This window comes from Paraperlucidibaca wandonensis (assembly GCF_042677145.1).
GTDB lineage: Bacteria > Pseudomonadota > Gammaproteobacteria > Pseudomonadales > Moraxellaceae > Perlucidibaca > Perlucidibaca wandonensis.
The window spans coordinates 2,231,418-2,288,827 of sequence record NZ_JBHTIT010000001.1 but is presented as its reverse complement, the minus strand read 5'-3'; the positions used below and the strand labels follow the sequence as shown (position 1 = coordinate 2,288,827).

The following is a 57,410-nucleotide window of genomic DNA, read 5'->3' as shown; positions in this document are numbered from 1 at the left end:
GATCAGGCCTGCGCCTGCAGATGCACCTGCGGTGATTAATGCCGGCGTAGAGGTATCGAGAGAGATAATGACATCGAAGCGCTGATGGATGGCCTCGACTACTGGCATCACCCGATCTAACTCTTCATTGCTGGAGACTGGGGCAGCGCCAGGGCGTGTACTTTCACCACCGACATCAATAATGCCGGCACCGTCTTGGCACATTTTCTCAGCTAGACGTAAAGCGGCATCGATAGCGACGTAACGACCACCATCTGAAAATGAATCGGGGGTGACATTAAGCACCCCCATGACCACAGGCCGAGACAGATCAAGGTCACGGCCGCCGCAGTGTAGTTGCGTCACTGCGCTACGCTCGTTAAATCAGACGGCATCCGGAGCAGGTGTAGCGCTGTCGGCAACGTCATCTTTAGCTTCAGTTGGCGCTGTGGCATTGCCGCCACCAGTCGAGCCATCATCTGTCCAACCTTTTGGTGGACGCACTTCGCGACGCGCCATCAAGTCATCGATTTGCGGCGCATCGATGGTTTCGTACTTCATCAGAGCCTCAGACATGGAGTCGAGAATGTCGCGATTTTCAACGAGCATTTCGCGTGCTCTGGCATAGCAGCGATCAATCACCGAGCGCACTTCAATATCAATATCAATGGCTGTTTGGCTGGAAACACTTTTGTGCTGAGTGACCGAGCGGCCCAAAAACACCTCGCCCTCATCTTCTTCATAGAGCAATGGGCCGAGCTTCTCCGACAAGCCCCATTTTGTGACCATATTGCGAGCAAGCTCGGTTGCGCGCTGAATATCGTTGCTCGCGCCAGTGGTCACACCTTCAAAGCCTAGCGTCAACTCTTCGGCAATACGCCCGCCAAACAAGGAGCAGATATTGCCTTCAATGCCACGCTTAGACATCGAGTAGCGGTCTTCTTCCGGCAAGAACATGGTCACGCCGAGTGCGCGGCCACGAGGAATAATTGAGACTTTATAAACCGGGTCATGCTCAGGAACGAGGCGACCGACAATGGCATGCCCCGCTTCGTGAAACGCCGTGTTCAGTTTTTCTTTCTCTGACATCACCATAGATTTGCGCTCAGCGCCCATCATGATTTTATCTTTGGCTTTCTCAAACTCATTCATGCTGACTTGCTTGAGGTTGCTACGAGCGGCAAATAACGCCGCCTCGTTAACTAAGTTTGCCAAGTCGGCGCCAGAGAAGCCCGGCGTGCTGCGCGCCAATGTGTTGGGTACGACATCATTGCCCATCGGGATTTTGCGCATGTGCACAACCAAAATTTGCTCACGACCACGTACATCCGGCAAACCAACAACCACTTGACGGTCAAAACGACCGGGGCGCAGCAAGGCTGTATCGAGCACATCGGGGCGGTTAGTAGCGGCGATGACGATGACACCTTCATTGCCCTCAAAACCATCCATTTCAACCAATAATTGGTTCAATGTTTGCTCGCGCTCATCGTGACCACCGCCCATGCCGGCGCCGCGATGGCGGCCGACCGCATCGATTTCATCGATGAAAATAATGCATGGCGCCTGCTTTTTAGCCTGCTCAAACATATCGCGCACGCGGCTAGCGCCAACGCCGACAAACATCTCGACAAAATCTGAACCTGAGATGCTGAAAAATGGCACTTTCGCTTCGCCAGCAATAGCTTTCGCTAACAGCGTTTTACCGGTGCCCGGCTGACCTACCATGAGAATGCCGCGAGGAATACGGCCACCGAGGTTTTGGAATTTGCCCGGATCGCGTAAGAACTCAACTACTTCGCTGACTTCTTCTTTGGCTTCGTCACAGCCGGCAACATCGGCAAAAGTGACTTTGATTTGATCTTCGGTGAGCTGACGTGCGCGTGACTTACCAAAGCTCATTGGGTTACCGCGACCGCCGCCGCCACCCATGCCGCCACTCATTTTCCGAGATAGAAAAATAAATAAAGCGACCATCAGCAAGATCGGGAATGCAGCAACTAATAGTTGCGACAACATGCCCTGCTGTTCAGGAGCGGCGCCTTCTACGGTCACTTTTTGACGTAGTAGCTGATTAATCAGATCTTTGTCTTCAGCGGGAGGGCGCACAGTTTCAAATTTGGCACCACCCGAACGCTGTCCAGTGATCAGGTCAGGCTGGATGCGCACGCTTTTAATCTCGCCTGCATCAACTGCAGCGACAAAGTCACTGTAATTCATCGCGGCGCTAGGCGCTTTTTGATTGAAGCTACCGAAAACGTAGGCTAGTGCCCCTGCAACCAGTAACCACACCACGATGTTTTTGCCGAAATCATTCACGCGACAACCTCCAGGTCAGCCGACCTTGTTGTGGCAGCTTAAAGCTGCCGAGAGCGATGGACACTCCATCACTTAGGCTCGCGGAGTCCGCTCGCCACTAAATATACTTCTCGCGAACGCGCTCGCGAGGCGTCTGGCTTACGCGCTTTCAACACCGCAAAGTGTTGCAAGATCGCTCGCCGATATTCTTCGTAACCTTCGCCATGAAAGGCCTTTACAACAAAAGTGCCTTTCGGGCGCAGAACTTGTACTGCCATATCTAATGCCAATTCGCATAAGTACATGGCTCGCGGCAAGTCCACCGAAGTGTTACCAGACATATTGGGGGCCATATCACAAATTACAAGGTCCATAAGCTCGCCATTAAGCTCAGCCATGATGGCATCGTTAACTTCTTGCTCACGAAAATCGCCCTGAACAAAGGTTACATCTGGCAAAGCATCCATCGGCAAAATGTCAGTAGCAACAACTTTACCGCGACCATCCATCAGCCGGCCCGCAACTTGGCACCAGCTTCCTGGCGCCGAACCCAAGTCTAAAATATTCATGCCCGGGCGAATTAGCTTATCTTTTTCCTGCAGCTCAAGAAGCTTATAGCTAGCGCGCGAACGGTAGCCATCCTGCCAAGCTTTTTGCACATAATGGTCGTCAAGATGCTCTTGCATCCAGATTTTGCTACGGCCAGAGAGCTTACGATTTGTGATTTTTGTGGCCATAACACCGACAACACTACAGACAATGCGAGAAAAACAGGAACTAGCGCCGACAACCCGCTAGAATAGGCACTCTTTTTACCAGAATTCGGCGAGTTTTGCCCTGCTAAATGCAGGCAACCGCCCTAGAGCTGAGGTTATCGTGAGCTTGTCCACCGCTGAGAAAAAACGTTTGCGCCAAATTGGCCATCACCTAAACCCGCTAGTACAACTTGGCGGCAATGGTTTAACTGAGGCGGTGCTTGCAGAGATTGACGCTCGCTTGGAAGACCATGAGCTGATTAAAGTTCGCGTTGGCGGTGAAGACCGCGCAGCACGTACCGAAGTCATTACTGAGATCGCTAGCGCTACGCAGTCGCAGATTGCTCAAAGCATTGGCAAGCTGGTTTTGCTTTATCGCCCATCGAAGCGTCCAGACCCAAAACTTTCGAACTTGTTACGCGCGCTAACCTAAGCACTCATAAGCTCGCACTGAAACCTTAAGTGCGAGCTTATTTGTCGCTTGTTCGCGTGGTCGTTAGCCATGAAAGCAACTTGGTTAACGTCTTATGCATTTCTTCGTAAGTCGTTTTAGGCCACTGCAAAAGTGTCTCAGTCGACTGCACGGCAGGGCCGGCAGCAAGCTCATCACCGCAATGAGCAACTAAGTCTTCAAGCCCATCTGGCTTGATTTCCAAATGGCACTGCAGAGCCAACGCGCGATCGCCAAGCAACGCAGCTTGTACGCCGCACGCCTTGCTGCTTGCCAACAACTCCGCACCATCGGGTAGCGAAAAGCATTCGCCATGCCAATGCAGTACGCATAAGTCGTCGAGCACATTCGGTATCGATGATGTTGATGCATGTCCAGACAGGCCAAACCAGCCAATCTCGCGCACGGGGTTAGGGTTAACCTCACCGCCCAAGCACAAGCTCATTTGCTGAGCGCCTAAGCAGATGCCCAATGTCGGCACACCACGCGTGATGGCTTCGCGCAAAAAAGTGCGCTCGTCGGCAAGCCATGGATACTGTTCGTTGTCATGCACACTCATTGGCCCGCCGAGACAGACCAACAAGTCTATGCCGTCCAGTGCTGGCAGCTCAGGGTTGCCGTCATACCAAGCGGTTGTGCTGACTTCGGCGCCGTGCGCAGAAAGCCAATCAGCAATATAGCCGGGCCCCTCAAAAACTACATGCTGCAGAATATGTGCGCGTTTAACAGCCATGGAGTGTTACTCGTTATTCGTAGCGAACTGCCATGACTTCAAACTCGACGGTGCCGCCGGGCGTCTCGATGAGCGCTTCATCGCCTTCAGTCTTACCAATCAAGCCACGCGCAATGGGTGAATTGACTGAAATTTTACCGATTTTAAAATCGGCTTCGTCATCGCCAACAATGTGATAAGTCTTGGTTTCGCCGGTATCGATGTTTTCGATATCGACTGTCGCACCAAAAATCACCTTGCCAGTTTTCGGCATCTGCAAAATATCGATAATTTGCGCATTTGACAGCTTACCTTCGATATCTTGCAGGCGACCTTCAATGAAGCCCTGCTGCTCGCGCGCAGCGTGATACTCAGCGTTCTCTTTCAAGTCGCCGTGGGCGCGCGCCTCAGCGATCGCCGCAATAACCGCAGGGCGATCGATGAATTTCAGCTTATTGAGCTCAGCCTTTAGTGCGTCTGCGCCTTGAACCGTCATCGGATAACGTTGCATATCAAAGTCCCTCGTGGAGATCCTGCAAGCGACGCACCGTTAATGCATCTTTGGAGCGCAGTGACTGACTAACCGCTTCGGCGCCGCTGAGCGTGGTCGTGTAGTAGACCTTACCCTGCAATGCGCTACGGCGAATGGAGAACGAGTCTTCCTGCGCCTGCTTGCCTTCCGTGGTGTTAATGATGAAGTTGATTTCGCCATTCTTCAACATGTCGACGATGTGTGGGCGACCTTCGGTCACTTTATTCACACGCTCACAAGCAATGCCTGCCGCAGCAAGTATTGCTTGTGTGCCGCTGGTGGCAACGAGCGAGAAGCCCAGCTCAGCCAATTCGCCAGCGACGCGCGAGACATGCGGCTTGTCAGACTCACGTACTGATAAAAATACACGACCACCGGTCGGCAGGCGCTCATTCGAGCCTAATACCGCCTTGTGGAAAGCCTCGGCGAAGGTTGCGCCGGAGCCCATGACCTCACCGGTGGATTTCATTTCTGGGCCAAGAATTGGATCAACGCCAGGGAACTTCGCGAAAGGGAACACCGCTTCTTTCACGCTGTAATAGTTCGGGATGATTTCCTTGGTGAAGCCTTGATCCTGCAAAGACATACCGGCCATGCAACGCGCTGCAACTTTGGCTAGCGAAACACCGATGCATTTCGACACAAAAGGCACGGTGCGCGATGCACGTGGGTTAACTTCGAGCACATAGACGTCGCTGCCTTTGACGGCAAACTGCACGTTCATCAGGCCAATAACACCCAGCTCGCGTGCCATAGCGACGGTTTGCTCACGCATCACGTCTTGTAGCTCAGCCGACAGGTTATATGGCGGCAATGAACAGGCCGAGTCACCGGAGTGAATACCGGCTTGTTCGATGTGCTGCATGATGCCGCCGATCACCACGGTGGTGCCGTCGCTGACGCAGTCAACATCGATCTCAATGGCATCATCTAAGAAGCGATCGAGCAGCACCGGCGATTCATTTGAGGCGCTAACAGCTTCGCGCAGATAACGCGCCAGCTCAGCATCGTTAAAAACGATTTCCATGGCGCGGCCACCAAGCACATAGCTCGGGCGCACAACCAAGGGATAGCCAACTTCCGAAGCTAGCAACAAGCCCTCTTCTGTCGAGCGCGCTAGACGGTTTGGTGGCTGCAAAAGATTTAAACGCTCAACCATTTGCTGGAAGCGCTCACGGTCTTCTGCACGATCAATAGCATCTGGCGATGTGCCGATGATAGGTACGCCGGCAGCCTCGAGTGCGCGCGCTAATTTTAGTGGCGTTTGGCCACCGTATTGCACGATCACACCTTTGGGCTTTTCTAGCGCAGCAATCTCAAGCACATCTTCTAGCGTGACCGGCTCGAAATACAGGCGATCGGAAGTATCGTAGTCGGTAGAAACTGTTTCTGGGTTGCAGTTGATCATGATGGTTTCATAACCATCTTCGCGCATCGCCAATGCCGCGTGGACGCAGCAATAATCGAACTCAATGCCCTGGCCGATACGGTTTGGACCACCGCCCAGCACCATAATTTTGTTGCGATTGCTTGGCTCAGCTTCGCAAGTCTCTTCGTAGGTCGAGTACATATAGGCGGTGCTAGTCGCAAACTCGGCAGCACAGGTATCGACGCGCTTATAAACCGGGCGAATGCCTTGGCTCCAGCGGCGCTTACGCAGCTCTTGCTCTGACACACCGATAAGCGTGGCTAAGCGGCTGTCGGCAAAGCCTTTGCGCTTGAGTTTCCACATGGCATCGCGGTCGAGATTGGCAAAGCCGAGCTGAGTCACACCGGCTTCAGTTTTAATCAGATCTTCGATCTGCACTAAGAACCAAGGATCGACACCGGTTAAGCGGAATACTTCGTTAACGCTTAGCCCCATGCGGAAAGCATCACCGATATACCAAATACGCTCGGGGCCTGGGTTCGACAATTCATTGCGAAGCTTGGCTTCGGCATTTGGTGCGCTGGGATCGAGAATTGGCGTGAAGCCATCGACACCAACTTCAAGGCCGCGCAGAGCCTTCTGTAAAGACTCTTGGAAAGTACGGCCGATGGCCATGACTTCGCCAACCGACTTCATCTGCGTCGTTAAGCGTGGCTCTGCTTGGGCAAATTTCTCGAAGTTGAAACGAGGAATCTTAGTGACGATATAGTCGATTGAAGGCTCAAATGACGCCGGGGTTAAACCACCGGTGATGTCATTTTTCAACTCATCAAGGGTGTAACCAACTGCCAATTTGGCCGCGACTTTAGCAATCGGGAAGCCAGTGGCTTTTGACGCCAGCGCCGATGAACGCGACACACGCGGGTTCATCTCGATAACGACCATGCGGCCATCATCTGGACTGATACCAAACTGTACGTTGGAGCCGCCGGTTTCAACACCGATTTCACGCAGCACGGCGCAAGAAGCGTCGCGCATGATTTGATATTCTTTATCGGTCAGCGTTTGCGCAGGTGCTACCGTGATCGAATCGCCGGTGTGCACGCCCATGGCGTCGAAGTTTTCGATGGCGCAGACGATGATGCAGTTGTCGTTGCGATCGCGCACGACTTCCATCTCATATTCTTTCCAACCAATTAATGACTCATCGATGAGCAATTCATTGGTTGGCGATAAGTCTAGGCCGCGCTCGCAAATCTCGATGAATTCTTCACGGTTGTAGGCAATACCACCGCCGGAGCCGCCCATGGTGAACGACGGGCGAATAATCGATGGAAAGCCAGTGGTTTCGAGCACAGCAAAGGCTTCGTCCATATTGGTGGCGATGCCAGCGCGTGGGCACTCGAGGCCAATACGGCGCATAGCCTGGTCAAACAGCTTGCGGTCTTCCGCCATGCGGATAGCTTCTTTCGAAGCGCCAATCAGCTCAACATTGAATTTCGCCAACACGCCTTTCGCATCTAACTCGAGCGCGCAGTTCAGCGCGGTCTGGCCGCCCATGGTCGGCAGGAGCGCATCGGGGCGCTCTTTCTCGATAATTTGCGCAACGGTTTGCCACGTGATCGGCTCGATATAAGTCGAGTCGGCCATCGACGGGTCGGTCATGATGGTGGCTGGGTTCGAGTTCACCAGAATGACGCGATAGCCCTCTTCACGCAGCGCCTTACACGCTTGCGCGCCGGAGTAATCGAACTCGCAGGCTTGGCCAATGACAATCGGACCTGCGCCGATGATGAGAATGCTTTGGATATCAGTACGCTTTGGCATGTCTTACTTCCGAGCCTGCATCAATTCAAAAAAGTGGTCGAACAAGGGCTGCACATCTGTTGGCCCGGGGCTAGCTTCAGGGTGTCCCTGGAAACTAAACGCTGGCTTATCGGTGTGATGCAGGCCTTGCAACGAATCATCGAATAGTGACTTGTGAGTTGCACGCAATGTCGCGGGCAGTGTCGCTCCATCTACGGAGAAGCCGTGGTTCTGACTGGTAATCATGACGCGGCCGGTGTCTAAATTCTGCACTGGATGGTTGGCGCCATGATGGCCAAATTTCATTTTTAGTGTTTTCGCACCTGAGGCGAGCGCTAACAGCTGATGCCCTAAGCAGATGCCGAAAATTGGTAAGTCTTTATCTAAAAAGGTCTTAATCGCCGCAATGGCGTAGTCGCAAGGCTCAGGATCGCCTGGACCATTGGAGAGAAAGACGCCATCGGGGTTCATTGCCAGTACATCAGCCGCCGAAGTTTGAGCCGGCACCACAATCAGCTCGCAACCACGATCAACCAGCAGGCGCAGAATGTTGTGCTTAACACCGAAGTCATAGGCCACGACTTTGAAGCGCGGCGCTTCAGTTGGCGTGACATAACCTTTCGCCAGATCCCAGCTACCTTCTGTCCAGCGATAAACTTCTTTTGTGCTGACGACTTTGGCTAAGTCCGCGCCCTTCAAGCTAGGCACTTTTTTCGCGCTAGCAATGGCCGCCTCAACCGCACCTTCTACTTCTGCAGCGGCGCCGGCGACAATAACGCCATTTTGCGTACCGCTTTCGCGCAAGATGCGCGTTAAGCGGCGCGTGTCGATTTCAGCAATAGCGACAACATTGTTGCGCACCAAATAGTCTGGCAGCGTCTCGGTCATACGCCAGTTGCTAGCGATCATCGAGCTATCACGGATGATTAAGCCCGCAGCCCAAACCTGAGTAGATTCGTTGTCTTCGTTGTTTACGCCGGTGTTGCCAATGTGCGGATAGGTCAAGGTGACCATTTGCTGGCAATACGATGGGTCGGTCAGAATTTCCTGATAACCAGTCATGGCGGTATTAAAAACGACTTCGCCAGATGATTGACCATCTGCTCCGATTGATACGCCCTTGAAAACACTTCCGTCTTCTAGCGCGAGAATGGCAACTTTGCTCAAACCGACCTCCACACAGCGATTTTAGTTAAGCGCGCGTGCAAAAAAGCGAGAAGCGATGACAATCCTTCTCGTTCTATCCATATAGGGGTTGCACGCTGGCACGATTTGAAGCGGCATTCTACGCAGATGCATGCCCGCTGTCCAACCAAACACATCCTTAAACTGCGTAATTAGGGTGTGAATACAGTGGGCTGTTGCGGCAAGTTACGCTAAGCCAAGCACGTCTTGCATGGAATAAAGCGCCGGCACTTGCGCATCCTTATCTGAAGCAAGCCAGCGCGCAGAGCGCACAGCACCGGTGGCGAAATTGGCGCGATTGGTGGCAACGTGGCGAACTTCAACGCGCTCACCTTCGCCAAAGAAAAACACCGTGTGATCACCGACAGTGTCGCCGCCACGCAAAGTTTGAAAGCCAATTTGCTGGCGTTCGCGTGCGCCGGTGTGGCCATGGCGAGCATAGACCGCAACCTCATTAAGATCACGGCCCAATGCGCTAGCTACGGCTTCACCCATCATCAATGCTGTGCCCGAGGGCGCATCTACTTTGTGGCGGTGATGCGCTTCTAGCACGTCGATATCGACAGTGTCGCCAAAGGCTTTCGCCGCCAGCTCAAGCATCTTCAAGCTGACATTCACGCCTACTGAATAGTTGCCCGAATAGACCATAGCCTGTTGCGCACTTAATGCTTGCAGCTCAGCCTTTTGTTCAGCACTTAGCCCGGTAGTGCCAATAACCAAACCACGCCCTAGGCGCTGGCAAATGCCGGCATGAGTCAGCGTTGCAGCTGGCGCAGTGAAGTCGATGGCGACATCGAAATCGGCCTTAGCAAGATCATCAGTAATGGCGATATTGAGTCGACCTACGCCGGCAAGCTCGCCGGCATCCTGACCAAGAAACTCAGAGCCTGAGCGCTCAATCGCAGCGCTCAGCTCTGCGCCATCAGCGGCCTGCACAGCAGCGATTAGGGCGCGACCCATACGGCCGGCAGCACCACAGATAGCAATTCGTGTCATTTTGTCATCCCATCAAAAAAGTTACGCACCGCGCTAAAGAATGAGTCTTTATTAGGCGACTGCTTATTGCCATCGTCACTCATTGATTGCTTGAACTGACGCAGCAACTCTTTCTGCTCGCTACTTAAATGCACCGGCGTTTCCACGACTACGCGGCACAGCATGTCACCTTGCGCATGCGAGCGAATCGGCTTCACACCCTTGCCCTTGAGACGGAATAGCTTACCCGTTTGAGCGCCTTCAGGGATGCGCAGCTTCACGCGGCCATCGAGCGTTGGCACTTCCAACTCACCGCCGAGTGCGGCATCAGCAAAGTCGATTGGTACTTCGCAATAAAGATCGGCGCCATCACGCTTGAAAATACGATGCTCGCGCACCGATATTTGCACATAGAGATCACCCGCTGGACCACCTTGTGCGCCGGCCTCGCCTTCGCCAGTCAGACGAATACGGTCGCCAGTATCAACACCGGCCGGGATTTTCACTTCCAATGTTTTTTGCTTTCGCACACGACCTTCACCGCGACAGCTGCCGCAAGGATCAGTAATCACTGTGCCACGACCATGACAGCTTGGGCAGGTCTGACTCATGACAAAGAAGCCTTGCTGCACACGCACTTGGCCGCTGCCATTACAGCTGCGGCACTGGCTGGCACTTGTACCTTTTTTCGCACCTGAGCCATCGCAAGGCTCACATTCAGTCATGGTTGGCACGCTAATTTTTACTTTCGCGCCGCGCACAGCTTCTTCCAAATCCAGCTCTAAGGTATAGCCCAAGTCTGAGCCGCGATTGCTGCGCTGCTGACCGCCACGCCCGCCACCACCAAAAATATCGCCAAAGACATCGCCAAAGATGTCACCAAAACCAGCTCCGCCCGCACCACCACCACCGCCGCCCATATTCGGGTCGATGCCGGCATGACCATAACGATCGTAGGCCGCACGCTTGTCAGCATCGGAGAGCACTTCATAGGCCTCGTTGGCCTCTTTGAACTTATCTTCGGCCTCGACGCTATCAGGGTTACGGTCTGGGTGATGCTTCATTGCCAGTCGCCGATAGGCTTTTTTCAGCTCATCTGCCGGAGCATTTTTTTGTACACCCAATACTTCGTAAAAATCACGCTTGGCCATTTGTTAACCCTCAAGCTCTGCCGCTTTCATCTTATAAATGCAAACGCGGGGATATCCCCGCGTGTGCGTCACTACTCATCAATAGAGCTTATTTTTTCTCGTCTTTCACTTCTTCAAATTCGGCATCGACAGCGCCATCATCACGCTTTGGCTCGGCTGCTGGCTCATCGCTAGCACCGCCCGCAGCGCCTTCAGCACCGGCTTGATCAGCATACATTTTCTGCATGATCGGCATCGAAGCATTGCTCAACGCTTCTACCGCAGTATCGATCTGCTCTTTGTCGTTAGCCTTAATCGCGGCTTCGACTTTCTCGATTTCAGCATCGACAGTAGCTTTCTCTTCAGCCGTTACTTTATCACCCAGATCAGTCAGCGCTTTTTTCGTTGAGTGCACTAACTGGTCAGCTTGGTTGCGCGACTCAACAAGCTCAGTGAATTTTTTATCTTCCTCAGCGTTAGCCTCGGCGTCACGCACCATTTTCTCGATTTCCTCATCATTCAAACCGGAGTTGGCTTTAATGATGATGCTTTGCTCTTTACCGGTGGCTTTATCTTTAGCGCCGACATTCAAAATACCGTTGGCATCGATATCAAAAGTCACTTCAATTTGCGGCATGCCACGCGGTGCGGGTGGAATATCGCTCAAGTCGAAACGGCCCAGCGATTTGTTTTGCGAGGCTTGCTTACGCTCACCCTGCACAACATGGATAGTCACAGCTGCTTGGTTATCGTCGGCAGTCGAGAACACTTGCTGCTTTTTCGTTGGGATGGTGGTGTTTTTCTCGATCAACGCTGTCATCACGCCGCCCATGGTTTCAATACCAAGGCTAAGTGGCGTTACGTCGAGCAATAACACATCTTTAACATCACCAGACAACACGGCACCTTGGTAAGCCGCGCCAATGGCAACTGCCTCATCGGGGTTCACATCACGGCGTGGGTCTTGGCCGAAGAAGGCTTTGACGCGCTCCAACACCAAAGGCATACGTGTTTGGCCGCCGACTAAAATCACATCGCCGATTTCGCTAATTTTGAGGCCTGCATCAGCCAAAGCCACACGGCATGGCTCAATGGTGCGTGCCACTAAGTCTTCCACTAGCGCTTCTAATTTAGCGCGCGTGACCTTCACGTTTAAATGCTTAGGACCAGTGGCATCGGCGGTGATGTAAGGCAAGTTCACATCGGTTTGCGTGCTCGATGACAACTCGATTTTTGCCTTTTCAGCACCTTCTTTCAGTCGCTGCAAAGCCAATGGGTCGTTGTGCAGATCGATGCCTGTCTCTTTCTTGAACTCATCAGACAAGTAATCGATCAAGCGCAAGTCGAAATCTTCGCCACCCAAGAAGGTGTCGCCGTTGGTCGACAGCACTTCAAACTGGTGCTCACCGTCTACTTCGGCAATCTCAATGATTGAAACGTCGAATGTGCCGCCGCCCAAGTCATAAACGGCAATTTTACGATCGCCTTCTTTCTTGTCCATGCCGAACGCCAATGCCGCAGCAGTAGGTTCATTGATGATGCGTTTAACTTCCAAGCCCGCAATACGGCCAGCGTCTTTGGTCGCTTGGCGCTGCGAATCGTTGAAGTAAGCAGGCACAGTAATAACCGCTTCAGTCACAGCTTCGCCGAGATAATCTTCAGCGGTTTTCTTCATTTTCTTCAGCACTTCGGCGGAGATTTGTGGCGGCGCCTTTTTGTCGCCTTTGACATCAATCCAGGCATCGCCGTTATCCGCAGCAACGATGCTGTAAGGCACCATTTTGATGTCTTTTTGCACAACGTCATCTTTAAACTTACGACCAATCAAACGCTTAACAGCGAACAGCGTGTTTTTTGGGTTCGTCACGGCTTGGCGTTTTGCGCCGGCGCCAACCAACACTTCGTTGTCTGTGTAAGCAACAATCGATGGCGTAGTGCGCGCGCCTTCCGAGTTCTCAATAACTTTAACTTTGTCGCCATCCAAAATAGCTACGCAGCTGTTGGTGGTGCCCAAATCGATACCAATAATTCTACCCATGATGCTCTCCTACTAGCCCGGCGGCGTCGCCTGAGCTGTGACAAAAATGATTGCGCTTACTCGCGCCCTGTTTACTGATATGAGGCTATTGAAAACTTTTTCAAGCCCCAGAACCTATTCCCAGACAAAAAATATGTTTTAGCCAGCACTCGCGACAACAACCATGGCCGGCCGCAATAAACGCCCCGACAAGGTGTAGCCTTTTTGGAATACCGCAGTCACCGAGTTCGGTTCCGCTGTGGTCGATGGCTGAGTCGATACCGCCTGATGCAGCTCGGGATTGAACGGCTCGCCAAGTGGATCAACGGCCTCAACACCAAAGCGTTTCATGGTGTCGACAAAAAGCTTGTGCGTTAGGGTTACGCCTTCATGCAAGGCTTTTAGAGCTGACTCTTCCGATGGTGTAGCTTGCAGCGCACGCTCCAAATTATCGGCAACATCGAGCAGGCTGCCGGCAAACTTTTCTAAGGCAAACTTATGCGCAGCAGTGACATCGCGCTCTGATCGACGCTGAATGTTTTGCACTTCGGCCTGAGTGCGCAGCTGCAAGTCTTTCAGCTGGCCTTCCAGTTCGGCTATGCGCGCAGTTTGAAAATCTACGCTGTCGTCGGCAAATTCAGGGATATCCATAGCTTGCGGCTGAGCATCTACTGCCTGCTCTGGAATGTCGTCGTGCTCTGGGGGCGTTTGCTCGCTCATAAAAACTCCTACTTAGGCAACTTCGTGAATGCTTACTCTAGTGGTGTCACGTATTGTTTTTTTCAAGGGCTGCGTGAAAATTCACCATCGCCGCATCGCAAGTCGCGCATGGCTGGCCTATCATTAAGTCATCGACTCAAGAGTTTCTCGCCATGCTGAGCCTGCTTAAAATCAGCCAATTTGCCATCGTGGAAAACCTCGAGCTGGAATTCAACTCGGGCTTTAGTGTCATTACAGGCGAGACCGGCGCGGGCAAATCCATCCTTATGGATGCCCTGGGCCTGTGCTTGGGCGATCGCGCCGATGGCTCAGTGGTTCGCGCTGGCGCCGAGCGCGCCGATGTCAGCGCCTTATTTCAAGTCGGCTACCTGCCTGAAGCATCGGCTTGGCTGGCGGAGCGCGAACTCGACGAAGGCGACGAATGCACGCTACGTCGCACCTTCAGCCGCGATGGCCGTTCGCGCGCCTATATTAATGGCCGGCCCGCCAACCTCAGCGACTTGCGCGCTATTGGCGAATGCCTGATTGATATTCATAGCCAACACGAGCACCAAACGCTTTTACGCAAAGACAGCCATCGCAGCATGCTCGATAGCTTCGCCAAGCTACAGACCGAATCGAAGGCGCTGGCAGGTCACTTTTCGCATTGGCAAAATAGTGCCGCGAAGCTGGCCAAGGCCGAGCGCGCTGGCGCCGAACAAGCGGCGAGACTTGAGATTGTTGAGCATTTACTAACTGAGCTGGCGCAACTTAATCTTGGCAAAGATGAGTATCCGCGCTTAGAGCAACGCCACGACACGCTCGCGCATATAGGCACCTTGCAGCTAGACGGCGAGCAGGCTTTAGCGTTAATTAGTGAGGGCGAGAATGATACCGCCAGCCGCTACTTACAGCGCGCCATTCGCAGCCTAGAGCCACACGCCCAGCGCGCTACGGCACTTGCGGAAGCCATCGATCTATTGCGCAGTGCACAGATTCAGATTGAAGAGGCTAGCCCGTCGCTACGGCATTTCTTAGATGACCTAGAGGCCAGCCCAAATGAGCTTGCTGAGCTCGAGCAGCGCCTCAGCCAATGTCATCAGCTAGCCCGAAAGCATCGCGCCAATCCTGAAGAACTACCGACTATTGCAGAGACACTCGCCACTGAGCGCGACGCCCTGCTGGAAGCAGCAGACTTGGCTCAGCTTGCCGCGCAGGCTCAGGCTGCTGAAGAGACGTATCGAAGTCATGCACAAGCCTTACGACTAGCGCGCAGCAAAGCCGCGACAAAATTTTGTGAAGATATTCAGCAATTTCTTGCCGGCCTTGGCATGAGTAACGCACGCCTTGAGCTCACCTTAACGCCGCTAGCCAAACCTGCCGCTTATGGCCTCGATGACATCGAGTTTCAATTTAGCGCCAACCCAGGTCAGCCACTGCGTGCATTGGCAAAGGTCGCATCAGGTGGTGAGCTTTCACGGCTTTCACTAGGCATACAAGTGGTGCACGCGCGCCATTCGCCCGTTCCCGTCATGGTCTTTGACGAAGTCGATGTTGGCATTGGTGGTGGCATTGCTGAAGTCGTCGGCCGACTTTTACGCGCACTCGGTGAGCATGCTCAAGTTTTCAGCATTACACACCAGCCACAAGTTGCCGCGCGCGGACACCATCATTTGCGCGTAGAGAAGCGCGTTATCGACGGCACGACGCACAGCACTGTGGTGGCGTTAAACCAAGAGGAGCGCGTGGAGGAGATTGCGAGGATGTCTGGCGGCGTGACCATTACTGAGGAAACACGCGAGCACGCCAGAACCTTAATGGCCGACTAAGCAGCCATATCGGCGCTTAATCGGCCTTCTCTTCCTTAATACGGCGGACATAAAGCACGAGGCTATGATCAACCATCTCGTAGCCGCGAGCTTTCACCACCTCGCGTTGGCGACGCTCGATTTCTTGATCAAAAAACTCGATTACATCGCCAGTATCGACGCACACCATATGGTCGTGATGGTCGCCCTGACTCAGCTCAAATACTGAGTGGCCGCCTTCGAAGTTGTGACGCTCCACCATACCTGCCGACTCAAACTGCGTCAGCACGCGATACACCGTGGCGAGACCAACATCCTCACCAGCAGCTAATAGTGCTTTGTAGACATCTTCGGCGCTCATGTGATGCACATCAGAGCTTTCTAGTAGCTCTAAAATCTTCACTCGCGGCATGGTTACTTTTAAGCCCGCTTTGCGAAGCTCATAACTAGTTCCTGACATGGTTCGTCTCTTAGCTATAGTTTGCCGTATGATAGCCCGAAGAGTCGCTGGGTGCGCCCATCGAATCATTAAGTTACCCATTAAGCTACAAGGATCACTCGGGTCATGCAAAAGAAGCTGCTGGCAATCGCACTCACCGCTGCCGTATTGAGCACCGCGGGCTGTAAAAATGTATTTAGCGCCTACCGCATCGATGTGGTGCAAGGGCAAGCAGTCACTAGCGAACAGGCTGATAAAGTCAAAAATGGCATGACGCCTGCGCAAGTTCGCTATGTGCTGGGCTCGCCTCTGATCACCGATACGCTTAACCCCACTCGCTGGGATTACGCATATCGCTTTATTCCTGGCACCTACGCCAAAGAAGCCGGCATTGATAAAGTCCCGCATCGCCGCCTAAGCGTATTCTTTAGCGATGGCGTGGTTGCGCGCATTGATCGCGAAGGTCAGCTACCAAGCTCCGCGCCTGCATTACCTGGCAGCAAGGATGGCGCTGTGCGCACCACGCAGTCAGGCCTAGAGTCTCAGCGCCCCGCAGAATAAATAATGCTAAAAGCAAAAAAGCGCCATTGAGAGCAATCCTCAATGGCGCTTTAGTATGGTTAGCCCAAGCTACATGCCTAACCTGCCGGCAAAAGCCTGAGCTATCGGCATCATAAAATTGCCGTGACATCCCAAGTATGCTTACCAACACCATCGCCAACGCTGATAGTGAACGTTACCTTAACACTGCCTGCCACGGTCACTTCGCACTCAAGCGTTTTGCGCTTCGCACCAATAGCTTCAATCGCAGGAAGCTTAGTTAAGTCGAAAGTAGCGTCGTATAAGTTTGTCCATGAACCGCCGGTCGCTTTCTGCAAGTCACGCATATCGTAATAAGATGTTGAGCAGCTTCTATCAGCCCAGATCAAATGCACTGCGGCGCCATCTTTAATCAAAGACTCTTTTATTAGCTCAGCGCTTCGTGGCTCCCAGACTGTTCCATCAATATTACTACTCGAGCCAGACTTATGAGCACACTCATCTCCAATGGCAATATAAAAACGCCCCGCATCTTTACGGAAATCGATGCTTTTATTGAAATAATCGATAGGACCTAAGTAGTTCTCTGGGCTATCCCCTCCTCCCAAACCGCCTCCAACCTTACTCTTTACTTCAGTAAAGAAGGATTGCATATCATTCGCGGTAATAAGTGCCAGCCCAGTATCGGGGCGCTCACTACTATCGAAAGTGGGCGGCGCGCCCAAACTACCTTTTGCAACGCCATCGGAGGCGTAGCTAGAGCCTGAAGCTTTCAATGTTGCAAACGCATCGCCCACCGTAATGCCGGCAAAACGCACATCCAACTTCTGCTCTTCAAGCTTAGCGGCGAAATCAACAATTTTCTCCGCTAACTTTCCTGCCTGCGCGCCCATGCTGCCCGTAGTGTCTAAGCTCACTACAATATCGAATTTATCACCACTTCCCGACGCACCTGTTTCGATGCTCTTACATACAGCATCAGACACACTAGGAGCTGCGGCCTCTCTAGCAGCCATGCGAGCGCTACTAGCAGACTCGTTTACTGGCTCAATTTTCATATTGCTGATAACCGGCGTCTGCACTCCGTCGCCAATGTCTATACCGTTAACACGAATACCTAACTTTCCATCTTCAGTGGTGAACGTGCTGACTGTTGGCGTGACGCCAGAAGTATTATCTGGGCCAGCATCAACTTTTAACTCTTTAACTTTAAAGTCGCCAGCCTCTCTTGGCGGCGCCTCCTCAGGCGCACTACCAGTAGTAGCATCTTTTGCTCCGCCGCAAGCAGTCAAACCCAACATTAAAATTGTTGCCGCAGGCAATAGATAAGCTTTTTTCTTACTCATGTTAAACACTCCCTTGTCAGGCTCTTAAGTTTAGCCAAAGTCATTCGAATCAATACAGAATTGAAACACTTCCAGTGTGTACAGAGGGCATACAGTACCAAATATTTTTATATTGTCTAACCAATAAATAATTTTCCGATCAACGCAATTAATCGACAAAAGTCAGAAACATCCACCTGGCCGTTAATAAAAAATAACGCAGTTAAATACAAGCCTAATTAAATAGTAGCCTCGCCAAAATAAACTCGATTTAAATTTATCAATCAAACTCTTAGCGCGTGAGTTTTGCTTTTTCAGCGCGGGCTTTTCGTGCCGCTTTCGGGTCGATGATCAACGGTCGATAAATCTCCACGCGATCACCTTCCTGCAAAATATGCGTGCTCGGCTCAGCCACCACCTTGCTCCACACACCCACAACAGGCAGCTCGGCACTTTGCAGCGCCGGACATGCCGCTCGCACTTCATCGTCATTTAGTGCCTGCGCCAGCGTGCTGCCTTCTGGCACATCGCGCTGCCACAGCCACTGCCGCTCAACTTCGGCATACGCAATTTCGATACGCATTAGATCAGCCCAACTAATGAGCCCACGCCGGCCAACAGTGTAATGGGCGCCACCCAGCGAATCGCTATTCGCCAGACATTGTAGGCCGCCTCACTAGGCAGGTTTAAGGCTTTGCGAGCATGGCTCATTTTCATTATCCAGCCAGCGTATATCGCCAGCACCAGCGCATTCACGGTCATCCACAACAACAGCACCAAGCTCAGCTGCTGCAGGCGAATTAGCCCTGCGGTGTACCATAAGATTTCAGCCAAACCAATGACGACGACTAGCACCACAAATAGTGCAGGCCACATCGCTAAACCGCGAGCACTTAATACCGCCAACCATGGCCGCGCCAAAGCGAGCAGCATCAACAAGCATGCGACAGCGGCAAGTAGCACTGCTGCTAAGCCGGGCAACATCAGGGAAATCAGCATGGCCATCGAGAAGACTACGCTAGCGCCCTGCAATAGCGGCTGCGGCGTTACATGCTGCTGCCATGGCCAACGCACCATCAGACCAGCGCCACCAAGCAGCGCGCCGATGAGTAGCGCCGCAGACCAGCCGATACCGCCTGGCAGCGCCAAGCTAGAATCTAGCGGCCACACCTGTTCATGGCTCAGGCTATAAGCGCTAACGCCGGCTAGCAGCAACATAGGCAGTAGCCAATGCGTGAGATTAGCGCGGCCGACATAGCGCAATAGGCCAAGAAATACGGCAAAGGTTGTTAGCGCCGGCACCAACATTGCTGAAGACAACCAGCCCGACTGATCATGCATCAGGCTTTGCACGGCGACAGTAGTAAATACTCCTGCCCATGTAGCCGTTAGCACCATGGCTAACAAGCCCGCAAACAAGCCGCTATAGGCAATAAATCGCCAGCCGCGAGCGGCATCGCTTTCGCGGGTTAGGTGCTGCATGCCGTCGACCAATGAACGCTTGCTGCGCACTGCCAATGCGCGCTCGGCCAGAGCTAATGGCCATGCCGCGAACACTGCCGACAGCGCCATATAGGGCAATTCGCCCCAAAGCACGCCGGCGCCGACAAGACCTGCCCATGCGAGCACGGCCATTGCCACGATAATGCTGCTGACAGCAGACTCGCTGGCGACAATCGAAGTTGAGTGGGGAGTGGTCACCGATGTCATGAATTACTCTCTTTTTTAATCACTAAAAGGCGGCTCTAGCCGAAAAGACTATTTTCAGGATAGCCGCGCTGATACACAAGGCCACCATTGTGCCTATAATTGCCGCCTATGAGCCAAACTAAATCGTCCACCATCGCCCTCAACCGCCGCGCCCGCCACGAATTCTTCGTTGAAGAACGCTTCGAGGCAGGCTTAGTGCTTTTGGGATGGGAAGTAAAATCGCTGCGCGCAGGTAAATGTAACCTGACAGATGCCTATGTCTTGCTGAAAAATAACGAGGCCTGGGTCATTGGTGTGCATATTCAACCGCTGCTCGCCAGCTCAACGCACGTCGTCGCAGATCCTACGCGCACACGTAAATTGCTGCTGAAAGGCCGAGAGATTTCTCGACTTTTTGGTGAGGTTAAACAAAAAGGCCACACGTGCATCCCGCTAGCGATGTACTGGAGTGGCGGCCGCGCGAAAATTGAAATCGCCCTCGTGAAGGGCAAGCAGTTGCATGACAAGCGCGAGACTGAGAAAAACCGCGACTGGCAGCGTGAAAAAGCACGCGTTATGCGCAATCGCGGCTAAGATTTTTTAGCAATGTGCTGACAGAAAAAAGCCCAGCATTAGCTGGGCTTTTTTATTTGCGCTAGACCATCACACCGTTTTCATGAAAATCCCAATCAACCTACGCGTGGTGTTGGTGTAGGGAGGGAAGAACATTTTCGCCAACATGATGCGAGTACGAACCACGGCGCGTTCGTGTGAGAACGTTTTGAAGCCGAAATGACCATGCGCATTGCCCATGCCGGAGTTATTCACGCCACCAAATGGCAGGTTGCCGTGCAAAAACTGCACTACGCAATGGTTAATGCAGGCGCCGCCAGACGACGTATTTTGCATCACACGCTGAATCACCGCCTCATCTTTTGCCCAAACGTATAGCGCCAATGGCTTTTGATCGGCGTTGATGCGGGCAATGACATCGTCCAAATCACGATATTCAAAAATCGGTAGCAACGGCCCGAAAATCTCCTCGGTCATGATGGTCGAATCGGCGCTAATATTTTCCAGTAAAGTTGGCGAGATAAAGCAGTCAGCAGCATCGCTATGGCCGCCCGCCAGCACGCGCGCACCTTTGGCAACGGCATCATCGAGCAGGCCCTTGATACGCTGTGTGTGACGCTCGTTCACGATGCGCGCTAAGTGCTCACTTTGCTGCGGCTGCGCACTATAAACATCGTTTAAAACTTTCGTGCAGGCGGCCACGAAGTCAGCTTTAACGTCGGCATGTACATAAATGTGATCTGGCGCGATGCAGGTCTGGCCATTGTTAGTGAACTTAGCCCAGAGGATGTTTTTCGCCGCCAACGTTAAGTCCGCGCTGGAGTCGACGATTGTTGGCGACTTGCCACCTAGCTCAAGCGTGACGCTGGTCAAATGCTTCGCTGCGGCAGCCATCACCACCTTGCCAATCGCCGGCGAGCCGGTGAAGAAAATATGATCGAACGGTAGCTCAAGCAACGCTTGCGCTACTGGCGCATCGCCTTCAAACACAGTCACTTCTGCTGGATCAAAGACTTCACGGACGATTTTACTAATGATGGCAGCGGCTGCTGGTGTCATCTCAGACGGCTTAATGATTGCGGTGTTGCCAGCAGCGATTGCCGAAATGAGCGGGCCCAAACTCAAGTTCACTGGATAGTTCCAAGGCGATACGATCAAGCAGCGCCCTTTAGGCTCATACTGAATATAGCCTTTAGTGCCCATCATCATGCGCGATGGCCAAACGCCTTGCGGCTTCATCCAGCCTTTTAAGTTACGCAGAGCATCGTTCGCCTCAGCTACTACCGGTAATATCTCGGTAAGCTCAACTTCAGTGGCTGGCTTGCGGAAGTCAGCAAAGCCGGCAGCGATAATATCGGCTTGATGAGCCAGTAAACTATCGCGCAGTTTGCGAATTTTCTCGCGACGCTCACCAAAAGTAGATTGACGCAGACGCAGTGCAGTAGCTCGCTGGGCATCAAAAGCTTGCTGAATGAGCGCGGTTTGTACCGGCATATTGTTTTCGGCTGTCATGGCGTATCCCTTTGTTTGCCCTACGCATTGCGTTATTGGCTTAGTGTTTTTCTTGAAATGGTTTGCTGCTTAATCTGTGCCGAGCTAAATGGAAATGTCTGCCAACGTTTCCCTGCATAGGCCTGTGTAAAATCTTTGTAATGCGGACTAGCTGGGTCCGACGATTGTGAGTAGGTAATGAATCCTGCCGCAATTGGATTACGCTGACTATCCCAAGTAACGGTTTGCAGATAGCTATTACCATACTCCACTGCATATCCGTCAGATGTCAGGTTTGCAGGATTGGTCGATATTACCGTGAAGGCGCCTGCCCCGCCACTGCCGCCAAATACTGGCAACACTGCATCGCCGTGAACACCAGAATGCTGGATTTCGCCCAATGGCCTATCGAATGGAATGCCTGTCGCTTTCACTGCCTCGATGGCATCGGCAAAGGCCATTTGCACCGTTAGCGCACTGGCATTGAGTGTATTCGGTGTGTTCACTGGATCACTACTGGAAAAAGGCACTGACCATAAATCGGTCAACGGTGTCGGTACTGGCAATGCAATTGGGAGCCCTAAAGGTGCTGCACTGGCAAGACGCCAGAACTCTCGCCAAATGTGGCCGCCAGCGGAAGCTAAGTTATCGCTGCCATCCCATGCTGCCAAAACAGCGCAAGCCGCTGCAACATCATCGCCATTGGCCGGACCACTACTACCCATTAGCCCTGGCTGAGTGCACAAGCTATCAACGACTGTTTTCCGTGCTAGTTCGGCAGAGTAAATCTGGCTAGACAAGGCCACATCTTGCAAGGTAGCGATATCGAAGCCTTTGCCAGGCCGGCCATCACTGCCATCCATGCGACGCTCAGCTTGCAGCAAACATAGCCGCGTGCGTAGAGTGCGCTCCGCATTTTCATCGCCAATGATGCGCGCGAAGCCAGTTAATGGCTGATCGGCGTTAGTTAACCAATAGCTATCGTTGCAGTTGGCGACATAGTCATCGCGGGTAAGGGTTGGAAGATTTTTTGCACCAAAAATACCAGGCGCCGGTGCATCATCATCAGTCAACCACTCACAAGATGAGCGACTGCCATCTAGCAGTGGCAAGCCCGCGGCGACCTGATCAATGACCAAACTTAATGGCAAGGCTTTGCAGCTCGCCACTAAGCTGTCGGGCACATTCGGCACCACAGTGACATCGCCATAATAAACTTTGCCGCCAGGGCCGCTAGCTACTGTATTTACCCATGGCACGCCGAGCTGCTGCGCTTGAGTTGCAATAAAATCATCAAGACTGGTGGCTTCGTTCCATCGGCCAAACTGATTAATTAATCGATCATTTTCTAAGTTCGCATCGCGCATGCTGTAAGCCAGCGCGGGAGTCCACGCCAAAACGGGCACACCAGAAGCACCAACAGTGATCATTGGACCGAAATGGCTTTTATACAGCGTGCGCTTACGCTCAGTAATTTGACCATCAGCGTTTTTAACTTGAATAGTTAGCGGCACTGCGGTGAGGTCTCGAATCTCGCCATCGTAAATATATTGCGTGGCGTTGAGCGGATTCAGCTTAAGTTCATACAGCGTGAAACGGTAGGCGGTGGAAACCGTGTGGCTCCAAGCGACGTTTTTATTGAAGCCTATGAGTACCGCTGGCACGCCATAAAGTGACGAACCCATGATGTCGAACTGGCCGGGAATGGTGTTGTGCGACATCCATAAGCGCTCAGTGCCGGACCACGGAAAGTGTGGGTTGCCGTAGACAATCGGATTACCGGTGGTACTGCCATCCTTGCCAAAGGCGTACATATTGCTGCCAAAGCGTTCGTGTTCTTGCAGGTCAGCAAAACCACCGGGGGCAGCAGCCAAGGCTTGCTGCTTTTGCGCTAACTCAGCGGCCGAGCCTGGCGCATAAGGTGTGGCTCGTAGCGGTGTTTCTATTTGCGCCACCGGCAGGCCTAAGCCGCTCAGCACATCTAACAATGGTGAGAGCAGATCTCCTAATGGGCCGAAGCCATTACTACCGCCGATGGGTAGCGGCAGGCTGTTTAAACCTGGCGGCTGAGCACTGGCAATTTCATTGACAAATACTGAGCTACTCGCCAACACCGATAGGCGTACAAAACGGCGATACATATCATCCACGGCAATGGGCTGTAGCCACTCACCCTCGGCACAGGCCAAATGGCGGCCGGGATGCTGCCCAGTCTTTAGCTCACTCATATAACGGTTAAAGCCGACGGTCCAGCCTTTCACTAGTGTCTTAAAGCGCGGAATAGTTTTCGCCTCGGTGCGCTTTATTGCTGCCTCATCGGCAATGAACTTCCAAAAGAAATCACTAGACACATTGTCAGCTACGCTGCCATTGGCGCGAATAGAGTAGGTGCCGTCAGGGCCGAAATAGCGCGAGCGCTCACCACGAATGGTGACGAAGTCGTCCATCATGACGCAAAGATTGTCTTCAGCGAAGGCATAGCCTTGGCCATAGCCTAAGCTGCCAAAATCACGCGCGGTGATGTGCGGAATGCCCATTTCAGTTCGAACGATTTCGGCTGAGTATGAGCCCTCTCGTGCCGAGCTATTGCCAGCAGTGCTTGAGCTACCGCCGCAGGCCGATATAAGTGCTGCACCAAATACAATCGGCAAAATGGCCGAAATACGGGCAAGATTCATGATCAGCCTCATTTGTTATTATTATGTAACTACCGACAGTAATTCAGCCTTTAGCAGCGCGCAAGTAAAGACAGTTCAACTTACTCGTAGTATGCTAACTGCGCTCTGGGGATGACATGGCTTCGACGTTGGTTATGAAGCCCGCAGGTGCATGCGGAGAGTGAGTTGCCTCTCCTAAATCAACTTCTCAAACAAATAGTCGCAAACGACGAAAACTACGCACTAGCCGCTTAAATCCGGCTTATGACCAAGCTTGCATGCCGATATGCGGGGGCGGTCAGCGCAAAAAATATCGGATCGCTACATGACTTGCCGCGCGTCATGATGCTAAAACCCAGTGGATCGCTTGCCGCACCCTGTCTCTCGGGCCGCGCTGAGTTAAAACAATTGAGAAGACTAAGCATGTAGATCCGAGGGTAGAGTGCTGACGGACGCGGGTTCGATCCCCGCCATCTCCACCAAACAAAGCAGCAATTAAATCAGCCAGTTAGAGCAATCGAGCTGGCTTTTTTATGCCCGAAAATCTTTTGCCGCACTAAGGAAATGCAGTCATGACCACTTTTCACGCTAGTTGTAGCTGCAATCAACTCACCTTACAGTTTTCGCAGGCTCCGCGCTTTCAGCTGGTTTGCCATTGCAATGACTGCCGGAAAATTACTGGCGAGGCGTATTTGTCTGGGGCATTTTTTGCGGCCGAGCCAGAGGCTATTCGTGGCGAGTCGTTAGTGGAAACAGGGGTTGGCGGGTCGGGCAAGCCAAGACATAACCATCGCTGCAAAAGCTGTGGCGACTTTATTTTCGCTGAGATAGAGGCACTGCAAGGCATTGTTGCGGTGAATGGCAAGCTGTTGGAAATGCCCTTCAAATTCGAACCTCAGGCGCATGTTTGGGTGAGTCAGAAGTTGCCAGAAGTAATCATCCCAAAAGATGCCATGGTGTTTGAGCGACGGCCGGCCCTGAGCCTGGTCATGCCAGAAGCTCCCAAGCCGGCTTGAGTGCCGGCAGACCCATATGCCTAGTCTTCGCGACCATGCGCCTGAGCTGATAACTGCTCGGTCGAGACACGCACAAAAGTAGAGTCGCCAATGGCGGTGAGCACATCGCCAGCATAAACCTCACAGACCACCCGAGTTTTGCGACCAAGCTCACCCTCAACTTTGGCGCGCAATGTAAGCGACACACCCATTGGCGTTGGCTTGATGTACTTGATGCCTAAATAGCCCGTAACGCAGTCTATGCGCGGCAGGCTCGATGGCTCTCGGCCTTCCTCGCGGTAGTGATAGGCCATCGCGGTCCAGTTTGAGTGGCAGTCGATGAGCATGGCGATTAGGCCGCCATAGACTAAGTCTGGCCAGCCACAGTATTTCTCATCGGGCAGATGCTCAGCGACGATATGCACACCGTCTTCATGCCAACGGCTTTTTAGGTGCAGGCCATTGGGGTTGCTACCACCGCAGCCATAGCAAACGCCATGGGGTGCGGCGAGATCTTGTAATGCCGTAATCATAAAAACATCTCTTAACTGACCCGATAAGCGTCGCGTGGCGGATTGCGCGTGAGCCAGCGATAGCTCAGCGTAAAGCCCGGCCAACTGGCGCTATTGTGGCCATTATCATCGATATACCAACTACGGCAGCCGGCCCAAACGCTATTGGCTAGGCGCACTTGCACAGCACTGGTGAAATTCTCATAGCGGCCTTCATTGACTTCAATGCAGCGGCCATTCTCCTGCACCAAGCGGGCGCGACAGGTCATGATATGTGCGATCTGGCTTTCTAACATGTAGACGATGGAGTTATGGCCAAGGTTGGTATTGGGACCATAAAGCATGAAGAAGTTAGGGAAGCCCGGCACCGACATGCCGAGATAAGCTTTTGCACCCTGCTGCCAAACATCTTTTAAATCTAAGCCAGCTCTGCCGCTTACTTTCATTGGCGCGAGAAAGTCGGTGGCGGCAAAACCAGTGCCATAAATCAGCACATCAGCGGGATGCACATTGCCGTCGCTAGTTTCAACACCGGCAGCCGTGATCTGACTCACCGCCGTGGTGATTAAATTTACGTTATCTCGGCTCATCGTTGCTAAGTAGTCGCTGGAGAGCAAAATACGTTTGCAGCCGATGGCGTAGTCTGGCGTTAGTTTTTCGCGTAATAAAAGATCGGGCACCTGCTTTTTCAGCAACGACTTAAATGGCAAACCAACCGCAACCTTAAGCAGGCTTTTCATGCGTGTGAAAGCCAAAGCTCGCGACTCATACTTCAAATAAATACCGCCGCGGTACAGCGACATAGTTTTTGGCGCGCGCTTAAAAACCCACTTCTCCACGCCGCTATACGGCCGATCGGGCCGCGCCATCATATAGGCAGGTGAGCGCTGAAACACACTCAGCTTGGCCACGCTAGGAGCAATCGCCGGCACAAACTGAATCGCCGATGCGCCGGTGCCGATGACCGCCACGCGCTTACCAGTGAGATCAAGGTCATGACGCCAATGCGCTGAGTGAAAGGACTCACCTTTAAACGCTTCGATGCCTTTGAGCTTGGGATAAATGGGTCGGCTGAGCTGGCCTGTCGCATTGACCACCATGCGTGCTTGCAGCGCCTCGCCACTAGCCAACGTGATATGCCAAATGCTGCTGGCGTCATCAAAGCGCATTGCCGCCACTTCTACCTCGCAACGCAGATGCCGGCGCAGGTCGTACTTATCGGCACAATGGCGCAAGTAAGCGTAAATCTCGGGCTGGCGTGCAAACACATGCGACCAGTTCGGGTTCGGCTCAAACGAAAATGAATAGAGGTGCGAAGGCACATCGCAAGCCGCGCCAGGGTAGGTGTTGTCGCGCCATACGCCGCCCACATCAGCGGCTTTTTCTAAAATAACGATGTCATCGACACCTTGTTTTTTCAGCGCGATGGCCATGCCCAAGCCACCAAAACCTGCGCCGACAATTACAACTTCGTGGATCTTACTCATGCCTTTACTCGCGAATGGCCGGTGATTAAGTCGTAGGCTTTTTCGGCAATCATCATGGTAGGTGCATTGGTATTACCACCAATGATGCTGGGTATCACCGAGGCATCGACAATGCGCAAACCTTGCATGCCATGCACGCGCAGCTCGGGGTCGACCACAGCCATATCATCGAGGCCCATTTTGCAACTGCCCACGGGGTGATAAACAGTGTCAGAACGCTCGCGCAAAATTTGGCGAATATCATCGTCGGTTTTCACATCGGCGGTGAACATGTCTTTGCTAAATAGCTCGGCGAGCGCCGGAGCATCCATAAGTTTTTTCGTGAGTTTATAGCCCTCTACCAGCTTCTCCACATCATCCGGATCTTGGAGAAATGCCGGATCAATGAGTGGTGCATCGAGCGGATTTGCACTGGCCAAGGTCACACTGCCGCGACTTTTCGGGCGCAATAAACAGACGTGGCAAGAGAAGCCGTGGCCAGCGTGAAATTTGCGCGCATGATCATCGACCAAGGCGACAACAAAGTGCAGCTGGACATCGGGCTGAGGGCTATGAGGGCTGATTTTTAAGAAGCCCCCACCTTCGGCAAAGTTCGATGTCATAGCACCACGACGCTCATTTCGGTAGCGCCGAATCTCTTTCAACATGCGAAAACTGCCTTTCAGCGACAGCCCCAAGGCATCTAAGCTTTTGGTTTTATAACCAAAAATAAAGTCTGGATGGTCATGTAAGTTTTGCCCAACGCCAGGCAAGTCTTTCAAGACAGGAATGCCATGCTTCTGCAGTTCAGCAGCCGGGCCAACACCCGAGAGCATGAGTAATTGCGGAGTTTGAAAAGCACCTGCTGCTAAAATTATTTCTTTATTTGCACGAATCACGCGGCGCTTACCGTTTTGCATAATCTCCACGGCGACGGCACGCTTGCCATCAAACTCGAGCTTCAGTGCCTGAGCTTTGATCTCTACGGTAAGATTTGGCCGTTGCGCCATCACTGGTAAAACATAGGCCTGCGCCGCACTACAACGCTGGCCATCCTTTTGCGTGACTTGGTAAAGGCCAATGCCCTCTTGGTCGGCACCATTAAAGTCATCGTTCCACTTAAAGCCGGCCTGCTCAGTGGCTTTTTTATAGCGCGCATGAATTGGGTTGTCGGTGCGTAAGTCGCAGACAGACAGCGGCCCATTATTGCCATGAAACGCATCGTGAATACGCTCGTTGTTTTCGCTAAGGCGGAAGTACGGCAGCACGTCATCATAGCTCCAGCCAACATTACCCATGGCTGCCCACTGGTCGTAATCGTCGCGATGGCCGCGGATATAAGCCATGGCATTAATCGCCGACGAGCCACCCAAGGTTTTTCCACGCGGCTGATAGCCCTTGCGGCCATTAAGCCCAGACTGAGGCACTGTCTCGAAGGCGTAGTTTTTGATTTTTGTTGGCAGAATAGCCACTGTTGCCGCTGGCACTTCCACTAAAGTGCCCGTACCACCATCGCCGGCCTCTAGCAGGCACACAGTTATCGCTGGATCTTCGCTTAATCGGCCCGCGAGCGCGCAGCCGCCTGAACCACCACCAACAATGACATAGTCAAACATCGTGCCGCCCTCGTGATTTTTCTATCAGGCAGAACTTAGCAGTTTTCACTATGGCTGGGCGATGTAAACCAACAAAAGGTTGATATAAACGTATTAAAACGGAGGCGGCTTAGTCTTGCTCGCCAGCAACTTTGACAATGCATTCAACTAGATGCTCAATCCCCTGCATCAGTTCTTCGGAGCTTAAGGTGCTGACATCCCACATACGATCGACTTTACGCGCCTCAGAGCCTAGGCTGTCGTAACCAATGAGCCCCGCAGAGCCGGCGATACCATGAATGCTGCGTTTGAGATCAGCGGGCCACGAAGCTTGTGGTAATTCGCGGGCCTCGGCCCACGCGGTAAGCAACTCAGGGACACGAGTCTGCCAAAAATGTGTACGGAAGCCGGCAACTAGAGCCAGCCATTCCTCGTCATTTTCAAGGTCGATCTCGTTTGACATTTTCCCAGCAGCTCCGTACTTGATCTACAAGCTTAGCGGGTATGAACGGTTTTGTAAGCACTTCATCGACGCCAAGCGCGCGCCATTGCGCGATATCTGCTGGCTGTATTTTTGCAGTCAGAAAGCAGATTGCTAGCTTTTCTATGGTCGGCATTGCTCGCATTTCGGCAAGCGTTTGCACACCATCCATGCCCGGCATCATCACATCAAGCAAGATAATATCGGGCAAATAACCATCGCGCAGCAAGGCTAACGCCTCTTGGCCAGATGATGCAGCACACACAGTAAAACCACCCAACCGCTGCAAAATCAAACTAACCAGTGCGCGGATATCAGGCTCATCATCGACCAGTAAAACTTGCTGTAGCGACATGCCTAACCTCATTAAATTCTGCTATTTGCCCTACCTGTACCTAAAAAGATATTGGTGATTATTATTATGCAATCATGGGCGTGCTGAGATCATTGACCATTGGCGCAGGTGTCTTCTTTAAAAGCTCAATGTAAAATACCGACCCGTTGGGCTTTCGTGGCTCATAGCCAACTCGTGCCTGCATGCTTTCGGCAAGCGCCTTGGTAATGGCCAAGCCTAAGCCTGTCCCACTACGCTGACGCGTATCTGAAGAATCGAGCTGGGAAAACTTAGCAAATAGCTGAAACCACTTCGCCTCTGGAATACCGACACCTCTGTCCATTACTGAAATGCGTGCATACGGCCCGCAATCACTCACGACAACATCGACCATCGAGTTTTCAGGCGAGAACTTGGCAGCATTCGAAAGGAAATTAGCCAGTACCTGTTGCAAGCGCGCACTATCAACCATGACTTCATCGGAGCAGCTACCGCTATATTGATAGTTCACACCGAACTGCGACGCATAGCTCGAGTTTAAGCTGATGCTCTCGGTCACAATAGGTGCCAGCTCATGCGCCTCAATTTCCATCTCGATACTGCCCGAGACCAACTTATCCATGTCCAGCAAGTCATTAATGAGATAGCTCAAGCGCTGACTATTTCGCTGGGCAATGGTTAGTAGCTTTTCTTGATCGGCATTCAACTCGCCCAGCACACCCGTTACAACCATATCTAAAGAGCCGACAATGGCAGTCAGTGGTGTGCGTAGCTCATGGCTGACTGTAGAAATAAACTCTTCTTTCATTCGCTCAACACGGCGGCGCTCAGTAATGTCGCGCACCACCACGACCTGCCTGGATTCAACCAAGTTAGAAAGCTTTGCTATTTGCACTTCCATCCAGAAATGACTGCCATCGGCGCGACGGCCCTCGATCTCAGGCAGTGGCAATAGCGAACCTGTGCGGTCAGAGCGCATAAACAATGCTTGGCGAGGCAGTGAGGCACTCTGAGGCAGTAAAAGCTTAAGTGACTGATTCTGTACTTCATGCTCAAGATAGCCAAAGAGCTCTTCTGCTGCATGATTAAAGCTTTCAATCTTGCCTTCGGCATTAATCGTGATAATCGCGTCTACCACTGTATCGACAACGGTTTGCAATTGGTGCTCTCGCTCGAGCAGGCGCTGCTGAGCTGCATGGCGCGAGCTAAAGTCCTGAATATGCGAAATAAAATATAGCGGCTCTTGTTCGTCATCACGCACTAAAGACACACTTAGCAAGGCATATACCGTAGAGCCATCGCTATGAATATAGCGCTTCTCTAACTGATAGGATGAGATCACACCCGATAGACACTGCTGCACTAACTCTAGGTCAGCACCCAAGTCATGCGGGTGTGTAATGTGCTGAAAATCAGTTTTCAATAAGTCATCGTGGCTATAGCCCAATATTTCGCAAAGCGAGATATTCACCTCTAGCCATGTGCCATGAGGTGAGACTATGGCCATGCCATGTGCTGCAGTGGCAAAGGCATTAAGAAAACTGAGCTGGCTGATAGAGAGCTGTCTCTGCAGTGCCGAGTACTCCGAAATATCATTCGCTATTGCCATATAACCATTGATACGGCCTTTCGTATCATGCAGTGCGGTAATCGTTAAGCTTACGCGTATGCGGGTCCCATCTTTTTTTATGTATGTCCATGCACGCGTTTCATGACCATGAATTCGCGCTGCTCGAACAAAAACTTCAAACCCGCTAACAGCCTCACCAAATGTGCACTCTAAAGCACGTCCGTGATCACTAACCTCATTAGCATCATGAAGGATGGCGGGTGTCTTTATGCCCACAAGCTCATCAGCACGATAGCCAAGCATTGCCTCTGCGCCACTATTAAAAAGCGAAATAATGCCATCTAGACGAGTAGCAATAATCGCCACGGCAGTTGAGCCACGAATAATTGCCGCATTAAGCGCTTCCTGATGCATCGCGTTGGATTTTTTAGCTCTCCAGCGCGATATAAATGACCACATAGTCATTAGCCTGGCTCGTGATAGAGATGTAGATTATCAACCACAGCGACTGCAGTGCTGTGCAAGCGTGTTGTCATAAGGTAAAACGCTGTAACAGCACATCATTACCAATACCCCTAAGGATCGTTTATGACAAGCAGTGCCTCACCGCAAACCCTATCCGTGTTAGATGCAATAACTCAGCGTCGATCTGTACGCGGTTACTTAAACACTGCAGTTCCCGAGAGTGTTCTTCGCTCAGTATTCGAACTAGCCCAAGCTGCGCCTTCAAACTGCAATGTGCAACCTTGGCAGGTTTATGTCGCCTCCGGCGCTACTCGCGACAGCTTGCGTGAGCGCATGAGCACGGGCGCAATGACTGGCCGCGCCATGACGCCCGATATTGGCTTTATGCCATCGACTTCAGGTGAGCACAAAAACCGCCAATATGCCTGTGCGGCGGCACTCTATGGCGCAATGGGTATTGCCAGAGAAGATAAGCTTGGCCGCATGAAAGCCACTCTGCGCAACTTCGAGTTTTTCGATGCGCCGCACGTCTGCTTTATTGGCATGGATAAAAGTTATGGCATCCCAATGGCACTTGATGTTGGTATGTATGCGCAAACATTGATGCTGTCCATGCACGCACACGGTTTAGGCAGCTGCGCTCAGGGCTCAATGGGCTATTATCCAAATGATGTGCGCCAAGCCTTCGGCATCAATGATGACATACAGATTCTCTTTGGCATTTCGTTTGGCTACGAAGATCCAAGTATTTCAGCCAATGCGACGCGAACCGTGCGAGCGCCACTGAGCGAAAGCGTGCAATTTAATAATGCTCCAGTCACATTTTCCGAGGCCTCGGTTTAGGCCAAGCCCATTACTGAGGAGCGATTCATCATGACTGATGACGCCAATGCCGAAAAAAAGCCACGCAGTAATGCTGCGACTAAGCCTGCCGTGAAAACGACAAAGGCAGCGGCCGGCTCAGTGCAAAAGCCTAGCGCACAAGTTGCGACTCCAAAGACGAAAGCTCCGGCCAAAAAGCCCACGATTGAGCCTCCTGAAGTAGAAGCTATCGCTGAAATTGAACCTGAGCCTGTCGTTATAGAGCCGCCGCCCGTACGCAAAAATCGGTCGCTATTCGATGCCGCTGACGATGTCCGCATGTCCGCCATGCGCGTTATGGGCACCGCTCGTGGTGCTGCTGAGCAAGCACGCTATGTTGCAACAGAAGCTGCTAAGGAGGTTGCCAGCATGGCCAGTGAAACTGCAAAAAGTGCCGCCGAAATGGCCAATGAAAGTGCGCGTAATGCGCTGCAACGAGCCTCGCGAAGCGCGCAGGTTGTTGCTCAACTTGCCGAAGATGGCGCCAAAATGACCGCAAAGCTGGCCAACGACTCTGCCAAAGCTGCCGGCCAAATGGCACGCGAAGTCGCTCTACAAATGGCACAAGCCTATCTTCGCAAGTCGACCATTACGCTGCCACTACCAGAAGCACTGATCAATAAGCAGATGCGCAACCTTGCCGACCGCCATGCCAGCGTCGACTATCTCGCTATTTATTGTGGCGATGATCGCGTTACTGTCGCCATCGACGGCCACCACAACCGACTCGTCTACACCATCGAACTGAAATTCGATGTCTTGGAATGCAAAGTCTCACGCAATGCCCAATATATTCGCGTGCGGCAAGTTGACGAGACACTTGATGCGCAGTTTAGACAAACCAACTTTGTCGCCAACTGGATGACGAAACAGGTAGGGCGTGGCGCATTTTTTGTTGCCAATCGACTGCCGACCAAGTCACCTGTAAATCAACTCATGCAAGATATTCCTGGCGTGGAGCGTGAAGGCCCACGACTTTGGCGCATCAATCTACAAGAGTCCGACCTTGGCGGCTTGCTGCAAAATCGCTCATGGATGGTCGATAAACTGTCAAACCTCACGGAGTTCGCCTCACTACCCGGCTTGAGCACGTTAATCGGCAGCCAAGAGCTACTGATGCAGCTGGTCAATCAGTTTGAGATCCGCGATGTCCGCGTTCGCCCTGGCCGACTTGAGCTGCTCGTCGGCATCGCTTCGACTAACTAATCGCTGATGATTTTTGACAATAAAAAAGGCTCCTTATCGGAGCCTTTTTTAACTGCACTTACAAAGCATTAGCTGATTATACAGCCAGGCTAATTACAGACCTTGCTTCACCAGCTTCTTCAAACCAGCACGAATAGGCGAACCCAGCGCCAGCTTCACTAGCCAGCCTGTACCAGGCAACGCTGAGTCAAAATCGATGGTGTAGTGCAAGTGCGATGATTTGTTATCGCCAGAAAAACGCATGATGCCCAAATGGTTTTTCACCGGGAAGCCGCCACGGGTAATGGTGTATTCAATCAGCTTATTTTTCTCAGCCTTGGTAACCGTTTCTTCCAAAGACACACCGCCGGGCAGCGTCAGCTTGCGAACTGAGCCGACACCGTTAACGCCAGCCTTGCCATCTTTAATACGGCGAATTTTTGCCGGCAAGATCAGGCCTAAGTTTTCGTGGTCGCTCAAATAGCTGTAAAGCTTATCGACTGAAAAGGGGAAGTTTTGAACTATATCAACACGATTTGCTGGCATAAATACCTCTCTAAATAATGGGCGGTTAAGCGCACATGCTTTGAAAATAACCGTGGTCAGATTAGCACATGACGCACTAAAGCTGACAACACCGGTTGTCGATACTCATCACTCTCATTAGCCAAATGATGGCCTGCACCTGGCACCATGATGGCGCGCTCCACATACGTTCTTTTCTCGATAAAACCTAGGTTATAGCGCCAGTCCACGGTGTCATCGGCTTCGCCCTGTACAAGCGAAATGGGGTAGCGGCATGCCGGCAAAGATTGTAAATGCTTATCCCAGCGTATCATCGCTCCAACCCATTTCAGCGGAACTTCGCGCAGCTGAAAGGGGTCTTTATGCCAGATCAAATCAATAAACTCAGGGTCATGGCTACTGTGCTTAAAGTGGCGAGGAACACTGCGCTTAAAACGGCCTAATAGCGTATAGGCGGTAGTGACTTGACGCCATTTGGTGATGCGGACTAGCGGCGCCCAGAGCTGCACACGTGCGAAGTATGGGCGCTGGCCATTGGCCAATGACGATAAAATATGATCAAACAAAATTCCGCCACCCGTACTCTGGCCGACCGCCACCCAAGGCTTGGGCAATTGCGGCGAAAGCACCGCAATAAGATCGCGCAATACTTCCTGGTAATGGCTGAAGTCGTCAATTTCGCTAGGCTTACCTGACGATAAGCCGTGGCCAGGCAAGTCGATAACCACCACCGCGTAACCTTGCGCTAACCCGACACGAATGGGGTGAGTAAATAAACCCGCATGGTCAAAGTAGCCGTGCAAAATCAGCAATGTACCGCGTGGCTTTATCGGTGCTTCCGGCAGAAATACCTGCGTGGCAATGTCATAGCCCCACGCCTCAATCGTGCCGATGTCATGGCGCGTAGGGTGTGGCGCCTCAAGGCTCAATCGGTCTAGGCCATAAAATCGAGCGTAATCTGCCAAGGCCTCAGGCCATGGCGCACGCACGTCTAAATCCAATGGTTTTAGTGCGCGGCGCGCGGCTGTCGGCGTAAAGCTGGTCACACTCACTCCTTAGATAGGCAAAGGCAACAATGCTCGTAATGGCCCCAATGGGCTACTGGACACTGGGGCAGCCCGCAATACACCTTCAGGCGTTGCCGGCCCTTGGGCTTTAATAATGGCCTCTTTTGATTGTTCTGTCCGCTCCCAAGTGCGCAAAAAACCCTCAGCTGAGTTAAATACATCCTGCAAATCTTGCGCACTGCCCTCAAGCTGAACCTCACGCACAAAACCGCTCATCATTCCGTAATGGGCGCTGCCATCCTCATCTAAACTCCACGTACGACCACGGCCCTGATCATCGCGCTCTTCTGGCTGATCAAAACGCACACTCAGCGGCTTGAGCGCTTGCATGGCTGGCAGCTTACTCATAAATTCATTATCAAATAAGCGGTAGGGGTACGTTACCTCTTTGCCTTTAGCGATATTGCTACGTGGGCTGGCTTGCGCCGATAAACCATTGGTGTCGGTGCCAAAACCCATGCTGAATAAAGGCCTAGGCTCAGGCAGCTTAGACCACACTGTGCGCAGCTCTTTGATTTCTTTAATCAAGCTTGGGCCATTACCGAGGCTTGGAAAAATAAATCCGCCACCCTTTAAGATACGCTCAGCTTGGTTGTTACTGGTGCCACCAAAAGTGCCATGGGTTGAAATTAAGGGGTAGTTTTTAGGCTGAGCCTCAGCAAGCTCCAACACCTGTGACTTAATCTCTAACTCCAAATGGTCGATGTCGAATATCAGACCACGACGCATCATTTCTTGGAAGGCAAACAGACCCATCGGCGTTAGCCAACGTGCATTACATTGCTTTTTCGCGGGATAACAAGCTAACGCCCCGCCAGGGCGGAAACCTTGGCCGAGGTATGGGCAGAGCGGATCGCTAATTCCTAACGCACCCAATGGGCTATCAATACCACCAACATCAAATAAAACAGTAGGACTGATACTGGTCATTTTCGCACCACCACTGCTACCAAAAAGATAGCCGGAAAATCCTTCCTGACCTTCCTCTGGACAGTCGTAGGTTGTCCAAAACTCACCTGTCGGGCGCTCAGTGGTTTGCAAAAAGCCTAGCGGTGACGTTTGTGATGGATTACCAAGTACACCCACGAGCGCATTAATTTCTTTGGATGGAATACCACCGGAGTTTTCACGATTACCGATGTTTAAAATCATGCCATCGAAAATTCCGTTACCGCCGAAGGCGTTGTCGAACTCATGAATGGTGATGATTTGCCGTACGCCGAGACTGGTTAATCGATCGAGCTGCGCCACTACTTCTTCTTTATCGCAGGCATAGCTATTTTCGGTCAGGCCAGTACCGGTTTCTTGAAATGGTTGTTGCTGGCGCAGCGGGTTGTAGTTGATTTTGCAGTTGAGCACGTTGGATATTTCAATGCCAATGACTACCGCCAGCTTGCCATCCGACACAACATTTCGCGCCTCTTCAGGGCTTAAAACAATACGGAAGAAACCTTTTCCGCGACCACCATACTGGGCATCAACATAATCCTGCAGCGCATACAGTGTGCCGATTTGATTGGTCGCATTATTCATTTCATTACAGTCGCGCAGGGGCTGGCGCGTGACATTGCGCTGCAACTCGCACAAGGTTTCATTCTCTACTACATCATTAACCATGATGCGTAAACCTGACTTCCATGCACGCTCAACCCATTTCCAATAAATCGCTTCATGCGTCAAGTTTGCTCGAGCTGGCCAGTCGACATGAGTCGGCCAACCGGCGGTGTCATGGCCATCAAAATCACTGACAAATAAGCTGCCGACTAAATCAAGAAAGCCATTCGGCCCATGAGTTTCGGCACAGTCACTAAGTGCATGTGTGACCCCAAAACGATGGAAAGGTGATCCATGCTCAGCACCACCCAAAAAGGTCGTAGCGCTTAAGTGCACGTGCACATCGGCCATGCCTAGCACTGAGCCATCGGAGGTTTGGCCTTTGAAAGTGTCACCCACGGTATTGTCATGTGCTTCTGGGAACTCTGCACAACCAGTGGCTGGCACAAGTGCGAATTGCTGAGCAGGGTCATCACCTGCGGCTACTAAAGCCAACTTGCCGTCATTGGCCACGCTCAGCTGCTTCATCGTTTTGGCTTGCGAAAATACGTAACGATCGCCCTGCACCAGAGGATCATTGAACTGACGATACTTTGTAATGTCGCTTGGCTGTGGCTCTGTATCGTAGGCCATCGCTTGTGGATAATTCGTGGCATCGCCCGCGACGCGCAAGCTGAACACATTGTTGTCGCTTGCAGCACTCAAAGCACTTAAGCCGGAGCCAGATACAAGCTGTTTGCCTCGGCTATAGAGCAAATAGCTCCCCAATGATGAGGGCTTAAAGTAGAAGGGCTCAGATGCGCTCAACGTTGCGGCGGTAGCACTAAGCTGGCCATTTTCTAGCGTGACAAAACGGCCATCGGATGGCGACTGCAGCGCAACACAGCGGTTGGCATAGTCGTAGCGTGTAGGCTTGAATTCGGGCCCAGGAACGGGGATCTCTGGGCCTTGGCCTACACCTGGATCCGTTACGTTATCGACAAACGAAAATACCGCATTTTTACTCTCACCACAGGCCATTAGCCCGAGAGCCAAACAGCTGGCGGCGGTAATTTTTACGATATGGGAAAATAAACCCGTGCTTGAGCGGAGCGTTGTCATAGCGACACCTATTATTTTTCTTATTTGGCGATTTTACATGATTACGCAGTCGCAACCTATATATGTTTCGACTGCGTTATTTGTCTCGTGTGCAAATTGATTTCTTGTGTATTCGCATCGCATAGCACAGCGAGCCATACTAGCCCCCTGAAAAGAGGTACTCATGCGCGTATTGCTCACCTTATTATTTAGCGCTTGGCTCGGCGCCTGCTCCACGCTGGGCGTGCTCTCGCCTTTGCAAGATGGCCGCCAAGCCATGCTCGCCGGTGAGCCGACACAAAGCGAAGCAGCGTTTGCCAAAGCTATAACAGCTATTGCCGCTGATGATGAACGCGCGCTCATCTCAGCCGGCGACTCTGCACGCACGGGCGCGGCCTTAGTCAGCAATGACAACTTGCGGCGCTATCGGGTTGCGCCTTATGAGCGACTGTTTTTACACAGCTATCAAGCGCTGAATTATCTCGCTTTGGCACAGCCACAAGCCGCCGCCGTTGAGCTGCGTAGAGCTGATGCATGGCAACGCACGCAGGCGTTAGCCTATGCCGAAAAAATCAGTGAGGCCGAGCGCGAAGGCGGCGAGCTAGTGCCATCTAGCAATGCTGATCTGGGCGCACTCGATAATGCTGCTGCGCGCGTGCGAAGCAGCACTCAGCATGCCGGCGCACTGTATTTATCCGGTCTTTTTTATGAGGCACAAGACGCGCTAACCGACGCCTTCATCGATTACCGAGCTGCTTGGCAAGCCCAGCCAAGCAACGCTCAACTCGCCAGCGACACTTCACGCTTAGCAAAACGCCTACGCTTCGATGACCCCACACCACGCAATACACCGACTCCAAGCCCACTCAGCCTCAATCAAGATAACAGCGCCGGCGACATCGTGGTGTATTGGGAGCGCGGCGAAATCCCCGACAAAGTCGCGTTTCAACTACCGTTGATCAATAGCCGAGCCTTCACCCTGGTGAGCATTCCGTACTATCCCAACCGCAGCACTCCGGCCGCGCGCCTCAGCTTACAGCTCGATGGTCAGTCGCCGCTCGCTGAGCTCTTAGTCGACACTCATGCCCTCGCCGCGCGCACATTACGCGAGCAGTTACCGGGCATTATGCTCAGGGCTAGCGTACGCGCTGTGGCGAAGCAGCAGCTGCAGCGCCAACTCAATGAAAAGTCACCGGGCCTTGGTCTGCTCGGCACTATTTATAGCCTACTTAGCGAGCGCCCTGATTTGCGCCAATGGAGCAATCTGCCAGCGCAGGTTTATGTCTCACGTCAACGCGTAAGCGCTGGCGATCATCGCCTCAGTATCGTTGGCGAGCAGCCACTCACTGTGCCGGTTCGCGCCGGCAAAATCACACTGGTACATGTGGTGACCTCGCCGCGTGTCAGCTACAGTCGGATTTATCCGTTATAAACGGGCAATGCCCAGGAGTTAACTAATGAATATTCCCTTAAAAGCACTGTGCTTGCCTGTAGCACTAGCGGCACTGACTATTACCGGCTGCGCCTCAGTACAATACGGCGATGCTCGCGCAGTCGAAACCGTGAATACCGATTTTGGCTCCACCGATCTTCAGCTCATCAGTGCAAAAATGGTCGATGACTTGCTCAACTCGCCGGCCGTGATGAACATCACCCGTGATGGCCGCCCAGTGCTTTTTGTCGATGCCATCCGCAATAAAACCGCTGAACACATCGATACCGAATCGGTGACTGACACCATTAGCACCCAGCTGATTAAGTCCGGCCGCTTCCGCTTTGTCGACATGAGTGTGGTCGCCGAAGTCGCGCGCCAATTTGATTATCAGCGCAATAGCGGCCTAGTCGATGAGCGCCAATCGGTGAAAATGGGCCAACAAATTGGCGCTCGCTATATGATTTACGGCAACTTATCAGGGATTGCCAAGCAAGATGGCAGCACGCGCGATCAGTACTACAAATTCACATTAAAAATGATGGATTTGAAAACTGGCTTGGTTGAGTTTCAGGATGAGAAAGAGATTCGCAAAACTCGTGAGCGCCGTTGGTTTGGCCTGTAAGAAGCTTCGACTAGCTAAGCTCCTCGTGAGCCAAATCTAATACCTCAAGACATAAAAAAGCCCGCTAAGCGGGCTTTTTTATGAAGCGATTAGGCAGTTTTCATGCCGACTAACAGCTCAGCTTATTGCACCTGTTGGCGCAGCTCGCCGCGAATATAACGCTCAGTCATTGCGTCTAAAGACAGCGCGCGAATTTTGCTAGCTTGGCCTGCGCAATTGAATGCGACATAGCGATCGACGCAGACATCACGCATAGCAACGATAGTGTCTTTAAAGAACTTACGTGGATCAAACTCGGCTGGATGCTCGGCCATATGGCGACGAATCGCGCCAGTCGATGCCAAGCGCAAATCGGTGTCGATATTCACTTTACGCACGCCGTGCTTAATCGCCTCAACGATTTGCTCCACTGGCACACCGTAAGTCTCTTTAATATCACCACCGTATTGGTTGATGATCTGCAGCCACTCTTGCGGCACGCTGGACGAGCCATGCATGACCAAATGCGTGTTGGGAATGCGCGCATGAATTTCTTTAATGCGATCAATCGCCAAAATGTCATCAGTCGGAGGACGCGTAAACTTGTAAGCGCCATGCGACGTGCCAATGGCAATCGCCAAGGCATCGACACCAGTGTCTTGCACGAAGCGCGCGGCTTCCTCTGGGTCGGTCAGCATTTGCGAGTGGTCGAGGATGCCTTCGGCACCCACACCATCTTCTTCACCGGCCAAGCCAGTTTCCAGAGAACCCAAGCAACCAATTTCGCCTTCTACTGAAACACCACAAGCATGCGCCATCTCAACTACGCGGCGAGTAACGCCGGCGTTGTATTCATAGCTAGTTGGCGTTTTGCCATCTTCGCCGAGCGAGCCGTCCATCATCACTGAGCTAAAGCCGAGCTGGATGGAGCGCTGGCAAATGGCTGGGCTGGTGCCGTGATCTTGGTGCATGACCACGGGAATATGTGGAAACTCCTCGATGGCTGCCAAGATCAAGTGGCGCAAAAATGGAGCACCGGCATATTTACGCGCACCAGCCGAAGCCTGCACGATCACCGGTGAGTCAGTCTTATCGGCCGCTTCCATGATGGCGCGCATTTGTTCTAAGTTATTGACGTTAAACGCCGGTACGCCATAGCTGTGCTCAGCGGCGTGGTCTAGCAATTGGCGTAAGCTAATCAGCGCCATATCATCTCTCCTATGCGACGTACGCCGCGTTAAACCCTAAATTATTTTGCCGCTGCCGCTTTTAAAGCCGCCACAGCGGGCAATTCCTTGCCTTCAACAAATTCTAAAAATGCGCCACCACCAGTGGAAATATAGGACACGCGATCGGCCACGCCGTACTTATCAATGGCCGCTAGCGTATCGCCACCGCCAGCAATAGAGAAGGCACTGCTTTCAGCCACAGCCAAACTCAAGGCTTTCGTGCCTTCACCGAAGGCATCGACCTCAAAAACGCCAACAGGGCCATTCCACAGAATAGTTTTCGCCGCTTTCAACAGCTCAGCAAAGCGTTTGGCGGTGTCGGGGCCGACATCCAAAATCATGTCATTGGGGCCAACGTCAGCTACTGCTTTCACCACCGGTGTGGCGGCCTGCACGAAGGCCATGAAGTCTTCGATGGGGCCGGTGATTTCTGCCACCACAACATCGGTAGGCAACGGCACATCGACTTTCGCAGCAATGGCGCGCGCGGTGTCGAGCAAGTCATGTTCGCACAGCGACTTGCCGACTGGGAAACCGGCAGCGGCCAAGAAGGTATTGGCGATGCCGCCGCCAACAATGAGCTGATCGCAGAGGCTGCTTAAAGAGGTCAGCACATCGAGCTTGGTCGAGACTTTCGAGCCGGCAACAATGGCAGCCATTGGACGCGCTGGCGCATCAAGTGCTTGGCCTAGGGCGTGCAGCTCGGCTGCCAATAAAGGGCCGGCGGCGGCCATTGGGGCGAACTTGGCAACGCCATGTGTGGAGCCTTCAGCGCGGTGTGCAGTACCAAAAGCATCCATCACGAACACATCGCAAAGAGCGGCATATTGCTGAGCTAATGCGTCGGCATTTTTCTTTTCGCCAACGTTAAAGCGTACGTTTTCCAGTAGCACGACCTGGCCTGGCGCTACATCCACACCTGCTAAATAATCACGCACTAGCGCCACATTTTGACCAAGCTTCTCACTTAGCCAAGCAGCCACCGGCGCCAGTGAAAGCTCTTCGTTAAACTCGCCTTCCGTTGGGCGGCCCAAGTGCGAGCAAACCAATACTGCAGCGCCTTGCCTCAGGGCTTGCTGGATGGTCGGCAGCGCCGCTTGCAAACGAGCATCGGAGCGAATCACACCAGCTTTCATTGGCACGTTTAAGTCTTCTCGAATCAGCACGCGCTTGGCGGTCAAGTCTAATTCGGTCATGGCAATAACAGGCATCATGGCATTCCTACAGTTAATTCAAAGTCGGTTTAAGCATCGCTCAGCACAGCGGCGGCGTCGGGATACTTCGGCGCGGGTGGCAGACTGGCGATGCGCTGGCAGAGGTCGAGCAGGCGGTTGGCATAGCCCCACTCGTTGTCATACCAGGCGAAAACTTTTACTTGGCGGCCGACCACTTCAGTTTGCGTGAGGTCGACAATCAATGATTCGGCGCGATGGTTAAAGTCTGACGATACCAAGGGCTCATCATTAATGCTCATCCAGCCGAGGCCGGGGCCTTGGGCGTAAGCGATAAATGCTTGGTGCAAATCAGCCACGGTAACATCGCGTGTAAGTTGCACGGTGAGATCGATGGCAGCGACGTTTAGCGTTGGCACACGCAAAGAATAACCACCGATTTTATCCGCCAAGTCGGGAAATATTTTGCGCGCCACACCGAGCGCACTCGACGTGGTGGGAATCATATTGTGTGCGCCAGCGCGGCCTCGGCGTGGATCACGATGAACATGGTCGAGCAAGACTTGATCGGAAGTGAAGGCGTGAATTTCCGTCATCAAGGCCGACTCAATGCCAGCGAAATCATGCAATGCCTGCAGCATGGGGCAAAGCGCGTGCGAAGTGCAGCTGGCGGCAGAAATAACCTGATGCTCCGCGCGCAAATCACCGTCATTAACGCCATAGACGATAATGGCATCGGCCGTATCGAATGGTGCCGCGCCAATCACCACACGGCCTGCACCAGCACTTAAGTGCCGCGCCGCCTGAGCTTGGGCCCGAAACTGGCCGGTGCACTCAAGCACCACATCAACGCTCAAATGCTTCCACGGCAGCTTTTCTGGCAGGGCTTCTTCTAATAGACGGATGCGCTGGCGGCCAATACGCAAAACGCCATTTTCTAACTCAGCAGCAACCGGCAAACGGCCATGGGTAGTGTCGTAGCGCAGCAAATGCAGCAGCGACTCATCATCGCCAAGATCATTAATGGCGACGATATCAATGTCATAGCGCTCACCAGCCTCGATCAGCGCGCGCAGCACATGGCGGCCAATACGGCCAAAACCATTAATCGCTACACGCAGTCTCATCGCGGGCTGATTCATGCCTTAGGCCAAACCACGCACGGCATTGGCAACGGCTTCAGCAGTGATGCCAAAGTGCTTATAGAGGTCACCAGCTGGTGCTGACTCACCGAAAGTGGTCATGCCAATCACCGCGCCATCGAGACCGACAAAACGATGCCAGTAATCGGTGATGGAAGCTTCGACTGCCACACGTTTACGTACGCTCAATGGCAGCACGCTATCGCGATAGGCGGCATCTTGCTTAAGGAAGATATCGGGAGATGGCATCGACACCACGCGCACACCCAAGCCTTCGGCAGTCAAGGTCTCGGCTGCCTGCATGGCCAAGTCCACTTCCGAACCGGCGCTGATAATGATGGCGTCGACGCGCTCGGCATCGCGCAAAACATAGCCGCCGCGAGCGATATTGTTAATTTGCTCTGGCGTACGCGTTTGGTGCGCGAGATTTTGACGTGAAAATACCAAGGCGGTTGGACCGTCTTTGCGCAATAAGGCTTCGCGCCATGCCACCGCTGACTCCACGGTGTCGGCTGGACGCCATGAGCTCAAGTTTGGCGTTTGACGCAAGCTGGCGAGCTGCTCGACTGGTTGATGAGTCGGGCCATCTTCACCAAGGCCGATGGAGTCGTGAGTATAGACATGAATTACGCGCTGCTTCATCAACGCCGCCATACGTAGGGCGTTGCGGGCATATTCCATGAACATCAGGAAGGTGGCGCCATAAGGCACGAAGCCGCCGTGCAAGGCGACGCCGTTCATGATTGCGCTCATGCCAAATTCGCGCACGCCGTAATAGACATAGTTGCCATCAGCATGGTCTTGCACGCCGTGGCAGCCTTTCCACAAGGTTAAGTTGGAGCCGGCCAAGTCGGCTGAACCGCCAAGTAATTCGGGCAATGCTGGACCAAAAGTGTTCAGCGTGTTTTGCGAGGCTTTGCGTGAGGCAATGCTATCGCCCTTTTCGGCGCAGCCATTGATCCACGCGTCCGCAGTGGCGGCAAAGTCAGCTGGCAATTCGCCACTTAAACGGCGTAGTAATTCGGCCGCCAAGCTCGGGTGTGCTTGCTCGTATTGCGACCACAGGCCGTCCCAGTTTTTCTCTAAGACATCACCTTTTGGACGCGCATCCCAGGCTTCATAAATTTCGCTTGGAATGACAAAGGGCTCGTGCTCCCAGCCCAATGCGGCGCGAGTCAGGGCAATTTCATCCTTACCCAATGGCGCACCGTGGCAATCTTCTTTGCCTTGTTTATTTGGCGAACCAGCACCAATCACGGTTTTGCAGATAATCATTGTTGGGCGCGAAATATCAGCTTGCGCCTCTTGCGTGGCGGTGCGAATGGCATCGGCGTCATGGCCATCGATAGGGCCGATCACTTGCCAGCCATAGGCCTCGAAACGCTTCGGTGTGTCGTCGGAGAACCAGCCTTCAACTTCACCATCAATGGAGATGCCATTGTCGTCGTAATAGGCAATGAGCTTGCCCAAGCCCAATGTGCCCGCCAGCGAGCAGACTTCGTGCGAGATGCCTTCCATCAAGCAACCATCGCCTAAGAAGCAATAGGTGAAATGGTCAACGACGGCGAGATTGTCGCGGTTAAATTGCGCGGCGAGCGTTCTTTCCGCCAGCGCCATGCCGACGGCGTTAGCTATGCCTTGGCCAAGTGGACCAGTAGTGGTTTCAATGCCGGGCGTGTAACCAAGCTCAGGGTGGCCTGGAGTTTTGCTGTGCAGCTGGCGAAAAGCTTTTAAGTCATCGATGGACACATCGAAGCCAGTCAGGTGCAGCAATGCGTATTGCAGCATGGAGCCGTGGCCGTTGGAGAGCACAAAGCGGTCGCGATTGATCCAGTTGGGATTGGCCGGGTTGTAGCGCATGAACTGGCGCCAGACGACTTCGGCGATATCCGCCATGCCCATCGGAGCGCCGGGGTGACCCGAATTAGCCTGTTGAACTGCATCCATCGATAACGCCCGAATGGCGTTGGCGTAGTGGCGTTGATTTAAAGGCTGCGCGGGCATGCGGGGCACTCCAGTCGGCGGGCAAAAATAAGAACGCGCGGCTTATTAAAGCCGCGCGGGTACATATTGTCGCTGATGCTGTCCATCGCGGCAATTAATTACATTGCTGCCACCCAGCGACCAATACCTTGCGCCAACATCTCAACGGCATAAGTGCCAATGACCAAGGCCGATACACGACCAGTGACTTCGACATAACGATCGACTAGGCGCGCGCTTTTAACACGGACACGATCATGAATGAATTTCAGCAGCAACAAGCCAAACACCATTAGCAGTAACGTCAGCCATACCACGCCAACGGCATGCCATTTCGGGATAGATGCGCCCATTAAAATTGCGGCAGATACAGTCGCTGGCCCAATCAAAAATGGCATGGCGATAGAGCCGGCAACATGCTCAGGATCGCCGCGCAGGCCACTCAATGCACTCACACCCTCAAAGAAGAAGCGGATGCCAACAAGCAAAAACAGCACGCCGCCAAAAATCTGGAAGGACGCGAAATTAACATGCAACAAATTGGTAAAGAGGCTTTCACCGGTTAGCGCAAAGACGGAGAAGACAACGCCGCCCATGATCACACCGCGCGTTAGCACGTGGGCAAATTGGCGACTTGGCATCGCCACCATCAGGTCGATCAAATACAAGCTTAAAAGGAAGGGATTAAGTAGCGCGAAAAAGAAAAGCAGTTGGTCCAACGGGAACACAGGACACCCTCGGGGTTGACTTTTGACGCCAAAATAGTAACACTAGAAATTATTTCTACTCAAATGATTTCATTAAGAACGACTAATTACATGACTCCTGACCACGAACTCCCGGATTACGAAGTGCGCATATTAAGAGCTATACGCCGCATCATTCGTGCCGTCGACATGCACTCCAAGCAGCTGCAAGGCAAGCAAGACATCACCACGCCGCAGCTCATTGCTTTACTCGCATTGGAGAAACACGGCGCGATGCCAGTAAAAACGCTAAGCCAGAGCTTGGATTTAAGCCCGAGCACAACGGTCGGCGTAATTGACCGCCTAGAGCACAAAGGCATGGTCACTCGCACTCGCTCAATAGACGATCGCCGCCAAGTACATGTTGCGATCACGCCTGAGGGCAAGACACTCGCAACACTGTCGCCATTTCCATTACAAGCGCGGCTGGCCGATGGCCTGAGCAATATGCCCGAGCTAGAGCAAGCCACCATCGCCCTCTCGCTTGAGCGCTTAGTTAGCTTATTTGGCGCCAGCAATATTGATGCCTCCGCCATTCTGGCTGTCGACCCCATTCATGCCGAGTCGCCTGAATAAGATTTACAACTGAAGAGGACGCTAATGACATCCGCCTTAAAACCACCAGTAGCTGCCGCACAAACGCTAGCGCTACGCCAACCTGAAAAGGCCGATGGCCTTCGCGTTTATGAGCTAATTGAGCAATCACCGCCGCTTGATTTGAACTCCTGCTATTCCTATCTGCTGCACAGCTGGCACTTCGCCGACACCTGCATCTTGGCAGAGGAAGGCGAGATCTTAGCCGGCTATATTTCTGGCTATATCCCGCCCAAGCAGCACGACACTTTATTTATTTGGCAGGTTGTTGTTGGCGAACGCTATCGCGGCACAGGCCTTGCCTTAACTTTATTAGCCGGTCTTTTGGCACGTCATTCATGTCGCGATGTGTGTTTTCTTGAGACCACGGTGAGCCCTAGCAATAAGGCTTCCGCCCGCTTATTTGCGAAATTGGCCGAGCGCTTGAATTGCCCTCTGACCATTTCGACACACTTTGAGGCCGAACTATTCGGCACGCACGGCCATGAAGCCGAGCAACTGTTTCGCATCGGGCCATTTCCCGCCCCACTTGCCGACAGCCTACAAAATTCACAGGAGAAATAAACTATGCCATTAGCCATTTTTGACCGACTCGAGTCGGAAGTTCGCTCATATGTTCGCAGCTACCCAACGGTGTTTACCCGCGCCGTTGGCAGCCACATCACCAACGAAGAAGGTCGTGAGTACCTCGACTTTTTCGCCGGCGCTGGCAGCTTGAACTATGGCCACAACCATCCCACGCTGAAGGCTGCGCTCATCGAATACTTACAGGCCGATGGCATTTTGCATGGCCTAGACATGGCCACAGAAGCCAAGCGTGAGTTCATCGAAACTTTCGAGCGTACGATTTTAAAACCGCGTCGCCTCGACTATAAAATTCAGTTCACCGGCCCTACCGGCACCAACGCTGTGGAAGCAGCCTTGAAGCTGGCTCGCTTGGTCAAAGCACGCAACAACATCCTGTGCTTTACCAACGCTTTCCACGGTGTGACAACGGGTTCGGTTGCCGCCACGGGTTCAAGCAAGTTCCGCGATGCCACTGGTGCCTCACTGACTGACACGCAGTTTGTGCCCTACGCCAACTATTATGGTCGCGACATCAACACTCTCGACTTGATCGAAAAGCAGCTTAGCGATCCAGGTTCAGGCATGGACGCACCAGCCGCTGTTTTGGTCGAATGTATTCAGGGCGAAGGTGGCATTAATACCGCATCAGCCGATTGGCTACGTGGCCTTGCTGCCATGTGCCGTCGCCATGACATGCTCTTGATTGTCGATGACATTCAAATGGGCTGTGGCCGCACCGGTTCATTTTTTAGCTTTGAGCAAGCGGGTATCAACCCCGACATCGTGACCTTGTCGAAATCGATCTCGGGCTATGGCTTACCTATGGCGCTAGTGTTGATCAAGCCTGAATACGATATTTGGACGCCATCGGCTCACAACGGCACCTTCCGCGGCAACAACGCGGCATTCGTTACCGCCACTGCTGCGCTTAACACCTTCTGGGCCGACAACAGCTTTGCTGATGAGGTCCGCGTCAAAGGCCGCTTATTGCATCAGCGCCTTGAAGGCCTGCGCAAACGCCATCCAGGCATTACCGCCATTCGCGGTCGTGGCATGGTTGCCGGTATCGTTTTAGAAAATAGCGACATGGCCGATGCTGTGAGCGCGCGCTGCTTCGAGCAGGGCATGATTATTGAGACCTGTGGCCCACATGGCGAAGTGGTCAAAATGCTGCCGCCACTAATCATGAGCGAGGCCGACCTAGAAGCTGGCTTACGCATTTTTGATGAAGCTCTAACTCACGCCCGCCGCACCTTAGCGCCTGCCACCATTGAGGAGAAAACTGCATGATCATTCGCCATTTTGATGAGATTGCGGCCAGCAGCCAAGCCGTCCATGCCGATAACTGGTCAAGCTTTCGCCTCCTGACTCGCAAAGATGGCATGGGCTTTTCTCTGCATGAAACCTGGATTCATCCAGGCACTGAAACGCATATTTGGTACAAAAATCACCTAGAAGCTGTGTACTGCATTGAAGGTGAGGGCGAGATTCAGCCACTACACGGCAGCGAAGACGCACCGACACCAGGTGAGCCTATCGCGATCCAGCCCGGCACCATGTATGCGCTCGATAAGCACGACCGCCACCTGCTGCGTGCCACCACACGCCTGCGCCTAATTTGTGTCTTTGATCCGCCCTTACGCGGTGACGAAGTCCATGGCCCAGATGGCGCTTACCCAGCAGATCCGGAGTAATTTTATGTTGTCCCTATGCCGCGACCCCTATCCATCACGAGCTATAAGCGAGCATTTACTTGCACGTCGCCATGAGCCCGTGGTGTGGTCGGAAGCCAGTGCTCGCCCAGAATGGCTGAGTGCTGAAGATGAAGCCAAATTTGCTGAGCAAGGCTTTTTAGTATTGCCCAATGTGCTCACTGCCGATGAAGTGGCTGAGCTCACGATTGCGATGACTCAACTCCGCGATGAAGTAACGGCTAACGACTCACCGCTGGTTCTGCGTGAGCAAGAAAGCGATGACATTCTGTCGTTTCTCGACCTGCCATCGGCTAGCCCGCTGTTTGATCGCCTAGTTCGCCATCCCAAACTACTTGAGTTTGCGCGCTATATTTTGGCCAGCGAAGTCTATTTGCACCAAAGCCGTTTGAACTATCGTGCCGCCAATACGCAAGAAGAGTTTTACTGGCATTCAGACTTTGAAACTTGGCATACCGAAGATGGCATGCCTGCTATGCGCGCTCTGTCATGCTCAGTATTGCTCACCGATAACCTTGCGGAGCATGCGCCAAAGTTACTGATTCCTGGCTCGCATAAAACCTATGTTGGCTGTGTTGATCCTGCTACCTGCCCCGTCACCGACGACGAAGCCGCGCACGAGTCGCACACCATGGGCCAGCCATCTCCAGAGATTTTGTCGCTGCTGACTCATCAAGCAGGCGAAGTCACCAGCGCAACAGGTTTGGCCGGAAGCGTGGTGTTTTTCGACTGCAATATTCAGCACCGTAGTGCCGATGAGGCATCCAAGCATCCACGCGCTAACGCCTTTTTGGTCTATAACAGCGTAGAAAACATGCTAGGCACGCCAGCTAATGGCCTTGAGCCGCGACCTGAGCATTTGGCGCATCGCGAACAAGTAGACCCGCTGCAAGATGTAAAATAAGTAATTGTATTTATTACCTTAAATACAATTATTTAAGCATCAAAAAAAAGCCACGGCACCTTCATATGCTGTGGCTTTTTGCTATTACAGAAGCTACAGAAAATACCCAAGATGTTTAATCAAAAAAAATTGATATAGCGATCATTGGCAGTTACACTGCCGTGCTATGCCAACCTCACCTGCGCCACTCATCGCCACCGACTCTGCTCTTGCCCAACTCGCGAGCTGGTTGCGTGCGGCCGGTGATCCGCTGCGCCTGACAATTTTGCGCTTGCTGGCACGCGACGCATTTGGCGTTTTGGAGCTCTGCTTTCTGCTCGATAGCAAACAGCCGTCGCTCAGCCATCATCTGAAAATTTTATTACACGCCGGCCTTGTCACTACTCGGCGTGAACGTACAACGGTTTTTTATCGCCGCGACCCAAGTGGTGCTGAAGCCGGAAGCTTGAAACGTCGACTGATGGCCGAGCTCGATGAAGGCGCATTGCCATTGGCGGTGATGCAGCGCTTAAAAACGATACACGAGCAACGCGCGCAAGCCTCACAGCGTTTCTTTACTGAAAACGCCACTAGCTTTCGCAGCCAGCAAGAGCAAATCGCCGCATTTAGCGAATACGGTCCTTTGGCCGCTGAGCGCGCTATTCGTGTGCCAGGCGAGTTATTGCTGGAAATTGGCCCCGGTGAAGGCGACTTACTGCCCATGGTCAGTCCGCATTTTGAGCAAGTTTTGGCTATCGATGCTTCACGAGAAATGCTCGATAAAGCTCAATCGGTGGTGACTGGCGCGCAGCTCAGTAATATCACGCTCAAGCATGGTGATTTGCTCTCGCACGCTCTGCAAAAAAAGGCCAATACCATCGTCATCAATATGGTGCTGCACCATGTGCCGCAACCCGAGCAACTCATCGATCTCGCCTGCGAGCAGCTTGCCGATGATGGCCGCTTGATCATCACTGAGCTATGTGAGCACGACCAAGATTGGGTGCGTGATGCCTGTGGCGATGCTTGGTTAGGCTTTCCTGCCGAAGACTTGTTGCATTGGACGCGGCGCGCCGGCGTGCTACCTGTGAGTGCCGACTATTTAGCCTTGCGCAACGGCTTCCGTGTGCAAATTCATGAATTTCAAAAACCCGCTGCCGCGCCTCGCGGCACTACCCGTTAGGACGATGTTATGAGCGAATACAGCATTTTCACTTCCGAGTCGGTGTCTGAAGGACATCCGGACAAGCTTGCAGATCAGATCTCCGACGCTCTGCTCGACGCCATCTTGGCGCAAGACACGCAAGCCCGTGTGGCCTGCGAGACTATTGTCAAAACAGGCGTTGCTCTGATCGCCGGTGAAATCACCACCACCGCCATCATCGATTACGAAAAAATCATCCGCGATAAGATTGTCGAAGTTGGCTACGACAGCTCCGACGTCTGTTTCGATGGCCGCACTTGCGCGGTGATGAATATGGTCGGCGCGCAATCTCCTGACATCGCTCAAGGCGTTGATCGTAGCAAGCCCGAAGATCAAGGCGCTGGCGACCAAGGCCTGATGTTTGGCTATGCTAGCAATGAAACCGACGCGCTGATGCCTGCCCCAATTCTCTATGCGCACCGCTTAATGGAGCGCCAAGCACAAGCACGAAAATCTGGTGAACTCGCCTGGCTGCGTCCCGACGCCAAGTCGCAAATCACCTTCCGCTACGCCAATGGCAAGCCAGTCGCCGTCGATGCTGTGGTGCTCTCTACACAGCACAGCACCAGTGTTAGCGATGCCGATCTGCACGAAGGCGTGATGGAGCTCATCGTTAAAAAAGTGTTGCCGGCAGAGTGGCTAAACAAAGACACCAAGTTCTACATCAACCCAACAGGCCGCTTTGAAATTGGCGGCCCCATGGGCGATTGCGGCTTAACTGGCCGCAAAATCATTGTCGATACTTACGGCGGCATGGCACGTCACGGTGGCGGCGCTTTCTCCGGTAAAGATCCATCGAAAGTCGATCGCTCGGCAGCGTATGCCGGTCGTTATGTCGCGAAAAATATTGTTGCGGCAGGCTTGGCTGATCGTTGCGAGATTCAAGTGTCGTATGCCATTGGCGTGGCTGAGCCAACCTCGGTCTCGATCAACACGTTCGGCACTGGCAAAATCAGCGATCAGCGCATCATCGATTTAGTGCGTGCGCATTTCGACCTGCGCCCTTATGGCCTCACCCGCCAGCTCGATTTGCTGCACCCGATTTACAGCCCAACCGCGGCGTACGGCCATTTCGGCCGCAAGCCCTACGAGCTGACTTACGATCACACCGTGTGGGAGCAAGGCCGCAAAGTCGCTAAGCAACACACCGCGACAGCGTTTACTTGGGAACGCACCGATAAAGCTGAAATGCTGCGCGCTGAAGCTGGTCTGTAACAACAGGGCTGCAAAAGCAGACCTGTAAAAGCCCTAACGACTTACCGAGCAGGGACGCTCGGTAAGTCGGTTTTAACTTGGTGGCAGCTGGCTTAGATGCCCATTGCCGATAAGCGGCGCAGGGTTTCCGTGATGATGGTTGCCAACAGCGGATGATCGGCAGCCCACATCATCTCTAGACGATGCAGCTCACTTTCGAACGCCTCAGCACTGGGCGGCTGATTGCTGCGAAATTGCAACGCCATCGCGTCCATCGACTCTTCCATAACTTTTCGTTGCTGCGGCTCTAATGCGTGGGCATCCATGCTGGCACGCCATTCGGCCATCTTTCGATTCATTTCTTGAATGCTCATGTTTTCGCCCTTTCTGTGCTGATGATGTCTTTGATAATACGCATAAACATCGGGAATGGAGCACTTCAATCGCGTTAAAAATATGTTTCGCCATTAGTACTTGCGTAAAGCTCGTATCTTCGCAAAGCTCACTGCCTGACCCATCCTGACCTAGAAGCAGAGAGGAGCGCATATGCGTCGAACTGGACGCCGCTACCGTAGCGGCCGCGCAGCGGAAAACTACGACATTATCGTTATTGGCTCCGGCATTGGCGGGCTTAGCCTTGCCGCGCTAATGACTAAGCTCGGAAAACGTGTTTGCGTGCTTGAGCAGCATTACACCGCCGGCGGCTTTACCCACAGTTATGAGCGCGAAGGCTTTGAGTGGGATGTCGGTGTGCATTACATCGGCGAAGTGCATAAACCCCACAGCACCTTGCGTCGCTTATTTGATGTGATTAGCGATGGCGCGCTGAAATGGTCGGCCATGGACAACACTTACGATCGCATCATCATTGGTGATCGCCGTGTGGATTTCGTCGAAGGCCGTGCCGCGCTTATCGATAGTCTGGTAGAGCACTTTCCAGCTGAAGAAGCCGCTATCCGCCGATACATCGAGTTAGTAGATGAAACTGCGCGCTCAGCGCAAAAGTTCTTTGCTGGCCAAGCCATGCCGCGTTTATTGGGTCGCGCCTACCACACCGCGCGACCCTTATTAGTGCCAAAAAACTGCTACCGCAGCGTGCGCGAAGTCCTGGAAGAACTCACGCAAAATCAAGAGCTTATTGGCGTACTAACTGGCCAGTGGGGCGACTACGGCATGGTGCCGCGTGATGCCTCCTTCCTAATGCACGCCACGGTGGTTAAGCACTATTTTGGCGGCGGCAGCTATCCTATCGGCGGCTCATGGCAGATTCCCGACACCATCACGCCTGTGATTCGCGCCGGTGGCGGTGAGGTTTTCACCTATGCCAAGGTCGAAGAAATCGTCATTGAGAAGGGCCGTGCAGTTGGTGTGCGCATGGAAAATGGCGATGTCTTGCGAGCGCCACAAATCGTGAGCTCAGCTGGCGCGCGCCTAACATTTGAAAAGCTATTACCGGCTACTGTGCGCGAGTCCTTGGGCTATCCCGCCAAGCTCAAGCAGGTGAAAACTTCGAGCGCGCATTTATGTATTTATGCCGGCTTTAAAGGCACTGCTGCTGAGCTGGGACTGCCAAAAACCAACCTATGGATTTATCCGACACCGCATCATGAGGCCAATACTGCTGCTTTTCAGGCCGATGTAAACGCTCCGTTCCCTATGCTCTATATTTCCTTTCCTTCAGCGAAAGACCCCGACTGGAACACCAACTATCCCGGCAAAAGTACCGTGGAAGTACTGACTATGGCGCCATGGCAGTGGTTCGAAAAATGGCAAGACACGACCTGGGGCCAACGCGGCGAAGACTACGACACCTTCAAAGCGCAGTTGCAGGAACGCTTGCTAGAGGCGCTGTATAAAGAACTGCCGCAGCTGCGCGATGCCTTGGTCTATGCCGAACTGTCGACGCCACTTTCCACCGCTTGGTTTGGCAATTATCCCGAAGGCGAAATTTACGGCTTGGATCATGACGTTGAGCGCTTTCGTCAGAGCTGGCTACACCCCATTACGCCCGTGCCAGGCTTAGCCTTAACAGGGCAAGATGTTGTCACCGCTGGTGTTGGTGGCGCGCTCATGGGCGGCATGCTCACGGCTTGCGCAATCATGGGTCGAAAGGCTAATAAGGTCATGGATTTGGTTAAAAACTGGCAGCCGCAATGAAGCACGATACCGAGGCGTTTCGCGCACGCTATCGTGCCGCCATGCATCCGCGCTATTCCGGGCGCTTGCATGCGCTTTGGATAGCCGTCGCCGGCCTCACGGTGGTGTTGGTATCGATGGCGCAATTAGAGGCGGTGCAAACCTTCGAATGGCTAGTGCTAGCCCTCGCACTATTGCTGGGAAATATTGGCGAATACGCCATACATCTAAGCCTTGGGCATCGCAAAAAACGCTGGGCCAAGCTTTTTTACCAGCGCCATACCGGCGACCACCACAGCTTTTTCACCGACAGTAATATGCAATGGCAATCGCCAAGCGACTGGCGCGTGGTGTTGTTTCCAGCGTGGTTGATTATCGTCGTTGTCGCGTTTATTGGCGCTCCGGGCGCATGGGCGTTTAATCATTTTGTCTCGACTAATGCCGCTTGGCTTTGGTTGGCCGGCATTAGCGGCACCTACGTGCTCTATGAAGCATTTCACTTTAGCGATCATCTGCCCGATGGTCATTGGCTGCACCGGCTCGTGCCAGGCTTGGCGGCAATGGCGCATCTGCATCGCCTGCATCATCATCGCGACGACATGACGGCGGTGAACTTTAATCTGACCTTTCCTCTGACAGACTACGTTATGGGTACACTGCGGTGGACGCCTCGAGAGCCGACAACTACGACGCAAGATTAAACCTCGTGCTAGCCCGCGCGCTGACGGATTAGCGCACGTTTTGACTGCATAGCCTTAACCAACTTCACACGCGTTGTGATGCCTTGCGCAGCCAATGCTGGCACTGCCTTTAACCACAACATCGCCGTCAGCCATGCATCTTCCAAGGCGTGATGGCGCTCTTCGACCACGATCTCATGCCACTGCAACCAGTCATCTAAGCTCGCTTGCTCCAGCCCGGCAGCTGGCCATGCCAAAGCAAACACGTCGGCCGCCTCCAGCCAACGCCAAGGCAGCATGGGATAGCCAGAGCGGTACATCGCCGCCTTAATAAAACTACGATCATGGCCATGGTGATAGGCCAACACCGGCGCCGCGCCGACAAACTGCGCCAAGGTGGTGATGCCCTCGTTCAAGTCCATGCCATCGGCTAATTGGCTGGCGGTAAGTCTATGCACCAAGACACTATCGCCCAAACCTTGCGCATCGGATGTGTTGAGCGTGGCATACCATTGCTCACCCATACTTAAAGCGCCGGCCTCGTAAGTGACCGCCGCCAATGACAGCAGTTGATCTTGCTGTGCAGAAAACCCCGAGGTTTCGGTGTCTAAAATAATGATGCGATCGCTCGCCAATAGCGTCTCATCAAGCGCTGCTGACTGTGGCCACCACGCAGGCAATGGCCGACGAATCACTTGCCACCATTGCGAGAGCTTCATAGCCCAACTCGGCTCGCCATATCGCGCTGTAGACGCTGCACTTGGCGCAGGCATTCGCGCAAAATTCGACGATTTAATGGATTTAACAGATCTGGGTTTAAGCGGTTATGCAAGGCGAGACCTGCGCGTTGCTGCTCTTGATGTAGCTGCAAGCGCAGCAGTTGTAAGTGCTGAAATGCTTCCTCATAGGCCGCAGCATCGACTGCTCTTAAACCATCTACACTAGCTAAATCACGCAGGCGCTGAGTGGTTGATACCGACGACACGCCATGGGTAAGCGCGAGCACTCTGGCCGCCTCGACTATTGGCGCTAGAGCTTCGGTTTTCAGGTCAAAGGTATTGGGGTGATCGCCGCCACGGCTTAAGCGAAAGTCGCGAATTTGCCCCAGTGGTGGCCGGCGGCGCAGAGCATCTTCAGTCAAAATACGGCGAAAAATATCACGCTGCTGTGTCCACTCCAGCAAGGTTTGGCGCAAAGATTCAACGCCTGCGATGTCGCCTTGCACGGCACGCATATCGAAGAAAATAACCGCTTCCAATACTTTCTCTGGTGTTGGCTCGTGGATGATTTTCGCAAAGCGCTGTCGCCATTCTGCCGCGCTCAAGCAGCACTTCCGCTGCCCCGCCATGATGCCACCTGGGCACCAAACCAGACCTAAGCTATCGAGCTGCTTATTGACCTCGCTTGCCCATGGCAGAAATTGCTGGCGCACGGCTTCGGTCTCATCGGGCTCGGCATCAAACCATAGACCGTTATCTTGATCGGTGTGCAGGGCCTGCTCTTCGCGCGCCTCGCTGCCAAAACAGAGCCAAGTAAATGGTCGCGTTGGCGCACCATGACTAGCGCTTACTAGGCTAATAACGCGCTGTACGATTTGATCATTGAGGCGAGCAATAAGCTGAGTGATTTGATCGGCCTGAGCGCCGCGAGCGAGCAACTGATCAACCAATTTAGCTAATGCCAAACGGCTGGATTGCAGCTGATCAATGCGCGTAGCACAGCGAATATCTCGGCTTAAGCTGACTAAATTAAGCCGCTGGAGGGCAAAGATATCGCGCTCAGCCAAGACGCCAAGCAGGCGTCCATTGCGGCAAATCACCATATGCGTGATGCCTTTCTCGGCCATCAGCAATGCCGCTTGAAACACCGGTAAGTCATGCTCAACGGTGATCGGCTGCGGCGTCATCCAAGCTGATATTGGTGCCTCGGGTTGCCAACCTTCGAGAACCAAGCGACGGCGTAAATCGCGCAATGTAAAAATGCCAATCGGCCGCCGCCCTGAGTCAATGATG

At 52.9% G+C, this 57,410-nt stretch carries 52 protein-coding genes and 1 other RNA gene (2 of these 53 cut by a window edge); 19 read left to right on the top strand and 34 right to left on the bottom strand.

What is annotated here, in order from left to right:
• The 3 genes from folP to rlmE form a co-directional block, all read right to left on the bottom strand.
• Window positions 1-291, bottom strand: partial view of a dihydropteroate synthase gene (folP, locus tag ACFQ0F_RS10830; protein ID WP_379072185.1) — the beginning only. The gene continues 489 nt to the left of window position 1, outside the view; the window shows 291 of its 780 coding nt (coding positions 1-291); the start codon lies at window positions 289-291; its stop codon lies beyond the left edge, outside the window.
• A 72-nt stretch (window positions 292-363) separates the two neighbouring features.
• Window positions 364-2,298 (bottom strand): ATP-dependent zinc metalloprotease FtsH, encoded by a 1,935-nt coding sequence (gene ftsH / locus ACFQ0F_RS10825; RefSeq protein WP_340675675.1) that lies wholly within the window; start codon window positions 2,296-2,298, stop codon window positions 364-366.
• A 68-nt stretch (window positions 2,299-2,366) separates the two neighbouring features.
• A complete protein-coding gene (gene rlmE, locus ACFQ0F_RS10820; RefSeq protein ID WP_340675676.1) occupies window positions 2,367-3,014 on the bottom strand; it encodes a 23S rRNA (uridine(2552)-2'-O)-methyltransferase RlmE in 648 nt (215 codons plus the stop codon).
• A 136-nt stretch (window positions 3,015-3,150) separates the two neighbouring features.
• Between rlmE and yhbY the strand changes: the two genes are divergently transcribed.
• Window positions 3,151-3,465: a ribosome assembly RNA-binding protein YhbY gene (yhbY, locus tag ACFQ0F_RS10815; protein ID WP_340676133.1), complete on the top strand. Its 315-nt coding sequence runs from the start codon at window positions 3,151-3,153 to the stop codon at window positions 3,463-3,465.
• A 37-nt stretch (window positions 3,466-3,502) separates the two neighbouring features.
• On the opposite strand, the gene ACFQ0F_RS10810 is transcribed toward yhbY, so the two are convergent.
• From ACFQ0F_RS10810 to grpE, 8 genes are all read right to left on the bottom strand, one after another.
• A complete protein-coding gene (locus ACFQ0F_RS10810; RefSeq protein ID WP_379071973.1) occupies window positions 3,503-4,216 on the bottom strand; it encodes a type 1 glutamine amidotransferase in 714 nt (237 codons plus the stop codon).
• 13 nt (window positions 4,217-4,229) lie between these two features.
• Window positions 4,230-4,706, bottom strand: a complete 477-nt coding sequence (gene greA / locus ACFQ0F_RS10805; protein WP_379071970.1) for a transcription elongation factor GreA — start codon at window positions 4,704-4,706, stop codon at window positions 4,230-4,232.
• Between the two features lies 1 nt (window position 4,707).
• On the bottom strand, window positions 4,708-7,923 hold the full coding sequence (gene carB / locus ACFQ0F_RS10800; protein ID WP_340675679.1) for a carbamoyl-phosphate synthase large subunit: 3,216 nt from the start codon (window positions 7,921-7,923) through the stop codon (window positions 4,708-4,710).
• A 3-nt stretch (window positions 7,924-7,926) separates the two neighbouring features.
• Window positions 7,927-9,069, bottom strand: coding sequence for a glutamine-hydrolyzing carbamoyl-phosphate synthase small subunit (gene carA, locus ACFQ0F_RS10795; RefSeq protein ID WP_340675680.1), 1,143 nt, complete (start codon window positions 9,067-9,069; stop codon window positions 7,927-7,929).
• Between the two features lie 204 nt (window positions 9,070-9,273).
• Complete coding sequence (dapB, locus tag ACFQ0F_RS10790) at window positions 9,274-10,083, bottom strand: 4-hydroxy-tetrahydrodipicolinate reductase (protein ID WP_379071966.1); 810 nt, start codon at window positions 10,081-10,083, stop codon at window positions 9,274-9,276.
• A complete protein-coding gene (gene dnaJ, locus ACFQ0F_RS10785; RefSeq protein WP_340675682.1) occupies window positions 10,080-11,213 on the bottom strand; it encodes a molecular chaperone DnaJ in 1,134 nt (377 codons plus the stop codon). Before dnaJ ends, dapB begins: the two co-directional genes overlap by 4 nt.
• 88 nt (window positions 11,214-11,301) lie before the next feature.
• Entirely contained in the window at window positions 11,302-13,230 is a 1,929-nt protein-coding gene (gene dnaK / locus ACFQ0F_RS10780; protein ID WP_340675683.1) for a molecular chaperone DnaK, read from the bottom strand.
• 138 nt (window positions 13,231-13,368) lie between these two features.
• Entirely contained in the window at window positions 13,369-13,929 is a 561-nt protein-coding gene (gene grpE / locus ACFQ0F_RS10775) for a nucleotide exchange factor GrpE (protein WP_379071962.1), read from the bottom strand.
• A gap of 152 nt (window positions 13,930-14,081) precedes the next feature.
• Between grpE and recN the strand changes: the two genes are divergently transcribed.
• Window positions 14,082-15,737, top strand: coding sequence for a DNA repair protein RecN (gene recN / locus ACFQ0F_RS10770; RefSeq protein ID WP_379071959.1), 1,656 nt, complete (start codon window positions 14,082-14,084; stop codon window positions 15,735-15,737).
• Between the two features lie 16 nt (window positions 15,738-15,753).
• Here the strand turns inward: recN and fur are convergent, their stop codons facing one another.
• Window positions 15,754-16,176, bottom strand: a complete 423-nt coding sequence (fur, locus tag ACFQ0F_RS10765; RefSeq protein ID WP_340675686.1) for a ferric iron uptake transcriptional regulator — start codon at window positions 16,174-16,176, stop codon at window positions 15,754-15,756.
• Window positions 16,177-16,281: 105 nt separating this feature from the next.
• Here fur and ACFQ0F_RS10760 point away from each other — a divergent pair, with 105 nt between their 5' ends.
• Window positions 16,282-16,716, top strand: a complete 435-nt coding sequence (locus ACFQ0F_RS10760) for an outer membrane protein assembly factor BamE (RefSeq protein WP_379071956.1) — start codon at window positions 16,282-16,284, stop codon at window positions 16,714-16,716.
• Window positions 16,717-16,826: 110 nt separating this feature from the next.
• On the opposite strand, the gene ACFQ0F_RS10755 is transcribed toward ACFQ0F_RS10760, so the two are convergent.
• The 3 genes from ACFQ0F_RS10755 to ACFQ0F_RS10745 all read right to left on the bottom strand — a co-directional run bounded on the left by ACFQ0F_RS10755 (window position 16,827) and on the right by ACFQ0F_RS10745 (window position 19,730).
• Window positions 16,827-18,041, bottom strand: a complete 1,215-nt coding sequence (locus ACFQ0F_RS10755) for a hypothetical protein (RefSeq protein WP_379071953.1) — start codon at window positions 18,039-18,041, stop codon at window positions 16,827-16,829.
• A 271-nt stretch (window positions 18,042-18,312) separates the two neighbouring features.
• Entirely contained in the window at window positions 18,313-18,603 is a 291-nt protein-coding gene (locus ACFQ0F_RS10750) for an RnfH family protein (protein ID WP_340675688.1), read from the bottom strand.
• A complete protein-coding gene (locus ACFQ0F_RS10745; protein ID WP_379071950.1) occupies window positions 18,603-19,730 on the bottom strand; it encodes a hypothetical protein in 1,128 nt (375 codons plus the stop codon). The genes ACFQ0F_RS10750 and ACFQ0F_RS10745 overlap by 1 nt, the downstream gene beginning before the upstream one ends.
• A gap of 108 nt (window positions 19,731-19,838) precedes the next feature.
• On the opposite strand from ACFQ0F_RS10745, the gene smpB reads away from it, so the two are divergent.
• Window positions 19,839-20,303 (top strand): SsrA-binding protein SmpB, encoded by a 465-nt coding sequence (smpB, locus tag ACFQ0F_RS10740; protein WP_340675690.1) that lies wholly within the window; start codon window positions 19,839-19,841, stop codon window positions 20,301-20,303.
• A gap of 69 nt (window positions 20,304-20,372) precedes the next feature.
• Here the strand turns inward: smpB and ACFQ0F_RS10735 are convergent, their stop codons facing one another.
• Window positions 20,373-21,794, bottom strand: a complete 1,422-nt coding sequence (locus ACFQ0F_RS10735) for an aldehyde dehydrogenase family protein (RefSeq protein WP_340675691.1) — start codon at window positions 21,792-21,794, stop codon at window positions 20,373-20,375.
• 32 nt (window positions 21,795-21,826) lie between these two features.
• A complete protein-coding gene (locus tag ACFQ0F_RS10730; protein ID WP_379071945.1) occupies window positions 21,827-24,451 on the bottom strand; it encodes a penicillin acylase family protein in 2,625 nt (874 codons plus the stop codon).
• 107 nt (window positions 24,452-24,558) lie between these two features.
• Here ACFQ0F_RS10730 and ssrA point away from each other — a divergent pair.
• Both ssrA and ACFQ0F_RS10720 read left to right on the top strand, forming a co-directional pair.
• Window positions 24,559-24,912: a transfer-messenger RNA gene (gene ssrA, locus ACFQ0F_RS10725) on the top strand.
• Between the two features lie 90 nt (window positions 24,913-25,002).
• Entirely contained in the window at window positions 25,003-25,446 is a 444-nt protein-coding gene (locus ACFQ0F_RS10720; protein ID WP_340675705.1) for a GFA family protein, read from the top strand.
• A gap of 20 nt (window positions 25,447-25,466) precedes the next feature.
• On the opposite strand, the gene ACFQ0F_RS10715 is transcribed toward ACFQ0F_RS10720, so the two are convergent.
• From ACFQ0F_RS10715 to ACFQ0F_RS10690, 6 genes are all read right to left on the bottom strand, one after another.
• Window positions 25,467-25,958, bottom strand: a complete 492-nt coding sequence (locus ACFQ0F_RS10715; protein WP_379071942.1) for a PaaI family thioesterase — start codon at window positions 25,956-25,958, stop codon at window positions 25,467-25,469.
• 11 nt (window positions 25,959-25,969) lie between these two features.
• The gene (locus ACFQ0F_RS10710; RefSeq protein ID WP_379071939.1) at window positions 25,970-27,424 is read right to left on the bottom strand and encodes a flavin-containing monooxygenase; all 1,455 of its coding nucleotides are present in this window, start codon (window positions 27,422-27,424) and stop codon (window positions 25,970-25,972) included.
• Window positions 27,421-29,019 (bottom strand): GMC family oxidoreductase, encoded by a 1,599-nt coding sequence (locus tag ACFQ0F_RS10705; RefSeq protein ID WP_379071936.1) that lies wholly within the window; start codon window positions 29,017-29,019, stop codon window positions 27,421-27,423. Before ACFQ0F_RS10705 ends, ACFQ0F_RS10710 begins: the two co-directional genes overlap by 4 nt.
• A 109-nt stretch (window positions 29,020-29,128) precedes the next feature.
• Complete coding sequence (locus tag ACFQ0F_RS10700) at window positions 29,129-29,461, bottom strand: hypothetical protein (protein WP_340675709.1); 333 nt, start codon at window positions 29,459-29,461, stop codon at window positions 29,129-29,131.
• Window positions 29,439-29,834: a response regulator gene (locus ACFQ0F_RS10695; RefSeq protein ID WP_340675710.1), complete on the bottom strand. Its 396-nt coding sequence runs from the start codon at window positions 29,832-29,834 to the stop codon at window positions 29,439-29,441. The genes ACFQ0F_RS10700 and ACFQ0F_RS10695 overlap by 23 nt, the downstream gene beginning before the upstream one ends.
• A gap of 64 nt (window positions 29,835-29,898) precedes the next feature.
• Complete coding sequence (locus tag ACFQ0F_RS10690; protein WP_379071932.1) at window positions 29,899-31,848, bottom strand: PAS domain-containing sensor histidine kinase; 1,950 nt, start codon at window positions 31,846-31,848, stop codon at window positions 29,899-29,901.
• Window positions 31,849-31,971: 123 nt separating this feature from the next.
• On the opposite strand from ACFQ0F_RS10690, the gene ACFQ0F_RS10685 reads away from it, so the two are divergent.
• Complete coding sequence (locus tag ACFQ0F_RS10685) at window positions 31,972-32,691, top strand: nitroreductase (protein ID WP_379071929.1); 720 nt, start codon at window positions 31,972-31,974, stop codon at window positions 32,689-32,691.
• A gap of 30 nt (window positions 32,692-32,721) precedes the next feature.
• Window positions 32,722-33,915, top strand: coding sequence for a hypothetical protein (locus ACFQ0F_RS10680; RefSeq protein WP_379071926.1), 1,194 nt, complete (start codon window positions 32,722-32,724; stop codon window positions 33,913-33,915).
• 93 nt (window positions 33,916-34,008) lie between these two features.
• Here ACFQ0F_RS10680 and ACFQ0F_RS10675 read toward each other — a convergent pair whose 3' ends face one another.
• The 3 genes from ACFQ0F_RS10675 to ACFQ0F_RS10665 are packed head-to-tail and all read right to left on the bottom strand — an operon-like array spanning window position 34,009 to window position 38,141.
• Complete coding sequence (locus ACFQ0F_RS10675) at window positions 34,009-34,440, bottom strand: SRPBCC family protein (protein ID WP_379071923.1); 432 nt, start codon at window positions 34,438-34,440, stop codon at window positions 34,009-34,011.
• Window positions 34,441-34,496: 56 nt separating this feature from the next.
• Entirely contained in the window at window positions 34,497-35,465 is a 969-nt protein-coding gene (locus tag ACFQ0F_RS10670; RefSeq protein WP_340675715.1) for an alpha/beta hydrolase, read from the bottom strand.
• A 9-nt stretch (window positions 35,466-35,474) separates the two neighbouring features.
• Window positions 35,475-38,141: a hypothetical protein gene (locus ACFQ0F_RS10665; protein ID WP_379071920.1), complete on the bottom strand. Its 2,667-nt coding sequence runs from the start codon at window positions 38,139-38,141 to the stop codon at window positions 35,475-35,477.
• A gap of 163 nt (window positions 38,142-38,304) precedes the next feature.
• On the opposite strand from ACFQ0F_RS10665, the gene ACFQ0F_RS10660 reads away from it, so the two are divergent.
• Together ACFQ0F_RS10660 and lpoB are read left to right on the top strand one after the other, a co-directional pair.
• Complete coding sequence (locus ACFQ0F_RS10660; protein WP_379071917.1) at window positions 38,305-39,552, top strand: COG3014 family protein; 1,248 nt, start codon at window positions 38,305-38,307, stop codon at window positions 39,550-39,552.
• Between the two features lie 31 nt (window positions 39,553-39,583).
• A complete protein-coding gene (lpoB, locus tag ACFQ0F_RS10655) occupies window positions 39,584-40,177 on the top strand; it encodes a penicillin-binding protein activator LpoB (RefSeq protein ID WP_379072181.1) in 594 nt (197 codons plus the stop codon).
• Window positions 40,178-40,299: 122 nt separating this feature from the next.
• On the opposite strand, the gene fba is transcribed toward lpoB, so the two are convergent.
• The 5 genes from fba to ACFQ0F_RS10630 form a co-directional block, all read right to left on the bottom strand.
• Window positions 40,300-41,364 (bottom strand): class II fructose-bisphosphate aldolase, encoded by a 1,065-nt coding sequence (gene fba, locus ACFQ0F_RS10650; RefSeq protein WP_340675719.1) that lies wholly within the window; start codon window positions 41,362-41,364, stop codon window positions 40,300-40,302.
• Between the two features lie 41 nt (window positions 41,365-41,405).
• Window positions 41,406-42,596: a phosphoglycerate kinase gene (locus ACFQ0F_RS10645; protein ID WP_340676134.1), complete on the bottom strand. Its 1,191-nt coding sequence runs from the start codon at window positions 42,594-42,596 to the stop codon at window positions 41,406-41,408.
• A 32-nt stretch (window positions 42,597-42,628) separates the two neighbouring features.
• Window positions 42,629-43,699, bottom strand: coding sequence for a type I glyceraldehyde-3-phosphate dehydrogenase (locus ACFQ0F_RS10640; RefSeq protein ID WP_340675720.1), 1,071 nt, complete (start codon window positions 43,697-43,699; stop codon window positions 42,629-42,631).
• Window positions 43,700-43,702: 3 nt separating this feature from the next.
• Entirely contained in the window at window positions 43,703-45,703 is a 2,001-nt protein-coding gene (gene tkt / locus ACFQ0F_RS10635) for a transketolase (RefSeq protein ID WP_379071913.1), read from the bottom strand.
• A gap of 98 nt (window positions 45,704-45,801) precedes the next feature.
• The gene (locus ACFQ0F_RS10630) at window positions 45,802-46,401 is read right to left on the bottom strand and encodes a MarC family protein (RefSeq protein ID WP_340675722.1); all 600 of its coding nucleotides are present in this window, start codon (window positions 46,399-46,401) and stop codon (window positions 45,802-45,804) included.
• Window positions 46,402-46,500: 99 nt separating this feature from the next.
• Between ACFQ0F_RS10630 and ACFQ0F_RS10625 the strand changes: the two genes are divergently transcribed.
• The 7 genes from ACFQ0F_RS10625 to metK all read left to right on the top strand — a co-directional run bounded on the left by ACFQ0F_RS10625 (window position 46,501) and on the right by metK (window position 52,603).
• Entirely contained in the window at window positions 46,501-47,004 is a 504-nt protein-coding gene (locus tag ACFQ0F_RS10625; RefSeq protein WP_340675723.1) for a MarR family winged helix-turn-helix transcriptional regulator, read from the top strand.
• Window positions 47,005-47,028: 24 nt separating this feature from the next.
• Window positions 47,029-47,586 (top strand): diaminobutyrate acetyltransferase, encoded by a 558-nt coding sequence (ectA, locus tag ACFQ0F_RS10620; RefSeq protein ID WP_379071910.1) that lies wholly within the window; start codon window positions 47,029-47,031, stop codon window positions 47,584-47,586.
• 3 nt (window positions 47,587-47,589) lie between these two features.
• Window positions 47,590-48,879, top strand: coding sequence for a diaminobutyrate--2-oxoglutarate transaminase (gene ectB, locus ACFQ0F_RS10615; protein ID WP_379071907.1), 1,290 nt, complete (start codon window positions 47,590-47,592; stop codon window positions 48,877-48,879).
• Complete coding sequence (locus tag ACFQ0F_RS10610; protein ID WP_340675726.1) at window positions 48,876-49,283, top strand: ectoine synthase; 408 nt, start codon at window positions 48,876-48,878, stop codon at window positions 49,281-49,283. The genes ectB and ACFQ0F_RS10610 overlap by 4 nt, the downstream gene beginning before the upstream one ends.
• Before the next feature lie 4 nt (window positions 49,284-49,287).
• On the top strand, window positions 49,288-50,205 hold the full coding sequence (locus ACFQ0F_RS10605; RefSeq protein ID WP_379071904.1) for a phytanoyl-CoA dioxygenase family protein: 918 nt from the start codon (window positions 49,288-49,290) through the stop codon (window positions 50,203-50,205).
• 166 nt (window positions 50,206-50,371) lie between these two features.
• Window positions 50,372-51,367: a metalloregulator ArsR/SmtB family transcription factor gene (locus ACFQ0F_RS10600; RefSeq protein WP_379071901.1), complete on the top strand. Its 996-nt coding sequence runs from the start codon at window positions 50,372-50,374 to the stop codon at window positions 51,365-51,367.
• A gap of 9 nt (window positions 51,368-51,376) precedes the next feature.
• Window positions 51,377-52,603 carry a methionine adenosyltransferase gene (gene metK, locus ACFQ0F_RS10595; RefSeq protein WP_340675729.1) on the top strand — a complete coding sequence of 409 codons (1,227 nt, stop codon included), beginning with the start codon at window positions 51,377-51,379 and terminating at the stop codon, window positions 52,601-52,603.
• A 92-nt stretch (window positions 52,604-52,695) separates the two neighbouring features.
• On the opposite strand, the gene ACFQ0F_RS10590 is transcribed toward metK, so the two are convergent.
• Window positions 52,696-52,956, bottom strand: a complete 261-nt coding sequence (locus tag ACFQ0F_RS10590; RefSeq protein ID WP_340675730.1) for a hypothetical protein — start codon at window positions 52,954-52,956, stop codon at window positions 52,696-52,698.
• Between the two features lie 172 nt (window positions 52,957-53,128).
• Here ACFQ0F_RS10590 and ACFQ0F_RS10585 point away from each other — a divergent pair, with 172 nt between their 5' ends.
• Together ACFQ0F_RS10585 and ACFQ0F_RS10580 are read left to right on the top strand one after the other, a co-directional pair.
• Window positions 53,129-54,739, top strand: a complete 1,611-nt coding sequence (locus ACFQ0F_RS10585; RefSeq protein ID WP_379071897.1) for a phytoene desaturase family protein — start codon at window positions 53,129-53,131, stop codon at window positions 54,737-54,739.
• A complete protein-coding gene (locus ACFQ0F_RS10580) occupies window positions 54,736-55,419 on the top strand; it encodes a sterol desaturase family protein (RefSeq protein WP_379071894.1) in 684 nt (227 codons plus the stop codon). The genes ACFQ0F_RS10585 and ACFQ0F_RS10580 overlap by 4 nt, the downstream gene beginning before the upstream one ends.
• 8 nt (window positions 55,420-55,427) lie before the next feature.
• Here ACFQ0F_RS10580 and ACFQ0F_RS10575 read toward each other — a convergent pair whose 3' ends face one another.
• The gene (locus ACFQ0F_RS10575) at window positions 55,428-56,117 is read right to left on the bottom strand and encodes a 3'-5' exonuclease (protein ID WP_379071891.1); all 690 of its coding nucleotides are present in this window, start codon (window positions 56,115-56,117) and stop codon (window positions 55,428-55,430) included.
• Window positions 56,114-57,410, bottom strand: partial view of a DUF294 nucleotidyltransferase-like domain-containing protein gene (locus tag ACFQ0F_RS10570; protein ID WP_379071888.1) — the 3' portion only. Its footprint extends 611 nt past the window's final position; only the last 1,297 of its 1,908 coding nucleotides appear in the window; its start codon lies beyond the right edge, outside the window; the stop codon is at window positions 56,114-56,116. Before ACFQ0F_RS10570 ends, ACFQ0F_RS10575 begins: the two co-directional genes overlap by 4 nt.

What these genes read in the sequence shown, in the direction of transcription:
- rlmE (WP_340675676.1), bottom strand. Translation starts at nt 3,014, where the DNA reads ATGGCCACAAAAATCACAAATCGTAAGCTCTCTGGCCGTAGCAAAATC.
- ACFQ0F_RS10810 (WP_379071973.1), bottom strand. Translation starts at nt 4,216, where the DNA reads ATGGCTGTTAAACGCGCACATATTCTGCAGCATGTAGTTTTTGAGGGG.
- greA (WP_379071970.1), bottom strand. Translation starts at nt 4,706, where the DNA reads ATGCAACGTTATCCGATGACGGTTCAAGGCGCAGACGCACTAAAGGCT.
- carB (WP_340675679.1), bottom strand. Translation starts at nt 7,923, where the DNA reads ATGCCAAAGCGTACTGATATCCAAAGCATTCTCATCATCGGCGCAGGT.
- dapB (WP_379071966.1), bottom strand. Translation starts at nt 10,083, where the DNA reads ATGACACGAATTGCTATCTGTGGTGCTGCCGGCCGTATGGGTCGCGCC.
- dnaJ (WP_340675682.1), bottom strand. Translation starts at nt 11,213, where the DNA reads ATGGCCAAGCGTGATTTTTACGAAGTATTGGGTGTACAAAAAAATGCT.
- dnaK (WP_340675683.1), bottom strand. Translation starts at nt 13,230, where the DNA reads ATGGGTAGAATTATTGGTATCGATTTGGGCACCACCAACAGCTGCGTA.
- grpE (WP_379071962.1), bottom strand. Translation starts at nt 13,929, where the DNA reads ATGAGCGAGCAAACGCCCCCAGAGCACGACGACATTCCAGAGCAGGCA.
- recN (WP_379071959.1), top strand. Translation starts at nt 14,082, where the DNA reads ATGCTGAGCCTGCTTAAAATCAGCCAATTTGCCATCGTGGAAAACCTC.
- fur (WP_340675686.1), bottom strand. Translation starts at nt 16,176, where the DNA reads ATGTCAGGAACTAGTTATGAGCTTCGCAAAGCGGGCTTAAAAGTAACC.
- ACFQ0F_RS10760 (WP_379071956.1), top strand. Translation starts at nt 16,282, where the DNA reads ATGCAAAAGAAGCTGCTGGCAATCGCACTCACCGCTGCCGTATTGAGC.
- ACFQ0F_RS10755 (WP_379071953.1), bottom strand. Translation starts at nt 18,041, where the DNA reads ATGAGTAAGAAAAAAGCTTATCTATTGCCTGCGGCAACAATTTTAATG.
- ACFQ0F_RS10750 (WP_340675688.1), bottom strand. Translation starts at nt 18,603, where the DNA reads ATGCGTATCGAAATTGCGTATGCCGAAGTTGAGCGGCAGTGGCTGTGG.
- ACFQ0F_RS10745 (WP_379071950.1), bottom strand. Translation starts at nt 19,730, where the DNA reads ATGACATCGGTGACCACTCCCCACTCAACTTCGATTGTCGCCAGCGAG.
- smpB (WP_340675690.1), top strand. Translation starts at nt 19,839, where the DNA reads ATGAGCCAAACTAAATCGTCCACCATCGCCCTCAACCGCCGCGCCCGC.
- ACFQ0F_RS10735 (WP_340675691.1), bottom strand. Translation starts at nt 21,794, where the DNA reads ATGACAGCCGAAAACAATATGCCGGTACAAACCGCGCTCATTCAGCAA.
- ACFQ0F_RS10730 (WP_379071945.1), bottom strand. Translation starts at nt 24,451, where the DNA reads ATGAATCTTGCCCGTATTTCGGCCATTTTGCCGATTGTATTTGGTGCA.
- ACFQ0F_RS10720 (WP_340675705.1), top strand. Translation starts at nt 25,003, where the DNA reads ATGACCACTTTTCACGCTAGTTGTAGCTGCAATCAACTCACCTTACAG.
- ACFQ0F_RS10715 (WP_379071942.1), bottom strand. Translation starts at nt 25,958, where the DNA reads ATGATTACGGCATTACAAGATCTCGCCGCACCCCATGGCGTTTGCTAT.
- ACFQ0F_RS10710 (WP_379071939.1), bottom strand. Translation starts at nt 27,424, where the DNA reads ATGAGTAAGATCCACGAAGTTGTAATTGTCGGCGCAGGTTTTGGTGGC.
- ACFQ0F_RS10705 (WP_379071936.1), bottom strand. Translation starts at nt 29,019, where the DNA reads ATGTTTGACTATGTCATTGTTGGTGGTGGTTCAGGCGGCTGCGCGCTC.
- ACFQ0F_RS10700 (WP_340675709.1), bottom strand. Translation starts at nt 29,461, where the DNA reads ATGTCAAACGAGATCGACCTTGAAAATGACGAGGAATGGCTGGCTCTA.
- ACFQ0F_RS10695 (WP_340675710.1), bottom strand. Translation starts at nt 29,834, where the DNA reads ATGTCGCTACAGCAAGTTTTACTGGTCGATGATGAGCCTGATATCCGC.
- ACFQ0F_RS10690 (WP_379071932.1), bottom strand. Translation starts at nt 31,848, where the DNA reads ATGACTATGTGGTCATTTATATCGCGCTGGAGAGCTAAAAAATCCAAC.
- ACFQ0F_RS10685 (WP_379071929.1), top strand. Translation starts at nt 31,972, where the DNA reads ATGACAAGCAGTGCCTCACCGCAAACCCTATCCGTGTTAGATGCAATA.
- ACFQ0F_RS10680 (WP_379071926.1), top strand. Translation starts at nt 32,722, where the DNA reads ATGACTGATGACGCCAATGCCGAAAAAAAGCCACGCAGTAATGCTGCG.
- ACFQ0F_RS10675 (WP_379071923.1), bottom strand. Translation starts at nt 34,440, where the DNA reads ATGCCAGCAAATCGTGTTGATATAGTTCAAAACTTCCCCTTTTCAGTC.
- ACFQ0F_RS10665 (WP_379071920.1), bottom strand. Translation starts at nt 38,141, where the DNA reads ATGACAACGCTCCGCTCAAGCACGGGTTTATTTTCCCATATCGTAAAA.
- ACFQ0F_RS10660 (WP_379071917.1), top strand. Translation starts at nt 38,305, where the DNA reads ATGCGCGTATTGCTCACCTTATTATTTAGCGCTTGGCTCGGCGCCTGC.
- fba (WP_340675719.1), bottom strand. Translation starts at nt 41,364, where the DNA reads ATGGCGCTGATTAGCTTACGCCAATTGCTAGACCACGCCGCTGAGCAC.
- ACFQ0F_RS10645 (WP_340676134.1), bottom strand. Translation starts at nt 42,596, where the DNA reads ATGCCTGTTATTGCCATGACCGAATTAGACTTGACCGCCAAGCGCGTG.
- ACFQ0F_RS10640 (WP_340675720.1), bottom strand. Translation starts at nt 43,699, where the DNA reads ATGAATCAGCCCGCGATGAGACTGCGTGTAGCGATTAATGGTTTTGGC.
- tkt (WP_379071913.1), bottom strand. Translation starts at nt 45,703, where the DNA reads ATGCCCGCGCAGCCTTTAAATCAACGCCACTACGCCAACGCCATTCGG.
- ACFQ0F_RS10625 (WP_340675723.1), top strand. Translation starts at nt 46,501, where the DNA reads ATGACTCCTGACCACGAACTCCCGGATTACGAAGTGCGCATATTAAGA.
- ectA (WP_379071910.1), top strand. Translation starts at nt 47,029, where the DNA reads ATGACATCCGCCTTAAAACCACCAGTAGCTGCCGCACAAACGCTAGCG.
- ectB (WP_379071907.1), top strand. Translation starts at nt 47,590, where the DNA reads ATGCCATTAGCCATTTTTGACCGACTCGAGTCGGAAGTTCGCTCATAT.
- ACFQ0F_RS10610 (WP_340675726.1), top strand. Translation starts at nt 48,876, where the DNA reads ATGATCATTCGCCATTTTGATGAGATTGCGGCCAGCAGCCAAGCCGTC.
- ACFQ0F_RS10605 (WP_379071904.1), top strand. Translation starts at nt 49,288, where the DNA reads ATGTTGTCCCTATGCCGCGACCCCTATCCATCACGAGCTATAAGCGAG.
- ACFQ0F_RS10600 (WP_379071901.1), top strand. Translation starts at nt 50,372, where the DNA reads ATGCCAACCTCACCTGCGCCACTCATCGCCACCGACTCTGCTCTTGCC.
- metK (WP_340675729.1), top strand. Translation starts at nt 51,377, where the DNA reads ATGAGCGAATACAGCATTTTCACTTCCGAGTCGGTGTCTGAAGGACAT.
- ACFQ0F_RS10590 (WP_340675730.1), bottom strand. Translation starts at nt 52,956, where the DNA reads ATGAGCATTCAAGAAATGAATCGAAAGATGGCCGAATGGCGTGCCAGC.
- ACFQ0F_RS10585 (WP_379071897.1), top strand. Translation starts at nt 53,129, where the DNA reads ATGCGTCGAACTGGACGCCGCTACCGTAGCGGCCGCGCAGCGGAAAAC.
- ACFQ0F_RS10580 (WP_379071894.1), top strand. Translation starts at nt 54,736, where the DNA reads ATGAAGCACGATACCGAGGCGTTTCGCGCACGCTATCGTGCCGCCATG.
- ACFQ0F_RS10575 (WP_379071891.1), bottom strand. Translation starts at nt 56,117, where the DNA reads ATGAAGCTCTCGCAATGGTGGCAAGTGATTCGTCGGCCATTGCCTGCG.